Source organism: Kineococcus sp. G2 (assembly GCF_037154035.1).
In the GTDB taxonomy this organism is placed as follows: Bacteria; Actinomycetota; Actinomycetes; order Actinomycetales; family Kineococcaceae; genus Kineococcus.
Genome location: NZ_JBBBEM010000030.1, coordinates 115,343 through 173,013 on the forward strand (window position 1 = coordinate 115,343; position 57,671 = coordinate 173,013).

Here is a 57,671-nt window from a genome sequence, read left to right on the forward strand (position 1 = left end):
CGCGGCGCGGTGGGCGCGGAGACCAGCACCGGTGACGGGGCCGGCATCCTCACCCAGGTCCCCGACGAGTTCCTGCGCGCCGTCACGGCCGAGCAGGGCGTCGAGCTGCCCGCCAAGGGCACCTACGCCGTCGGCAACGCCTTCCTGCCCGTGGACGAGACCGAGCGCGCCGCCGCCGTGGCCCGCATCGAGGAGCTCGCCGCCGAGGAGTCGCTGACCGTCCTGGGCTGGCGCGAGGTCCCGGTGACCGCCGACCTCGTCGGCTCCCAGGCGCGCGCCTGCATGCCGCACTTCGCGCAGCTGTTCGTCGCCGGCCCCGACGGCGAGAGCGGCCTGGACCTGGACCGGCGCGTGTACCCGCTGCGCAAGCGCGCCGAGCGGGAGCTGGGCGTGTACTTCCCCTCCCTGTCGGCGCGCACGATCGTCTACAAGGGCATGCTCACCACCGGCCAGCTCGAGCCGTTCTTCCCCGACCTGTCCGACCGCCGCTTCACCAGCGAGCTGGGCCTGGTCCACTCGCGCTTCTCCACCAACACCTTCCCCTCGTGGCCGCTGGCGCACCCCTTCCGCACCATCGCCCACAACGGTGAGATCAACACCGTGCGCGGCAACCGCAACTGGATGGCCGCGCGCGAGTCGCAGATGAGCACCCCCCTCATCCCCGGCGACGTGCAGCGCCTGGGCCCGGTGTGCGCCACCGAGGGCTCCGACTCCGCCTCCTTCGACGAGGCCCTGGAGCTGCTGCACCTGGCGGGGCGCTCCCTGCCGCACGCGGTGCTGATGATGATCCCCGAGGCGTGGGAGAACAACACCGAGATGGACCCGGCCCGCCGGGCCTTCTACGAGTTCCACTCGATGTTCTCCGAGCCCTGGGACGGGCCGGCCAACCTCACCTTCACCGACGGCACCCTCATCGGCTGCGTCCTGGACCGCAACGGCCTGCGCCCCTCGCGCTACTGGGTCACCGACGACGGCCTGGTCGTCCTGGCCAGCGAGGTCGGCGTGCTGGACGTGGACCCCGCCTCCGTCGTCGCCCGCGGCCGCGTCGCCCCCGGCAAGATGTTCCTCGTCGACACCGCCCGCGGGCGCATCGTCGACGACGAGGAGATCAAGTCCGAGCTCGCCGCCGCCCGCCCGTACGCGGAGTGGCTGAAGAACGTCGTGCACCTGGGCGACCTGCCCCCGCGCGAGCACGTGGTGCACACCCACGCCTCGGTGGCCCGCCGCCAGCAGACCTTCGGCTACACCGAGGAGGAGCTGCGCCTCATCCTCGCCCCGATGGCCCGCGCCGGTGCCGAGCCGATCGGCTCCATGGGCTCCGACACGCCCCTGGCGGTGCTCTCGCAGCGCCCCCGCCTGCTCTTCGACTACTTCACCCAGCTCTTCGCGCAGGTCACCAACCCGCCGCTGGACGCCATCCGCGAGGAGCTCGTCACCTCGCTGATCACCATCGCCGGCCCGCACCAGAACTTCCTGGCGGAGACCCCGGCGCACTGCCACCAGCTGGTGCTGCCCTTCCCGGTCATCGACAACGACGAGCTCGCCAAGATCGTCCACATCGACCGCGACCGCCGCAACCCGGGCCGCACCACCCACACCGTCAAGGGCCTGTACCGCGTGGCCGGCGGCGGCGCGGAGCTGGCCCGGCGCATCGAGGAGATCCGCGCGGAGGTCTCCCGCGCCATCGCCGACGGCGCCGTCTTCGTGGTGCTGTCCGACCGCGACTCCACCGCCGAGCTGGCACCGATCCCCTCGCTGCTGCTGACCTCCGCCGTCCACCACCACCTGGTGCGCCAGAAGCTGCGCACCCAGGTCGGCCTGGTCGTCGAGGCCGGCGACGTGCGCGAGGTGCACCACGTGGCCCTGCTCATCGGCTACGGCGCCGCCGCCATCAACCCCTACCTGGCGATGGAGACCGTCGAGGACCTGGTCCGCAACGGCGTCATCACCGGCGTGGAGCCGCAGGCCGCGGTGAAGAACCTCATCAAGGCCCTCGGCAAGGGCGTGCTGAAGGTGATGTCCAAGATGGGCATCTCCACCGTCGCCTCCTACCGCGGTGCGCAGGTCTTCGAGGCCCTGGGCCTGTCGCAGACCCTCGTCGACGAGTACTTCACCGCCACGACCTCCCGCCTGGGCGGGGTCGGCCTGGACGTCCTCGCCGAGGAGGTGGCGCGCCGCCACCGCATCGCCTACCCCGTGGAGGGGCAGGAGCGCGCCCACCGCCGCCTGGAGACCGGTGGTGAGTACCAGTGGCGCCGCGAGGGCGAGCCGCACCTGTTCGACCCCGAGACCGTCTTCCAGCTGCAGCACTCCACGCGCCAGCGCAACGAGGCCCTCTTCCGCAAGTACACCTCCCGGGTGGACGACCAGTCCGAGCGCCTGATGACCCTGCGCGGGCTGCTGCAGCTGAAGAAGGGCGTGCGCGAACCCGTCCCCGTCGACGAGGTCGAGCCGGTCAGCGAGATCGTCAAGCGCTTCTCCACCGGTGCGATGAGCTACGGCTCCATCAGCGCCGAGGCCCACGAGGTCCTCGCGATCGCCATGAACCGCCTCGGCGGGCGCTCGAACTCCGGTGAGGGCGGCGAGGAGGTGGAGCGGCTGCACGACCCGGAGAAGACCTCCAAGGTCAAGCAGATCGCCTCCGGCCGCTTCGGCGTGACCAGCAACTACCTCTCCTCGGCGACCGACCTGCAGATCAAGGTCGCTCAGGGCGCCAAGCCCGGCGAGGGCGGGCAGCTGCCCGGCCACAAGGTCTACCCGAACATCGCCAGGACCCGGCACTCCACGCCCGGCGTCGGGCTCATCTCCCCGCCGCCGCACCACGACATCTACTCCATCGAGGACCTCGCCCAGCTCATCCACGACCTGAAGAACTCCAACCCCGCGGCGCGCGTGCACGTCAAGCTCGTCTCCGAGGTCGGCGTCGGCACGGTCGCCACGGGCGTGTCCAAGGCCAAGGCCGACGTGGTCCTCATCTCCGGCCACGACGGCGGCACCGGCGCAGCTCCGCTGACCAGCCTCAAGCACGCCGGCGGCCCGTGGGAGCTCGGCCTGGCCGAGACCCAGCAGACCCTCGTCGTCAACGGCCTGCGCGACCGCATCTCCGTGCAGGTCGACGGGCAGCTGAAGACCGGCCGCGACGTCGTCATCGCCGCCCTGCTGGGCGCCGAGGAGTTCGGCTTCGCCACCGCCCCGCTGGTCGTCTCCGGCTGCATCATGATGCGGGTGTGCCAGCTGGACACCTGTCCCGTCGGCGTAGCCACCCAGAACCCCGAGCTGCGCGCCCGGTTCACCGGCAAGGCCGAGTACCTGGTGACCTTCTTCGAGTACCTGGCGCAGGAGGTGCGCGAGTACCTCGCCCAGCTCGGCTTCCGCTCGCTGGAGGAGGCCGTCGGCCACGTCGAGGTCCTCGACACCCGCCGCGCCGTGGCCCACTGGAAGGCCGCCGGGCTGGACCTGGCGCCGATCCTGCACGCGCCCGCCGCACCGGAGGGCACCTCGCTGCACCAGACGCAGACGCAGGACCACGCCCTGGAGAAGGCGCTGGACCACGTCCTCATCGAGCGTGCCCACAGCGCCCTGCGCGACGGCACCCCGGTGCGCATCGAGGTGCCGGTGCGCAACGTCAACCGCACCATCGGCACCCTGCTGGGCCACGAGGTCACCAAGGCCTGGGGCGAGGACGGCCTGCCCGAGGGCACCATCGACATCACCCTGACCGGTTCGGCGGGGCAGTCGCTGGGCGCCTTCGTGCCGCGCGGCATCACCCTGCGCCTGCTCGGCGACACCAACGACTACGTCGGCAAGGGCCTGTCGGGCGGCACCGTCGTGGTGCGCCCGGACCGCGCCAGCGGCTCGCGCGAGCGCGACATCGTCGCCGGCAACGTCATCGGCTACGGCGCCACCTCCGGCTCGATCTTCCTGCGCGGGGAGGTCGGCGAGCGCTTCTGCGTGCGCAACTCCGGCGCCACCGCCGTCGTGGAGGGCGTCGGCGACCACGCGCTGGAGTACATGACCGGCGGCGAGGTCGTGATCCTGGGCCGCACCGGCCGCAACGTCGCCGCGGGCATGTCCGGCGGGCTGGCCCACGTGCTGGACCTGAAGGAGTCCCGCGTCAACCGCGACATGGTCGACGTGGAGCCGATGGACGACGAGGCCGCCGCGCGCGTGCACGACCTGCTCGTCGCCCACCGCGAGCACACCGAATCCCCGCTGGCCGCCAAGCTCCTCGCCGACTGGGGCGCCGCGCGCCAGCGCTTCTCGACGATCGTCCCGCGGGACTACCGCCGCGTCCTGCAGGTGCGCGCCCAAGCCGTCAGCGACGGTTTGGAACCGGACTCCGAGGCCGTGCTGACCCGCATCATGGAGGCTTCCCATGGTTGATCCCCGCGGTTTCCTGAAGGTCCGCGACCGCGAGCTGCCCCCGCGCCGGCCGGTGCCGCTGCGCCTGATGGACTGGCGCGAGGTGCACGAGAAGCAGAGCCAGGACCAGCTGCAGCGCCAGGCCGGGCGCTGCATGGACTGCGGCATCCCCTTCTGCCACAACGCCTGCCCGCTGGGGAACCTCATCCCCGAGTGGAACGACCTCGTCAGCCGCGGCGACATGCACGAGGCCATCGAGCGCCTGCACGCCACGAACAACTTCCCGGAGTTCACCGGCAAGCTGTGCCCGGCGCCGTGCGAGTCCGCCTGCGTGCTGGGCATCAACCAGCCGCCGGTGACCATCAAGCAGGTCGAGGTCATGATCGCCGAGACGGCCGCCGAGAACGGCTGGCTCGAGCCGCGCCCGCCGGAGCGGCTGACCGGCAAGACCGTCGCCGTGGTCGGCTCCGGACCGGCCGGCCTGGCCGCCGCCCAGCAGCTGACCCGCGCCGGTCACACCGTCGCCGTCTACGAGCGCGACGACAAGGTCGGCGGGCTGATGCGCTACGGCATCCCCGAGTTCAAGATGGAGCGCTCCGTCCTGGACCGGCGCCTGGCGCAGATGGAGGCCGAGGGCACCCGCTTCCGCCCGGGCGTCGACATCGGCACCGACATCACCGGTGAGCAGCTGCGCGAGCGCTACGACGCCGTCGTGGTGGCCACCGGCGCCACCCAGTGGCGCGACGTCGACCTGCCGGGCCGCGACCTGGACGGCGTGCACCAGGCCATGCAGTACCTGCCGCCGACCAACCGCGTCGCCGTCGGCGAGCCGCGCCCGGACGACTACATCGACGCCGCCGGCCTGGACGTCGTCGTCGTCGGCGGCGGCGACACCGGCTCGGACTGCTACGGCACCGCGCTGCGCCAGGGGGCGAGGTCGGTCACCCAGCTGGACATCTACCCCAAGGCACCGGGGGAGCGCAGCGAGAACGAGCCGTGGCCCACGGTGCCGAAGGTCTTCAGCGTCTCCTCCTCCCACGAGGAGGGCGGCCAGCGACGTTTCTCCGCCTCCACCCAGGCCCTCGTCGGCGACGAGCACGGGCGCGTGAAGGCCCTGCGCATCGTCGAGGTCCGCAAGGTCGACGGCGTGTGGACCCCCGTGGAGGGCACCGAGCAGGACCTGCCCGCCCAGCTGGTGCTCCTGGCCATCGGCTTCACCGGCCCCGAGCAGGGGGACCTGGTGCACCAGCTCGGCCTGAGCGCGGACGAGCGCACCCGCTTCACCCGCACCCCCGGCTACGCCACCGGCACGCCGGGCGTGTTCGTCGCCGGCGACGCCGGCCGCGGGCAGTCCCTGATCGTGTGGGCGATCGCCGAGGGCCGCGCCTGCGCGGCGGCGGTGGACGAGTACCTCATGGGCGACACCGCCCTGCCGGCACCCGTGCGCGCCGACGCCGCACCGCTGACCGCCTGAACCGGCCGCGCTCACCAGCGCGGCGGGCTGGAGTAGTACCGCGTCAGCCACCGGCTCAACCCGTCCAGACCGGGGAAGAGCACCCGCTCGGTGATGTTGGCCTGGTCCAGGCGCTCGCGCACCAGCGGCTTCAGCGCCGCCGGCACCACCAGCTTGCGCACCAGCGGCGGCTCGGCGCGCGCCAGCCACGCGTCGGGCCGCTCGTGCGCGGAGGAGAGCACCGAGAAGCTGGCGTACTGGTTGACGATCCGCTCGTCCAGCGACGGCGGCTCGAAGAACACCATGAACGGCTCGGGGTCCAGGGCGTCGAAGCGCGCCAGGGTCGGCGCCACCTGCCCCAGCAGATCCACGGTGAACGCGGTTCCCCCCGAGGCCCGCAGCGCCTCGCGCACCTGCCCGGGCAGCCGCTCGTGCGCGGCGACGAAATCCGCGCTCCACACCGCCCCGTCCTCGTCGTGGCGCCGCACGTCCGCCGTGGCGAAGTGCAGGGCCACCAGCGGCGAGTACGTCCAGTCCAGGATCCGGGTGGGCAGCCCGTGGTGCTGCGCCAGCGTCAGCCACTCCCAGTCGCTCTCCTGGTGGCCGAACGGCACCCGCGAGTACTTGCGGAAGTTGCGCAGCAGGTCCGTCTCGCGCTCGACGCGCCCCAGCCGCTGCACCGACGTCACCAGCCCGTACCCCGCGCACGGCAGGCCCCGGTGCACCACGTTGGAGTGGTACCGGCCCGCCCGCTGCGGCCACGGCTCGGAGAACAGCAGGTCCTGCAGCTGCGCCCACGTGCTCGGCACGACCGTCTCCACCTCGGGGTGGTCCACCTGCGGCACCCGGCTCCTCCCGCCCTGAACCCCGCCCTGAACCCCGCCCTGAACCCCGCCCTGAACCCCGCTGCGACCCGTGCACCGGCCCCTCGCGGGCTCGCGCGCTCGTGCACCCGGCGCGACCGCGAGGACCGGTCCGCCGGGCGGGGCTCACCAGCCGGCGACGGCCTCGCGGTCGTACACCCACACCGCCGAGTCGCTGATCACGGTCACGTCCGCGGCGTGCCCGGCCAGGCCCCGCTCGGTCGCGGCCTCCTCGACCTTCGCCAGCGCCCGCTGCGCGGCGCTCTCGGCGTCCAGGCCGTCCCCGTCGACGCTGATGACCACGTCGTGCTCGGGCGCGTCCACCGACTCGATGCGCGGGTGCGCGGTGCGCAGCGCGGCCACCAGCTCCTGCAGCGCCCCGCGCGGCCAGTCGGCGTCCGCGTGCAGGCGCACGTAGACGGCGTACTCGTGCTCCAGGTCCGCCACGCCCTGCTCGATCAGCTCGTCGATCTCCCGGTCCACCGCGGTCCCCAGCACCACGTCGTCGCCACCCGCTCCCGTTCCCGTCGTCATGGCAGCCAGCATGGACCAGCCGCACGAGCGCGCACCTCGGGAGGGGGTGCGCGGGCACGAGGACCCCTCCCGGGCACCTGCCGGGCACCCCGGCAGGTGACGGGCGCGTGAGCGGGACGTGACGGGCCGGTCGCGCGCGCACCGGCGGCGCGCCCCGCGGCGCGCGCCGCACCACCGGCGGCATAGGGTCGGGGGCATGCGCAGAGCGAAGATCGTCTGCACCCTCGGACCCGCAGTGGGCGGCCCCGAGCGGTTGCGGGCCCTGGTGGACGCCGGGATGGACGTCGCCCGGATGAACCTCAGCCACGGTTCCCACGACGAGCACCGGGCCAACTTCGAGGGGGTGCGCGCCGCGGCGGAGGCCAGCGGCCGCTCGGTCGGCATCCTCGCCGACCTGCAGGGCCCCAAGATCCGCCTGGGCCGCTTCGCGGACGGCCCCCACGACCTCGCGATCGGTGACGTCTTCACCATCACCACCGAGGACGTCGTGGGCACCCGCGAGGTGTGCTCCACCACCTACGCGGGTCTGCCCGGTGACGTCTCCGTCGGCGACAGCATCCTCATCGACGACGGCAAGGTCGGCCTGGAGGTCACCGCCGTCGACGGGCCCCGCGTGGTCACCCGCGTGAGCGTGCCCGGCCCGGTCAGCAACAACAAGGGCATCAACCTGCCCGGCGTCGCCGTCAGCGTGCCCGCCCTGTCCGAGAAGGACGTCGAGGACCTGCGCTTCGCCCTGTCGCTGGGCGTGGACATGGTCGCCCTGTCCTTCGTGCGCTCGGCCGCCGACGCCGACGACGTGCGGCGCGTCATGGACGAGGAGGGCGTCACCGTCCCCGTCATCGCCAAGGTGGAGAAGCCGCAGGCGGTGCAGAACCTGCGCGAGATCGTCGCCGCCTTCGACGGCATCATGGTCGCCCGCGGCGACCTGGGTGTGGAGCTGCCGCTGGAGGAGGTCCCCCTCGTCCAGAAGCGCGCCGTCGAGCTCGCCCGCCGGCAGGCCAAGCCCGTCATCGTCGCCACCCAGATGCTCGACTCGATGATCACCAACCCGCGCCCCACGCGCGCGGAGGCGTCCGACTGCGCCAACGCCGTCCTCGACGGCGCGGACGCGCTGATGCTCTCGGGCGAGACCAGCGTGGGGGCCTTCCCCTACGAGGCCGTGCGCACCATGGCCCGCATCATCGACAACACCGAGACCCACGGCGCCGAGCGCATCGCCCCCCTGGGCACCACGCCGCACACCAAGGGCGGCGCCATCACCCTGGCCGCCGCCGAGATCGGCAGCCAGCTGGGGGCGAAGCTGCTGGTGACCTTCACCCAGTCCGGGGACTCCGCCCGCCGCCTGTCCCGGCTGCGCTCGCAGATCCCGCTGCTGGCGTTCACCCCCGACCACGGCACGCGCCGGCGCCTGGCGCTCAGCTGGGGCATCGACGCCCACCACGCGCCGTTCATCAGCACCACCGACGAGATGGTCAAGGCCGTCGACGCCCGGCTGCAGGAGATGGGCCGCTGCTCCGAGGGCGACCTCGTCGTCATCGTCGCCGGCGCCCCCCCGGGGATCGTCGGCTCGACCAACGCGGTGCGGGTGCACCGCATCGGCGACGCCACGGCAGGGGTCTCCTCCGCCTACGCGTGAGGGGCCCGGCACCAGCGGACCCCGCGGGGGCGAGCGCCCCACGCGCGACGAGGGGGACGGACCGGCCGGTCCGTCCCCCTCGTCGCGCCTGCGCGCGTGCCTCGTGCGGTGCCCCGGGTGGGATTCGAACCCACACTGGATCGAGTTTGAGTCGATTGCCTCTGCCGGTTGGGCTACCGGGGCGCGCCGCCCCCGCAGCGGGTGCGTCGAGCGGCGGGGCCACCCTACCGGCCCGCCCGCGCCCGGCCGCTGCGCGGGTGCCGCCGACGGCGCGGGCGGTGCGGCTCCGGCGCGGTGGGCGGCGACCACTAGGATGAGGGCGTGACGAACACTCCTGACACCGCCGCGACCGCACCCACGACCGCCCGCCGGGTGGTCGTCGCGGAGGACGAGGCGATCATCCGCCTCGACATCGTGGAGATGCTGCGGGAGGCCGGCTACGACGTCGTCGGCGAAGCCGGTGACGGTGAGCAGGCGGTCGCCCTGGCCGAGGAGCACAAGCCCGACCTGGTCGTCATGGACATCAAGATGCCCGTCCTGGACGGCATCTCCGCGGCCGAGCGCATCGTCAAGGCCCGCATCGCCCCGGTGGTGCTGCTGACCGCGTTCTCGCAGGCGGAGCTCGTCGAGCGCGCCCGCGACGCCGGCGCCATGGCGTACGTCGTCAAGCCGTTCACCTCCGCCGACCTGCTGCCCGCGGTGGAGATCGCCGTCAGCCGCCACCAGCAGATCATGGCGCTGGAGGACGAGGTCGCCGACCTCGCCGACCGCTTCGAGACCCGCAAGCTGGTCGACCGCGCCAAGTCGAAGCTGCAGACCCAGTTCGGCATGACGGAGCCGGAGGCCTTCCGGTGGATCCAGAAGACGTCGATGGACAAGCGCCTGACCATGCGCGAGGTCGCCACCACCGTCATCAACGCCGGTGACGACCGCCCCTGAGCAGCTCAGGGGACCGGGTCCCGTCCCGGTCTCCGCCACGCCCCGGCGCGCACCGCGCGCCGGGGCTCCCGCGCCCGCCCGGTGCCACCGCGGGCACCCCCCGTCCACACCGTTGACCCGGCCGGGTGAGAGCGCTCGCGCCGTCGGACCGCGGCGCCGGCGCGGACCTTCCGCCGCGACCCGTCAGGCCCTATGGTCCCTGCAGCCGCGAGCGCGGTGACCGGAGGCCCGGGCCCGGTCCGTTCGAGGAGGACGCCGTGCCGAGACCTGTCGTGCTGGTGCGCGAAGCCGCGCTCACCGACGTGGACACCCTGATGCGCCTGTACGCCTCGGCGCGCTTCGACGCCGGGCAGCTGCGCGCCCCCGTCGACCACGTGCGCACCCGACTGGTCCGCGCCCTGGACGAGGGCACCGCGCGCGTGCTCCTGGCCACCGTGGCCGGCGAACCGGCCGGGTACGCCCTGCTGACCCGCGCCCAGCTGCTGCCCCTGGCCGGCCGCACCGGCCCCAGCGTCGAGCACGTGCACGTGGTCCCCGAGCACCGCCGCCGCGGCGTCGGGCGCGCCCTGCTGCGCCGGGCGGTGCTGCTCGCCGAGGCCGAGGGCGCCGAGCAGCTCGCCTGCACCGCGCTGCCCGGCGACCGCGACTACACCCGCTACCTGACCCGCCTGGGCTTCGCCCCCGTCGTCGTGCGCCGCGCCGCGCCGCTGACCGTCCTGCGCCGCCGGCTGGCCCTCGACGGCCCCGCCGGTGCCACCGCCGACCCCCGCGGAGTCGTCGCCCGCCGCCGCTCCCTGCGCGTCCGCCTGGCCCGAGCAGCCACCGCGCCCACCACGCCCACCACCCCCACCGGCACCACGGGGACCGTGCCGCTGCCCGGCGCGGGCGAGGTGCCCGGAGCCACCCCGGTCGCCTGAGCGGCGACCCGGCCACCGGGCACCCCGGGCACCCCGGGGCTCGGCCGCGCCCGCACCCGGCCGGTCCGACCCCCTGGCTACCCTGACCGGCGTGACCCCAGCGCCCGCGCCGACGTCCCGCCGCACCACCGGTAGCAGCACGGGCGGCAGCGCCCCCGGCACCCGCCCCCGCCTGCTCCTCGTCGACGGCCACTCCCTGGCCTACCGGGCCTTCTACGCCCTGCCCGTGGAGAACTTCGCCACCAGCACCGGCCAGCCCACCAACGCGGTCTACGGGTTCACCTCCATGCTCATCAACGTCCTGCGCGACGAGGAGCCCACCCACCTCGCCGTCGCCTTCGACGTCTCCCGCACCACCTTCCGCACCGAGGCCTACCCCGACTACAAGGCCCAGCGCCTCGCCAGCCCCGACGCCTTCCGCGGCCAGGTCGACCTCGTCAAGGAGGTCCTCGCCGCCCTGCGCGTACCCGTCGTGCAGGTCGAGGGCTACGAGGCCGACGACGTCATCGCCACCCTCACCGAACGCGCCGTCGACGCCGGCTACGAGGTCCTCATCTCCACCGGCGACCGCGACGCCCTGCAGCTCGTGCGCGAGCAGGTCACCGTCCTCTACCCCCGCAAGGGCGTCTCCGACCTGCTGCGCATGACCCCCGACGTCGTCCAGGAGCGCTACGGCGTGCCCCCCCAGCGCTACCCCGACCTCGCCGCCCTCGTCGGCGAGACCAGCGACAACCTCCCCGGCGTGCCCGGTGTCGGCCCCAAGACCGCCGCCAAGTGGATCACCGCCCACGACGGCCTCGACGGCGTCATCGCCGACGCCGACCGCATCAAGGGCAAGGCGGGGGAGAACCTGCGCGCCCACCTCGACGGCGTCATCCGCAACCGCCGCCTCAACGCCCTCGTGCGCGACCTGGACCTGCCCGTCACCCCCGACGACCTCGTGCGCCGCACCTGGGACCGCGAACAGGTCCACACCGTCTTCGACGGCCTGGAGTTCCGGGTCCTGCGCGACCGCCTCTTCGCCACCCTCGAGACCGCCGAGCCCGAGGCCGAGGCCGGCTTCGGCGTCGACGGCGCGATCCTCCTCGACGGCGAGGTCGCCGCCTGGCTCACCGAGCACGCCACCGCACGCACCGGCCTGCACGTGGTGGGGCAGTGGTCGCGCGGCACCGGCGACGTCACCGCCCTGGCGCTCGCCGGCGCCGACGGCGTCGCCGCCCTCATCGACCCCACCACCCTCACCGACGACGACGAGCGCGCCCTGGCCACCTGGCTGGCCGACCCCGACGCCCCCAAGGTCGCCCACGACGTCAAGGGCCCCAGCCACGCGCTCGCCGCCCGCGGCTGGACCCTGGCCGGCCTCGTCATGGACACCGCCCTGGCCGCCTACCTGTGCCGGCCCGACCAGCGCAGCTACGACCTCGCCGACCTCGCCGTGCGCCACCTCAAGCGGGAGCTGCGCGCCGAGGGCACCACCGGCACCGGCGCACCCGCCGCCGACGCCGACGAGCAGCTCTCCCTCGACACCCCCGACGGCCCCCTCGGCGCCGACCGGCACGCCCGCGCCCAGGACGCCATGGTCCGCGCCCTCGCCGTCACCGAGCTCGCCGACGTCCTCGCCGCCGAGCTGGAGACCCGCGGCGGCACCCGTCTCCTGCACGACGTCGAGCTGCCCCTCGTCGACGTCCTCGCCCGCGCCGAACGCGTCGGCATCGCCGTCGACGGCGACCTGCTCGCCGAGCTGGAGCAGCACTTCGCCGACCGCGTCGCCCACGCCCAGACCCGGGCGCACGAGGTCATCGGCACCGAGATCAACCTCGGTTCACCCAAGCAGCTGCAGACCGTCCTCTTCGAGCAGCTGGGCATGCCCAAGACCAAGCGCACCAAGACCGGCTACACCACCGACGCCGACGCCCTGGCCTCCCTCTACGTCAAGACCGAGCACCCCTTCCTGCAGCACCTGCTGGAGCACCGCGACGCCTCGCGCCTGCGCCAGACCGTCGAGGGCCTGCGCAAGTCCGTCGCCGACGACGGCCGCGTGCACACCACCTTCCAGCAGATGATCGCCGCCACCGGCCGCCTGAGCTCCACCGACCCCAACCTGCAGAACATCCCCATCCGCACCGACGAGGGCCGCCGCATCCGCGCCGCCTTCGTCGTCGGCCGCGGCGCCGACGGCACCGCCTACGACAGCCTGCTGACCGCCGACTACTCCCAGATCGAGATGCGGATCATGGCGCACCTGTCCGGCGACGCCGACCTCATCGCCGCCTTCACCTCCGGCGAGGACCTGCACCGCTTCGTCGGCAGCCGCGTGTTCGGCGTCGAACCCGCCGACGTCACCCCCGACATGCGCGCCAAGATCAAGGCGATGTCCTACGGCCTGGCCTACGGCCTGTCCGCCTTCGGCCTGTCCAACCAGCTGAAGATCACCACCGAGGAGGCGCGCGGCCTCATGGACGACTACTTCGCCCGCTTCGGCGGCGTGCGCGACTACCTCCACGGCGTCGTCGAGCAGGCCCGCCGCGACGGCTACACCGAGACCATCATGGGCCGGCGCCGCTACCTGCCCGACCTCACCAGCGACAACCGCCAGCGCCGCGAGATGGCCGAGCGCGCCGCCCTCAACGCCCCCATCCAGGGCTCCGCCGCCGACATCATCAAGGTCGCCATGCTCGACCTCGACCGCGGCCTGCGCGAGGAGGGCCTGCGCTCACGCCTGCTGCTGCAGGTCCACGACGAACTCGTCCTCGAGGTCGCCCCCGGCGAGCGCGAGCAGCTCGAGGACCTCGTGCGCCGCACCATGGCCGGCGCCGCCGACCTCGCCGTCCCCCTCGACGTCTCCGTCGGCGCCGGCCGCTCCTGGCACGAGGCCGGTCACTGACCACCCACCACCCCGGCCCCGCCGCACCGGTGGGCACCCGCGGGTGCCCACCTCAGCCGCCGGCCGCGCTCGCCGCAGGGCGGGAGCACACCAGCACCAGCGTCCCCGGCACCAGCTCACCGCGCAGCCTGCTCCACCCGCCCCACACCGCCTCCCCGGCCGACCACTCCGGCTCCACCAGGTCCTCCACCACCAGGCCCGCACCCCGCACCAGCCGCACCCAGTCACCCACCGTCCGGTGGTGCTCCACGTACGTCACCCGCGCCCGCCCCGCACCGTCCGTCTCCGACTCCACGTACGGCCGCCGGTCGAAGTAGGAGTGGTGCACCCGCAACCCCTCCGCCCCCGGCACGTCCGGCAACGCCCACCGCACCGGGTGCGGCACGCTCCCCACGAACCGCCCACCCGGCCGCAGCACCCGCCCCACCTCGCCCAGCACCCGCTCCGCGTCCGCCACGAACGGCAGCGCCCCGTACGAGGTGAACACCACGTCGAACACCCCGTCCGCGAACGGCAGCACCCGCGCGTCGCACTGCAGCAGGGGAGTGCGCACCCCCGCCTCCGCGTCCGCCGCCACCGCCTGCGCCAGCATCCCCGCCGACAGGTCCGAGGCCACCACCAGCGCACCCCGCCCGGCCAGCCACCGCGAGCACTGCGCCGCCCCCGCACCCACCTCCAGCACCCGACGGCCGGCCACGTCCCCCAGCAGCCCCGCGTCCTCCTCGCGCAGCCCCTCCGGACCCCACACCAGGTCCGAGCCCGCCCGCGCGTCCCCCAGGAACGGACCGTGCTCGGCCCGGTACCCCACCGCCTCCGCGTCCCACCAGCGCCGCTGGGCCGCGACCGTCTCCGCCGGCCCCACCTCGCGCCGCCCCACCCCGAACGCGCCGTCCACCCCGTCGCCCACGTCACCGCTCACCACCCCATCGTCCCAGCGGGCGCTCGCGGGCCGGGGCCGCGCGGACAGCACGGGGTGCTTTGCCTGCGTGCACGGGCGCGAGTAGGCTGGGACAGCGCGCGTCCGCCTCCGGTTCTCACCACACGGCCCGAGAACGGCTGCGCGTGACGGCCGGGAACCCCCGGGCGTGCCCCTACGAGTGTCCCTGACGGAGTCCCTACCTCCATGACGACCACGACGACCGCTCCGGCGAGCGCCACCCCTCAGATCGCGATCAACGACATCGGATCGGCTGAGGACTTCCTCGCAGCGGTCGATGCCACCATCAAGTACTTCAACGACGGTGACATCGTCTCCGGCACCATCGTGAAGGTCGACCGTGACGAGGTCCTCCTCGACATCGGTTACAAGACCGAGGGCGTCATCCCCTCGCGCGAGCTCTCGATCAAGCACGACGTCGACCCCAACGAGGTCGTCGGCGTCGGCGACGAGGTCGAGGCCCTGGTCCTCCAGAAGGAGGACAAGGAAGGCCGCCTGATCCTGTCCAAGAAGCGCGCCCAGTACGAGCGCGCCTGGGGCACGATCGAGGCCAAGAAGGAAGCCGACGAGGTCGTCGAGGGCACCGTCATCGAGGTCGTCAAGGGTGGTCTCATCCTCGACATCGGCCTGCGCGGCTTCCTCCCGGCGTCGCTGGTCGAGATGCGCCGCGTGCGCGACCTGCAGCCCTACGTGGGCAAGACGATCGAAGCCAAGATCATCGAGCTGGACAAGAACCGCAACAACGTGGTCCTGTCCCGCCGCGCCTGGCTCGAGCAGACCCAGTCCGAGGTCCGCCAGAACTTCCTCACGACCCTGCAGAAGGGTCAGGTCCGCTCCGGCGTCGTCTCCTCCATCGTCAACTTCGGCGCGTTCGTCGACCTGGGCGGCGTGGACGGCCTCGTGCACGTCTCCGAGCTGTCCTGGAAGCACATCGACCACCCCAGCGAGGTCGTCGAGGTGGGCCAGGAGGTCACGGTCGAGGTCCTCGACGTCGACATGGACCGCGAGCGCGTCTCCCTGTCGCTGAAGGCGACGCAGGAAGACCCGTGGCAGCAGTTCGCGCGCACGCACGCGATCGGCCAGGTCGTCCCCGGCAAGGTCACCAAGCTCGTCCCGTTCGGCGCCTTCGTGCGCGTCGACGACGGCATCGAGGGCCTGGTCCACATCTCCGAGCTGGCCGAGCGCCACGTCGAGGTGCCCGAGCAGGTCGTCCAGGTCAACAGCGACATCTTCGTCAAGGTCATCGACATCGACCTGGAGCGTCGCCGGATCTCGCTGTCGCTGAAGCAGGCCACCGAGGCGCTCGCCGCGGCCGGCGACGAGTTCGACCCCTCGCTGTACGGCATGGCCGCCGACTACGACGAGCAGGGCAACTACAAGTACCCCGAGGGCTTCGACCCGGAGACCAACGAGTGGCTCGAGGGGTACGAGGCGCAGCGCGAGGAGTGGGAGGGGCAGTACGCCCTGGCCCACGAGCGGTGGGAGACCCACCGTCGCCTGGTCGCCGAGCAGGCGGAGGCCGAGGCGCGCGCCGAGGCCGAGGGCGTCCCCGCCGCCGCGAGCGCGAGCAGCACCACGGGTGGCGGCAGCGGCAGCGGTTCCGCTCCGTCCTCGTACACCTCCGAGGCTCCGGAGGCCGCGGGCACCCTCGCGTCCGACGAGGCCCTGGCGGCTCTGCGCGAGAAGCTGACCGGCGGACAGTGATCCACCCGGCCGGGACCGTGCACGCACGGTCCCGGCCACCCCGCTGACGCACGAGGGCCCCGACCGGCACGTCCGGTCGGGGCCCTCGCGCGTCGGCGGGTGGTGCGCCCCTCAGCCGGGCACGGGGGAGCGGGGGGCGTCCTCCCTCGGCGCCGCGCTGGCCACCACCGGTGCGGGACCCGTGCTCTGCCGCACGACCAGCTCGGGCGTGACCGCTCCCGGCTCCACCACCCGCCGGTTCAGCCTCCCCAGCAGGACCCGCACGCAGCGCCGGCCGATCTCCGTGAAGTCCTGGTGCACCGTCGTCAGCGGCGGGTTCAGGTACGCGGCCTCGGGCACGTCGTCGAAACCGACGACGCTGACGTCACCGGGCACCGACAGCCCGGCCTCGGTGAGGGCGCGTACCACCCCGATCGCCATGTGGTCGTTGCCGCAGAAGACCGCCGTCGCGCCCGCCGCCAGCACCTCCCGTCCCGCCCGGTAACCGGACGCCGCCGTCCAGTCCCCGCGCACCGGCCGCGGCACCACCCGCATCGCCTCGACCAGCGCCGTGCGCCAGCCGGTGGACCGCGCCCGCGACTCCGCCCAGTCCACGGGGCCCCCCACGTGGTGCACCGTGCGGTGCCCCAGGTCCAGCAGGTGCTCGGTCACCGCGCGGGCGGCCGCCACCTCGCTCCAGTAGGCGTCCGGCACACCCGCACCGTCCAGGCCGGGCGCCAGCACGCACGGGAACGTCGCGTCCGCGGCGGCCACGGCCGCCTGGGAGGCGTCCTCGGGCACCACCGCGATCGCCCCGTCCACGGACTGCCCGCGCAGCTCCTGGAACGCCTCGCTCACCGTGGCCGGCAGCAGGTCGCTGACCATGACGACCGTCACCGAGTAGCCGGCTGCGCGCGCGGCCTCCTGCACGCCCACCAGCGTCAGCGCCGGCCCGTACAGGGACGTGCTGGCCGCCACGACACCGATGCGGTGCGAGCGGCGCGTCACCAGCGCCCGTGCGGCCGCGTTGGGCTGGTACCCCAGTTCCGCGATCGCCTGCTCGACGCGCTCGCGGGTGCGGCGGGCCACCGAGCCCGAGCCGCGCACCACGCGCGAGACCGTCTGCTGGGACACCCCGGCGAGCTCGGCGACGTCCGCCAGGACCGGTGTGCGCGTTCCCTCGCCCGGCGTCGACGCCGGGTCCGCGGGAGGACTCATCTTCGTTTCCTGCCTGTGGCCGTGCGGGACACGGGAGAGCGGGGGAGCGGGGGAGCGGCCGGCACGTCCACGTGCGGGGTCGGCGCGCGGCGGGGAGGGCACTGCTCCCGGAGGCGTCAGGATACCCACCGCGCGACGGTCCGCACCGGTACCGGACGGGTTCCCCCACACCGCTGCTCCCGACGGGTGACGTGCTTGACGGCCTCGAGTGCTAACGTTAACAATGTTCGAGTCCAACCACTTGCCGCTGTCGAACGGGACGAGGAAGCCCGCTCGGGCGAGTGCCCCGCGCCGCTCGCCGGCGCCCCCCAGCACACGTCGCGAACCTGCACGTCCGCGGCACTCACGAGGTACAGAGGAGTTCCCCCGTGATCACTCGTCGCTACCTGGCAGCCTTCGCTGCCGGTCTGGTCCTGACCGTCTCCGCCTGCGGCGGCGAGGGTGCCGGTTCCGGCACCTCCGGTTCCGGCGGTGCCGCTGACGGCGACATCACCGTCGGCGTCGCGATGCCGACCCAGACCTCCGAGCGGTGGATCGCCGACGGAAACAACGTCAAGGCGGGCCTCGAGGAGGCCGGGTACAAGGTCGACCTGCAGTACGCCAACGACGACATCCCCACGCAGTCCCAGCAGATCGACCAGATGATCACCAAGGGTGACGACCTGCTGATCGTCGCCGCCATCGACGGCACCGCGCTGAGCAGCCAGCTCGCCGCCGCGAAGGCCGCCGGCATCCCGGTCATCTCCTACGACCGCCTCATCCGCGGCAGCGGCGACGTGGACTTCTACGTCTCCTTCGACAACTTCAACGTCGGCGTGCAGCAGGGCACCTCCCTGCTGACGGGCCTGGGCCTGCTGAACGAGGACGGTTCCCCGGGCACCGCCACCGGCCCGTTCAACGTCGAGCTCTTCGCGGGCTCGCTGGACGACAACAACGCCCAGTTCTTCTGGAACGGCGCGATGAGCGTCATCCAGCCGTTCATCGACTCCGGCCAGGTCGTCGTGAAGTCCGGCCAGACCACGATCGACCAGGCAGCGACCCTGCGCTGGCAGCAGGAGACCGCCCAGAAGCGCATGGAGGACCTGCTGACCTCCGCCTACAACGACGGCAGCAAGGTCGACGGCGTCCTCTCGCCCTACGACGGCATCTCCCGCGGCATCATCACCGCCCTGCAGAACGCCGGTTACGGCAGCGCCGAGAAGCCCATGCCCATCATCACGGGCCAGGACGCCGAGATCGCCTCCGTCAAGCTCATCAACGACGGCGTGCAGTACTCGACCATCTTCAAGGACACCCGCAAGCTCGCCGAGCAGGCCGTGACCGCGGCCGAGGCGATGCTGGACGGCGAGGAGCCCGAGGCGAACGACACCACCACGTACGACAACGGCGTCAAGGTCGTGCCCGCGTACCTGCTGGAGTCCCAGATCGTCACCAAGGACAACATCGTCGAGACCCTGGTGGACACCGAGTACTACAGCCAGGCCGAGGTCGACACCGGCCAGGCCGGCTGACCCTCCGCCAGTTCACGGTTCGTCCCCGTCGCGTCCCGCGGCGGGGACGAACCGTGCTGACCACCCCCCAGACCACCGCGGGCGCGTTCGCGCCCGCACGGTTCCCCGAGCGAGGACGACGGCGCGCCGATGACCGACAACATCCTGGAAATGCGTTCCATCACCAAGACCTTCCCCGGTGTGAAGGCGCTCTCCGGCGTCTCCCTGTCGGTGCGGCGCGGTGAGGTGCACGCCATCTGCGGCGAGAACGGCGCCGGCAAGTCCACCCTCATGAAGGTCCTGTCGGGCGTGTACCCGTACGGCACCTACGAGGGCGACATCGTCTTCGACGGGCAGGTGTCCCGCTTCGGCGGGATCTCCGACAGCGAGCGGGCCGGCATCGCCATCATCCACCAGGAACTCGCCCTCGTGCCGTACCTGTCCATCACCGAGAACCTGTTCCTCGGCAACGAGGTCCGCGGGCGCTCGGGCCTGATCAACTGGCACCGCGCCAACGGCGAGGCGTCCAGGCTGCTGCAGCGCGTCGGCCTGGACGAGAACCCGATGACTCCCATCGGGCAGCTGGGTGTCGGCAAGCAGCAGCTCGTCGAGATCGCCAAGGCGCTCAGCAAGGACGTCCGGCTCCTCATCCTCGACGAGCCGACGGCCGCGCTCAACGACAACGACTCCGAGCACCTGCTGGGCCTGCTCCGCCAGCTGCGGGCCGAGGGTATGACGAGCATCATGATCTCGCACAAGCTCAACGAGATCGAGGCCATCTCGGACGCCGTCACCATCATCCGCGACGGGCAGACCATCGAGACCCTCGACATGCGCGCGGACGCCGTCACCGAGGACCGCATCATCCGGGGCATGGTGGGCCGGGACCTGGACAGCCGTTTCCCCGAGCGCGAGTCGAACCCGGGCGAGGAGGTGTTCCGCATCGAGGACTGGACGGTCGGGCACCCCACCCAGGACCGCCGCGTCGTCGACGGCGCGAACCTGTCCGTGCGTGCCGGTGAGGTCATCGGCATCGCCGGCCTCATGGGCGCCGGGCGCACGGAACTCGCCATGAGCGTGTTCGGCCGCTCCTACGGCCGTTACCTGGGCGGGCAGCTCTACATGCACGGCAAGCCGATCGAGGCCCGTTCCGTGCGCCAGGCCATCAAGCACGGCATCGCCTACGCGACCGAGGACCGCAAGAAGTACGGCCTGAACCTCATCGACGACATCAAGCGGAACATCTCCGCCGCGGCGCTGGGCAAGCTGGCCACCGGCGGCTTCGTGAACGCGCACGAGGAGATCCGCGTCGCCGAGGACAGCAAGCGGAGCATGAACATCAAGGCTCCCACCGTCATGGCGTTGACGGGCAAGCTGTCCGGTGGCAACCAGCAGAAGGTCGTGCTGTCGAAGTGGATCTACTCCGACCCGGAGGTCCTGATCCTCGACGAGCCGACGCGCGGCATCGACGTCGGCGCCAAGTACGAGATCTACACGATCATCAACCGCCTCGTGGCGGCCGGCAAGGCCGTCATCGTGATCTCCTCCGAACTGCCGGAGCTGCTCGGCATCTGCGACCGGGTCTACACCCTGTCCGCCGGCCGGATCACCGGTGAGCTGCCGGTCGCCGAGGCGACGCAGGAGAGGCTCATGAGCCTCATGACCAAGGACAAGACGCCGGCGCGGGCCGGCGCGCACACCCCCTCCACCGACGACCACCAGGAGCACTCCGCATGAGCGGTTCCGGCGACCTCCTCAACAAGGGCACGGCCCCGGGGAGCCTGCCCTCGAAACCCCCGGCGCCGCGCTCGGGCCCTGCGAACCCCTTCCGCTCGATCACGGACAACCTGCGCGAGAGCGGCATCTACATCGCCTTCGTGGTCGTGGTGCTCCTGTTCGCGTTCCTGACCGACGGGCTGTCCCTGAGCCCGGGCAACATCACCAACATCGTCCTGCAGTACTCGTACGTGCTGGTGCTGGCCATCGGCATGGTCATCGTCATCGTCGCCGGCCACATCGACCTCTCGGTCGGTTCGGTGGTGGCGTTGACGGGAGCCGTCTCCGCACAGCTCGTCATCGGTTCCAGCCAGCCGTGGTGGGTGGGCGTGCTCGCCGCCCTCGGTGTCGGCCTCGCCATCGGTGCCTGGCAGGGCTTCTGGGTCGCGTTCGTCGGCATCCCCGCGTTCATCGTGACGCTGGCCGGCATGCTGCTCTTCCGCGGCCTGACGTACTACGTGCTCGACAACGTCTCGCTGTCGCCGTTCCCCGGTGGGTACAACGAGATCGCCACCGGGTTCATCAACGGCCTCATGGGCGGTTACGGGTACGACGCGTTCACCCTGTTCATCGGTGCGCTGGCCGTCGCCGGCTACGCCGTCAGCCAGGTCCGCAACCGGATCGCCCGGGTGCGCTACCAGCAGAGCGTCGAGTCGATGCCGATGTTCGTGCTGAAGATCATCGCCGTCGCTGCGGTGGTCATGGCCTTCGCCTGGCAGCTGGCGAACAGCCGCGGCATGCCGATCGTCCTGATCATCCTCGCGGTCCTCATCCTGACCTACTCGCTCGTGATGAAGTCCTCGGTGTTCGGCCGCCAGGTGTACGCGATCGGCGGCAACCTCGCCGCCGCCCAGCTGTCCGGCGTGAACGTCCGGCGGGTGAACTTCTGGATCTTCGTCAACATGGGCTTCCTCGCCGCGGTCGCCGGTGTCATCTTCTCCTCGCGCTCCAACGGCGCCCAGCCCGGCGCCGGCAACAGCTTCGAGCTCGACGCCATCGCCGCGGCCTTCATCGGCGGGGCGGCCGTCACCGGCGGCGTCGGCAAGGTGACCGGGGCCATGATCGGTGGCCTCCTGGTCGGCGTCATCTCCAACGGCATGCAGCTGCTGGGCGTGGACCAGTCGCTCCAGCAGGTCATCAAGGGCCTCGTGCTGCTGCTGGCGGTGGCGTTCGACGTCTACAACAAGCGCCGGGGCGGCGTGCGCTGAAGCTCCGGATCCGCGAACGACCGCGGGCACGCACGAGAGCCCGGCCGGGGATCCCCGGCCGGGCTCTCGTGCGTGTTCGCGGTCGTCCTGTCAGCGCTGCCCGGCGTCCAGCCGCCGCCGGTGACGACACCACTCCAGATCATCGGTGCACAGGGGAAGTCAGTGATGCCGGCGGCGGTGGACTGCCAGCCCTCGCATGGCGGTCAAGGAGGTGACGGGAGCACTGACGACTCACTCCACCCTGGGTCGTGAGCCTTGCTGACGGGGCGTGGTGGCGTCGTGGTGGTGCGCCTGACCAGCGGGGCGCTGGGCCTGTTCGGTCGCCCCGCACCGCGCTGAGGAACTGATCGACGTGCCGTGCCGCGCAGGGGTGCCGCAGCACTGGACGTCGCTCTCCCGGTCGATCACCTGGTGACGGCGTTCACCGCGTCGGCGACGACCGCATCGGAGACCGCCGACTGGTCGCCGAGCACCTCCAGGGTGCTGACCTCACCGGCGTGGGTGTTGAGGAAGGCGCGTGCAGCGCCACCCAGGTCATCGGGTCCGGTGGTGAGCAGCATCGGCGCGTGCCGGCGGCCGGCACGCGTGGCTCCGGCCACGGCGTCGGCGAAGGCGTCACCGCGGGCCAGGGTGACGTGTTGAGGTGTCCAGCCGAACTCCTGCGCAGCGAAGTCGAACATCGCCACCGACGTCGCCTGCCGGTCGGCGCCGGCGACGCGGCGCACGGTCAGGCCCATGGCCTCCAACTGCGCCACGACCTGCTCGGAGACCGCCTGCGGGCCGCCCACCACGACCACCTGGGTGATGCCCCTGCCGCGGGTGGTCAAGATGTCCTCGACCGTGCCCGAGAGCGTCGTCGGCTCGCTCAGCAGCAGCGGCAACCGCTCCTCGGAGGCGACCGGCCCGGCGCTGATGGCGTCGGCGTAGCTGGTGCCGCTGACGAGGAGAGCGGTCCGCTGCCCGTCCACCGACGCCGGAATGTCAGCCTCCTCGTCGTAGGCGATGCGGTAGGCAGCCGCGTTGGTCTCGTAGCGGTCCGCACCGCCCACGCGAATGACTCCCGGATGTTCTTGCGCGGCGGCTACCCGGTCGGCGACCGCGTCCCCGACCACGCCGGCGGCCCCCACGATGAAGCCGTGGACGTAGTGGGAGGCGTCCACGACGGCGGCACTGTCAGCCGGCAGTCGATCGCGCTCGGTCAGCAGCAGGGAGGCTGGGCCCCCGTACCGCCTTCCGGTGAGGTTCACCGCGGACAGCGCGTCGGGGAAGGCGTCACCGCGCGCTACGACGACGTCGGCCGTGAAGTAGGGCCCCGGAGGGAAGGTGGCGCGGGCGATGGCCGCCGCCGTGGCGTACCGATCCGCACCGGCCAGTCGGGTGACGGTTACCGCAGCCGACGCAATCGTTGTCGGCGCAGCGGCAGCGGCAGCGGAAGGGGGGGAGGCTGCACCCAGAACCACGCTCATCAGCAGCGTGCCGGCACCAGCCACGACCTTCGAGGACCCGCCCCCACTCGCGCGCATCGCCGTGGTTCCACCACTCCTCCGACCGAGAGGCCTCGTGCTCACTCGACCAGCATCGCTCACCGGTCACCGATTGACCACAAGGAGCAACGCTCGGTGTGCGTGATGCTCGGGCCACATCCTCAACCCGGGGTCTGGCACGAGCGGGTCACGGTGCCACCTGATCGTGCAGCAGACCCGCTCGCGCCAGCAGCAGTGACCATCGCTGCTGCGCCCACTGCCGCTGCGGTGCCAGTCGTTGCACCGCGAGTCGTTGCGCTGGCTCGTGTCGTTCCGGCGCGTGCCGTGGTGAGCACCGGGCGCGGGCGCGCCCGCAAGGGGACGACCGCGGTGGCGGAGACCAGCACCCCCACGGCTGCTGCGGCGATCGTGCCGGGCGCTGAGGCGTCCCCACGGCGCAGCGCCAGGAAGCTACCGAGCGCATGCGGTGCGCCCGCCACAGCGGCACCCAGCACCGGGCGGTGCTCGGCCAGGTGCCCACCGGCAGCCGCGGCCAGGGCACTGGCACCGGCGGCGAGCACGGCGAGGCCGGGTTTGTCGGCACGCCCGACCAGAGCGACACCGGCATCGACGAGCACCGCCGGCGCGGCATCGACCAGCCCGCGCGCCAACCCCGACGACGGCGAGCGCCCACGCTCGCTCGCGCACGCGGCGACCTCACCGGCCGCGGCCGCCAGCACACCGGCGAGCATCCCCACCCGCCGCCGGCGGGGCACGCAGCGCCCAGTGCGGTGGGTGCTCACCGGCTCCTCCCGTTCACCACGGCGCTCGCCGGCGCATGCGGGGCTGGCTCGTGCGGGATCGGCTCGTGCCGGGGTGCGTGGCGTTGCCACGGGCGGTGTGCGTCGGCGGCCATGCGCGCGCTCAAGGTGGCGGCATCGGCGCCGACGAAGCCCAGCAGCGCCGAGCCGCGGCAGCTCTGCCAGGGCAGGCCCAGGAAGTACAGGCCGGGCACACCGGTGACCCCGGCCTCGTGGCGAACGGTGCCGGCACCGTCGATGACGCCGGGCACGTGCAGCCAGGAGTGGTCGGGGCGGTAGCCGGTGGCCCAGACGACCGCGTCGACAGCGAGGGTGCTGCCGTCGGCGAAGGTGGCGGTGCGCCCGGTGAGGCCGGTCAGCCGCGGCCGGAAGTCGACCCCGCGCCGGCGCAACCGGCGGCTGCGGGTGCCGATGACCAGGTCACCGCGTTCGCGCAGCCGCCGCGCGATGCGGGTGTGCGCGGGCACGGTGAAGAACCCGGACCCGGTGAGCCAGAAGAACACGTCGCGGCCGGCGATGCGCTGGGGCAGCTCGGTCGGCCGGGAGCCGACCGCGACGCTGACCGGCTGGACAGCGCCCAGTTCGGCGGCGATCTGCAAGCCGGAGTTGGCCGCACCGACCACCAGCACCCGGCCGGCGCCGGGCAGCTGGGCCGGGTTGCGGTACTCGGCGCTGTGCAGCTGCGGCACGCCCGGGTCCAGCCGGGCGGCGATCGCGGGCACGTGCGGGCTGTGGAGGGCGCCGGTGGCGACGACGACCTGCTTCGCGCTCAGGGTGCTGGCAGGCGTGGTGGCCGCGAAGGTGCCGTCGGCGTCGCGGTGCAGCCGCAGCACCGGGCAGTTCAGCCGCACCGGTAGCGCGAAGTGGGCGGCGTAGCCGGCGAGGTAGTCGGCGACGTCGTCCTTGCTGGGGTGGGTGTCGGCCGGCGCGGGGAACGGCAGGCCGGACAGTGCGTCGTACTGGGCGGGGCTGAACAACCGCAAGGAGTCCCAGCGGCAGCGCCAGGCGTGCCCGATCTGCGGGCCGGCGTCCAGCAGCAGGAAGTTCACCCCGCGGCCGGTGAGGTGCCGGCCGGGGGCGAGGCCGGCCTGACCGGCGCCGACGACGAGCACGTCGAGGACCTCACGGTCACCAGCAGGCGAGGGCACGGACGGGTGCGTGGGGACGGACGGACGTGTGGGCACGGGGATCTCCAGGCGAGGCGACGGCGGGTGAGGCGGAACCCCGGGCACGGCGATGACCGGCGGGGTGTGGCGGCGGGTGCGGGCGGTCAGTCGAGGCCGACGGTGAGCAGGACGCACCAGGCGCTGATCCAGGCCAGCGCGCCGCCCCGGCCGGGGCGGCGGTTCGTGAACTCCGGCACCGCCGCGGTGGTGGGGGTCATGAAGAGCTCCTTCGTCCGGGCCGGGGCCGGCTCGAACGCTAGGAGCGGGCCGGTGGCCTCACGCCGGGAGAACCGCCAGGTCGGCGGTCGGGCACACGGGGGTCGGAGCGCTCCCGCTGGACCGCACGTCAGTCCAGCGGCAGAGCGGTGAGCTCGGCGCGGGAGCTCACACCGAGCTTGCTGAACACGTTGCGCAGGTGGAAGTCCACGGTGCGGGGGGAGACGAACAACCGCGCCGCGACGTCCCGGTTGGACAGACCCTGCCGGACCAGTCCGGCGACCTGGCGTTCCTGTGCGGTCAGGTCGGTGGCGGTGGAGACGTCACGGCGGCGGGCTGTCTCACCGGAAGCGCGCAGCTCTTGAGCGGCGCGCTCCGCCCACGCGACGGCGCCGAGGTCCTCGAACAGCGCCAAGGCGGTGCGCAGGTGCTCCCTGGCATCCACCCGGCGTCGCGCGCGGCGCAGGTGCTCACCGAAGGCCAGCTCAGTGCGGGCCCGATCGGGCGTCCGCAGCGACGCGGCGTGGGCAGCGAGGGCGCGGTGGAAGTGCTCCTCGGCTCCGCCGCTGTCGGAGAGCAGGGCACGGCCGTGTTCGACGACGGCGACCGCGGCCGGCGCGCGCGTTCCCGTGGCGAACACCTCCAGCTCGTCCAGCCAGCGGCGGGCGAGGTCTTCACGGCCGGTGCGGAGCGCGGCCTCGAGGCGGTCCAGGGCGGCCGTGCGTCGCAACCCCGGGGAGCTGATCTGCTCCAGGTGGTGCAGCGCGGACGCCGGCTGCTGGGCACGCAGCCCCCGCGCCCACTGCACCAGGTCGACGACGATGAAGTCGGTGAGCCCGACCGGGTGCGCGTCCCGGATCGCCGCCACCTCGGCGATGTGCCGTTCGGCGGCGTCGTCCCCGCGCAGCGCGGCGAGCACGGCCAGCTGCGCGGTCGGCAGTGCCGTCAGCCCCGCGTGGCCCGTGCCCGCGCTCAACGTCAGCGCCTCGGTCGCGGCGCCGGCCGCCTGCGACCACGCCCCGGTGGCGATCTGGAACTGCGCTCCGCGGGTGAGGGCGTGCTCGACCATGCTCAGCGCGCCGGCGCTGCGGGCGGCGGTCAGCTGCTGCTGGTGCAGCCGCACTCCGCGCTCGTCGTCGTCGATCAGCATCGCCGCGACGCCGAGGTTGGGCTGCAGCACGTGGTCGTCCACCGGCTCGTCGTCCGTGAGGGCGAAGGCGTTGCGGAAGCAGCCGGCCGCGGTGGCCCAGTCCTCGCAGCCGGCGGCGCGAAAACCCTGCAGGAGGGCGGCGGCGGCCCGCACGCGGGCAGGGGCGTCCGGAGCCGGTGCGGGGACCAGCGCGGCGGGGTCGAACTCCCGCGGGGAGCGGGCACCGAACGAGGCCAGCGAGGCGGCGAGCATCGCCAACTGCTGGGCCAGTGCCTCGTCCACGCACGCCGCGGCCTGCGCGGCCTGCACGACGTAGTCGTAGCCGTCGTCGATCGAGCGGGTGTTCCACTCGATCTGCCCCCGCAGCGTGAGCAGCCGCGCGCGCAGCGAGGGCTCGGTGACGTCGGCCGCAGCCGCGCTCGCCAGTGCCGCTGCCCGGGACGGGTGCGCCCCCAGCCAGCTGGACGACGCGGCGAGGTACAGCCGACGGCCCCGTGCCTCGCCACCACCGGTCAGCTCAGCGGCACGCGCCCAGGCGGCGGCGGCAGCCTCGTGCCCGCCGCGGCTCGCAGCCCGTTCGGCGACGGCGTCGAGCGCGTCGACCACCGTCTGATCCGGCCGGTCGGCCGCGGCCGCCAGGTGCCATGCCCGCCGATCCGGGTCCTCGGACAGCACGTCGGCGAGCGCTCGGTGGGCGGCGCGTCGCTGCGCGCTGGTGGCGGCCCGGTAGACCGCCGAGCGCACCAGGGGGTGGTAGAGCGCGACGACGTCCCCGTCGACGCGCATGAGGCCTGCTCGCTCCACCGCGTCCAGGGCCTCGTCTCTGGCGCCGAGCTCCTCGGCGGCATCCAGGACGACGGGCAGGCGGGCGGTGTCGTCGGCGGCGGCGACGAGCAGGAAGCGCTGGGCGGACTCGTCGAGGCGCCGGGCGCGGTTCAGGAAGGCGCGCTCGACCCCGCCGGTCAGCGGCAGCGGGTTCGGCAGGGGTTCTCGGCCGGCCAGCTGCTCGGCGGTGAGCACGCCGGCCAGCTCGCCCAGGGCCAGCGGGTTGCCGCCGGTGCCCGCGACCAGCTGGTCGCGCACCGCCGGGTCGATGTCGCCGCCCGTGCGTGCTCGCAGCAGCGCGTCAGCGTCCTGCCCGCTCACGCCGCCGAGCACGACGGTCGGCAGATCGCCGGGGTCGAACCGGCGCGCGTCAGCGTCGCGGGCGGCGAACACCAGCGCCACGCGCTCGGCCTGCAGCCGGCGGGCGGCGAACAGCAGGGCGGCGGCCGAAGCGTCGTCGAGCCAGTGCGCGTCGTCGACGACGGCGACGAGCGGGGTGTCCTCGGCTGCGTCCGCGAGCAGGCTCAGCGTGCCGAGGAAGGCCAGGAACCGATCGCCCGAACCCGCGGCTTCGCCGAGCGCGGCGCGCAGGGCTCCTCGTTGCGGCGTGGGCAGCGCGTCGAGGCGGCCGCGCAGCGGCCACAGCAGCCGCTGCAGCGCGGCGAAGGCCAGTGGCGACTCCGACTCCACACCGCAGGTGCGCAGTACCCGCAGGTCCTCGGCGCCGGCCAGGGCGTCGGCGAGCAGCGCCGACTTCCCCGAACCGGCCACGCCGCGGACGACCAGCGCGCCGCCGGTCCCGCTGCGCGCGGCGTCGAGCAGGGCGGCGATCGCCGCGCGTTCGGCATCTCGTCCGGCCAGCACGAGCGGAACCGTACCGGCCGCAACGGGCGGGTCCCGTGATCGTGATCCCGGTGGTTTCACCGGTGAGACGCCCCACCGGCCGCGGCGATCCTCATCACCGACCGCACGACCAGCCTTCGAGGAGTTCCCATGCTCTCCGGCACGCCACGCACCTTCATCGGTTCGACCACCTTCACCGTCACCGGCATGACCTGCGCGCACTGCCAGCGCGCGGTCATCGAGGAGATCGCGGCCGTCGACGGCGTCGAGACCGTCACCGTCGACCTGGCCACCGGCACCGTCACCGTCACCGCCGCCTGCCCAGTCGACCGCGCCGACATCGCCGCCGCCGTCGACGAGGCCGGCTACGCCCTCGTGCCGTAGCCCTGAGCCCTGCCACGCCCGGGTCGCCCACCAGCTCCCGTCCCGGGCGAGCCGGGCGACGCAGCCCGCACCCCGGCCCTGGCGGCGCCCCCGGCGGGCCCCGCCCCTGAACGCCGCCGTCACCACCCCGATCCGCTCGCCGCACTGACCCGCTCGCCACACTGACCCGCTCGCCGCCTCGGCGACCCGCCTCCGCAGGAGAGACCATGACCGTCACCGACCAGCAGTTCGCCCCACCGCCGCAGCCCGTGCCTCCGATCGCGGCCCGCGCGGTCGACGTGGTGAAGACCTACGGCCGCGGCGAGACCGCCGTCCGTGCCCTCGACTCGGCGAGCGTTGCCATCGCAGCGGGGGAGTTCACCGCCGTCATGGGCCCGTCCGGGTCGGGCAAGTCCACCCTGATCCACGCCCTCGCAGGCCTGGACGGCATCGACGCCGGCCGCGTGTTCGTCGGCGGCACCGACCTGAGCACGCTGACCGAGCGCGAGCGCACCCTGCTGCGGCGCGAGCGGCTCGGCTTCGTCTTCCAGGCGTTCAACCTGATCCCGGCGCTGAGCGCCGCGGAGAACATCACCTTGCCGCTCACCCTCGCCGGCAAGCGAGCCGAGCGGGCCTGGATGGACGAGCTGGTGCACATGCTCGGCCTGCAGGACCGGCTCGATCACCGTCCCGGCCAGCTCTCCGGCGGCCAGCAGCAGCGGGTCGCCGTCGGCCGGGCACTGATCGCCCGCCCCGAACTGGTCTTCGCCGACGAGCCGACCGGCAACCTCGACTCGCGTTCCGGCGCGGCGCTGCTGAGGTTCTTGCGCCAGGCCACCTGCACGTTGGGCCAGACGATCGTCATGGTCACCCACGACCCCGTGGCCGCCGCCCACGCCGACCGGGTCGTCTTCCTCGCCGACGGTCGGATCGTGGACGAGCTCAGCGACCCCACCGCCGAGAGGGTGCTGGCCACTCTGGCCGGTCTCGACGTCGCCCGCCCCGACGAGCCGGTGGAGGCGTGATCGCGATGTGGCGCCTGTCCTTGTCCAACGCGCTCGCGCACCGCTGGCGGCTGGCGCTGACCTGGGTGGCCGTCGCCCTCGGCGTCGCGTTCGTCGCCGGCAGCCTCGTGCTGACCGACACCAGCACCCGGCTGCTGGAGGAGCAGTTCCGCACCAGCGCCGCCGGCGTGGACCTCACCGTCCGGGGCGCGGCCGCCTTCGACGCCGCGATGGGCGTGGAGGTGGCCCGTGACCCGCTGCCGGCTGACCTGGCCGATCGGATCACAGCCGTCCCCGGGGTCGAGCGGGTCCGCGCGCTGGCCTCCGGACCCGGGCAGCTGCAGGTGCCCGACACTGCCGTGCAACCGGCCGGCCCCACCCTGCTGGGCACCTGGGCCGAGGCCCCGTTCACCGCCTACACCCTGCGCGCCGGGCGCGCCCCGCACGGCGACGAGGTCGTCCTGGACGCCGCCACCGCCGCCGAGCACGGCATCGCGGTCGGTGACACCGTCACCGTCTCCGCGACCGCCAGCCGGACGCTGCGCGTGGCCGGCTTGAGCGGCATCGGCGACAGCGACGGCCTGGCCAACACCACCGTGGTGCTGGTCGACCTGCCCACCGCCCAGGTGCTGCTCGACCTCGGCTCCGGGATCACCGCCATCGACGTGATCGCCGCCGACGGCGTCGCCGTGCCCGAGTTGCGCGCCGACCTGGCCGCGGCTCTCGGCGCGCGCTACGCCGTCACCGGCGGCCAGGACGCCGCCGCGGCCAGCGCCGACGCGGCGAAGGAGAGCATCAGCTACCTGCGCATCGTGCTGCTGGCCCTGGCCGCGGCCGGGCTGGTGGTCGGGGCGTTGCTGATCGCGAACACGTTCGGCATCGTGCTCACCCAGCGGGCCCAGGAGTTGGCGCTGCTGCGCGCCGCCGGGGCCACCGGTCCGCAGGTGTGCGCCTCGGTGCTCGGCGAGGCGCTGCTGGTCGGGGTCACCGGCGCGTTCAGCGGCACCGCGGCCGGAGTCGGCGCCGCGTACGCGCTGCGCGGCCTGGCCTCCGATGCCGGCCTGGCCCTGCCTGACGGTCCGCTGACCGTCACCGCCCGCACCCTGGTCGTCGCCCTGGCCGCGGGCACGCTGATCACCGTGCTGGCCGCGCTCGGCCCGGCCCGCCGCGCCGCGCGCACCGCGCCGGTCCAGGCGATGCGGGCCTGCGACCCGGCGCCCACCGGTGCCCGGAAGGGCCGGCTGGTCAGCGGCTGGATCCTGCTCAGCCTCGGCGTGATCGGGTTGCTCGCCGCCGCGCTGCTGCGGCACATCACCGGCGTCGGTGTGGGCGCGGTGCTGCTGCTGAGCGCGCTGGTCGTGCTCGGCCCCGCGCTCACGCCGCGGCTGGCGCAGGCCGTCGGCCGCCCGCTGAGCGACCTGGGCGCACCCGGGCAACTGGCCCGGCACTCCACCGTGCACAACCCGCGTCGCACCGCGGCCACCGCGATGGCCCTGGCCCTGGGCCTGGCGCTGGTCGCCTTCGTGGCGGTGCTGGGCAGTTCGGTCAAAGCGATCGGTGCCAGCTCCACCGAAGCGATCACCGCCGACCTGCTGGTGCAGAGCTCTGGCGACGAGATGCTCGGCGGGCTCTCCCCGCAGGTCGCCGCCCGCGTCGCCGGCCTGCCGCAGGTCGCCGCGACCTCCACGGTCCGCTTCGGGCACTGGCTGGACGGGGACGTGACCAGTGCGCTCACCGCGATCGACCCGGCCACCTTGCCGAAGGTCGCTGACGTGCAGATGAGCGCCGGGAGCCTGGCGGCGCTCGACGGCGGCGGTGTCGTGCTCGCCGAGAACGTCGCCGCCGAGCGGGGCTTGAGCGTCGGCGACACGCTCGCGATGACCTTCTCCCGGCACGGCGAGCAGCAGTTGCGGGTGGTGGGGCTGATGGCCGACGACACGGCCCGGGCGCTGTCGACCAGCTACGTCCTCTCGCTGGGCACCTACGCCCAGCACTACAGCGAGAACGTCGACGCCACCGTCTACGTCGCGCTCGCCGACGGCGTCGATGCCGCCGCGGCGCGAACAGCGCTGCGAGCTGCGGTCGCGGACTTCCCGAACGCGCAGGTCCTCGACCAGGCCGAGGCCGCTGCCGGCCGCGCCGCCGCGGTCGACCAGGTGCTCGGGCTGATCACCGTGCTGCTCGGCTTCGCCGTGCTCATCGCGCTGCTGGGCATCACCAACACCTTGGCGCTGTCCATCGTCGAGCGGACCCGGGAGATCGGACTGCTGCGGGCGGTCGGCATGACCCGAGCGCAGCTCTCCTGGATGGTGCGCGCCGAGGCGGTGCTCATCGCCGCGCTCGCCGTGCTCGCCGGCGTCGCCCTCGGGCTGGGCCTCGCCGCGGCCACCTTGGCCGGGCTGTCCGCGGACAGCCCCCTGGTCATCGAGGTTCCCGCCGGGCAGTTGCTGGCCGTCGTCGTCGCCGCAGTCCTCGCCGGGCTGGTCGCCGGGCTGTTGCCCGCCCGACGCGCCGCCCGGCTGGACGTCCTGACCGCCATCGCCACCCGGTGACCGAGGTCGTCGTGACCGAGGGCGCCGGCCTGTCACCGGGCCGGCGCCCCGGCCCGATCCACGCCCCCCCCGGCAGCTGACCGGACCCCCGGAACGCGCCGAGCCGGTGAACCCGGCGATTTCCCCGGTCCGAGCCCACCCACCGCCACCAACGATCGAGCCGTAGCCCCACCGGCCCCTGCCCAGGAGAGCGCGATGAAGACCACCGCACCGGTCACCGCCGCCACGGCGACCGAGCCCGCCGACTGCACCCTCGACATCGCGGGTATGACCTGCGCCTCCTGCGTGGGCCGGGTGGAGAAGGCCCTGCGCCGGGTGGCCGGTGTGAGCGCCGCCGAGGTGAACCTGGCCACCGAGGTGGCCACCGTCCACTTCGACCCGACCAGGACCGGCGTGCAGGAGCTGACCGCCGCGATCACACGCGCCGGCTACACCGCCACCGCGCGCCGCGAGAGCCCGCTCACCGCCGCGCGCCCCAGCACCGGCTCCGGCACCGATGCCGGCACTGGCACCGCCGCGCCCGGCGAGGACCACGACGGCCAGACGCACCTGACGGCGCTGAAGCGCAAGTGGCAGGTCACCCTCACCACCGGCCTCGCCCTGATGGGCCTGATGTACGTGCCGCTGCACCTGGACACGATGGACTGGCTGATGCCCGCGATCCTCGTGGTCGCCACCGTCGTGCAGTTCTGGGCCGGCCGCGACGTCTACCGCGCCGCCTGGACCGCGGCCCGGCACCGCTCGACGAACATGAACACCCTGGTGGCGCTGGGCACCGGCGTCGCCTACGCCTACAGCGCCTTCGTCACGCTCTGGCCGGCGGCGGCCGAGCGGTGGGGTCTGCCGCTGCACGTGTACTTCGAGACCTCGCTGGTCGTCCTCGCCCTCGTCCTGGCCGGGCGGTGGATGGAGGCTCGCGCCAAGAAGGCCACCGCAGCCGCGATCACCGCCCTGGTCGGCCTGGCGCCGAAGACCGCGCGCGTGGTGCGCGACGGCGCCGAAGTCGACATCCCGCTCGAGCAGGTCGTCGTCGGCGACCTGGTCCGCGTGCGCCCCGGCGAGAAGGTCCCGGTCGACGGCACCGTCACCGCCGGTGCCAGCGCCGTGGACGAGAGCATGCTGACCGGCGAGAGCCTGCCGGTGGACAAGACCGTCGGGGACACCGTCATCGGCGCGACGATCAACCGCACCGGCACCCTGGTGCTGCAGGCCAGCGCGGTCGGCGCCGACACCGCACTCGCGCAGATCGTGCGCCTGGTCCAGCACGCGCAGGGTGCGAAGGTTCCCATGCAGCGCCTCGCCGACCGGGTCTCGGCCTGGTTCGTGCCCATCGTGATGGGACTGGCGGCGGCCACCTTCACCGCCTGGGCTCTCTTCGGCGCAGACACCGGGCGCCTGACGATGGCCATCACCACCAGCATCGCAGTGCTGATCATCGCCTGCCCGTGCGCACTCGGGTTGGCCACCCCCACCGCGGTGATGGTCGGCACCGGCCGCGCCGCCGAACTCGGCATCCTCATCGCCAACGGCGACGCGCTAGAGAGCGCCCGACGCGTCAGCGCCGTCGTGCTGGACAAGACCGGCACCATCACCCGCGGCAAGCCGGCCCTGACCGGCATCACCACCACCGGCGGCTGGGCCGCGGACGACATCCTGGCGCTCGTGGCGGCAGCGGAGGCCGGCAGCGAGCACCCCGTCGGTGAGGCGATCGTCGCCGCCGCCACCGCCCGCTTCCTCGACCTGCCGCCGCTGCGCAGCTTCGAGGCCGTGCCCGGCCACGGCATCGACGCCGTCGTCGACGAGCGGCACGTGCTGGTCGGCAACGTCGCCCTGATGACCGCCCGGAACGTGGACACCACCGCGCTCGCCGGCACCGCCGCCTCAGCCGCGGCGGTGGGCCAGACCACGGTGTTCGTCGCCGTCGACGGGCAGCCGGCCGCGGTGCTGGCGGTCGCCGACACGGTCAAGCCCGACTCCGCCGAGGCGGTCGCCCAGTTGCAGGCGCTCGGGCTGCAGGTGTGGATGCTCACCGGCGACAACACAGCCACCGCCACGGCGATCGCCGAGCAGGTCGGCATCGAGCACGTGCTCGCCGAGGTGCTGCCCGCCGACAAGGCGACGCAGGTGCGACGCCTGCAGGAACACGGGCACGTCGTCGCCTTCTGCGGAGACGGCATCAACGACGCGGCCGCGCTGTCGGCCGCCGACGTCGGCATCGCCATCGGCACCGGTACCGACGTCGCCATCGCCGCCTCCGACGTCACCCTCGTCGGCGGGGACCTGCGCGGCATCGTTTCCGCGATCGCGCTGTCCCGGCGCACCGCCACCACCATGAAGCAGGGCCTGGGCTGGGCGTTCGGCTACAACCTGCTGCTCATCCCGGTCGCGGCCGGCGCCCTGTACGCCTGGGGCGGCCTGCTGCTGGACCCGGTGCTCGCGTCGGCGGCGATGGCGATGAGCTCGGTCAGCGTCGTCACGAACGCGCTGCGGCTGCGCCGCTTCCACCGACCGGCCACGGCCACCGAGATCCTGCACCCGCCCCTGCGCGACCGGGTCGGCCAGTACGCCCACCTGAGCGGCGTGGCGCTCCTCGCTCTCGCCCTCGGCGCGGGGCTGACCGCCGTGTCGAGGATGGACTTCGCCGAGCGCGGCATGAACGGCACGCTGGCCTGGATGCAGGGCACCGGCATGCCGATGCGGCCGGCGATGAGCGAGATGATGACCTCCGAGGTGCCCCCCACCGACGCCACCGACGCCGGTGTCGACGTCCGCCTCGACCTGCCCGCCGACGTGCGCCCCGGGCAGCCGACCCGCCTGCTCGCCACCGTCGTCGACACCACCACCGGCGAGCCGATCCAGGACCTGACCCGCAGCCACGAAGCGTGGATGCACCTGATCGCCACGCGAGAGGACCTGGGCACGTTCACGCACGTCCACCCCCAGCCGGCCGATCAGCCAGGGCAGCTCGCCGTCGAGGTCACGTTCCCGACCGCCGGCCGGTACATCGTCAACACCGAGTTCCGCCGGCAGGGCGAGATGAGCGACGTCCACCAGCGTCAGGTGATCACCGTGGCCGGCGCCGCACCGCGACCCGTGGCCCTGGTGGCCGGGCCGCGCAGCGTGGTGGTCGACGGAATCCGCGTGCAGCTGCAGGGCGAGGTGACGACCGGCGGGCGCAACGACCTGGACTTCACGCTCACCGACGCCGCCACCGGCCGGCCGCTCGACGACCTGCAGCCCTACCTCGCCGCCGCCGGTCACGTCGTCGTCATGCGGGACGACGGGCGAACCTTCGCCCACGAGCACGCCGAGGTCACCGACGCGTCCGGCCGCCCGGTCTTCGCCCTGCCGGGCCAGAGCTTCGGTCCGCAGCTCGACGTGCACGCCGAGTTCACCACCGCCGGGACGTACCGGCTGTGGGCCCAGTTCCGCCTCGCGGACGGCGACGTGATCACGGCACCGTTCACCGTGGAGGCCACCTGAGCACGCACCAGTGGGCCCTCGCGCACTGCGGTCGACGTGCTGGGGCTCGCTCGCGACCACTGGATCCACCAGCCGTGCACCTCCGCGAGAAGAGAGCGACGAACGAGTGGCGCCGCACGTGCGCGCGGCGACGCTCGACGACGTCCCAGTCGCCGCCGAGGCCCTCGCTGACGCCTTCGCCGATCACCCGTGGACCCGATGGACGGTCGACGCCGACGGCCACGACGATCGGCTGCGGGTGCTGCACCGCCTCCACCTGTCCGCCGCCGCAGCGCCCTTCGGTCGAGTCGACGTCGCAGAGGCGCGGCAAGAACTCGTGGGTGTCGCAGCCTGGGTTCCCAGCGCGCGGGGGTTCCCCGGCAGGTGTGGGTGCACGTCGGCCCGGCTGCCGTCGAGGCCGAGGAGCGGCTGGCCGGCCACCGACCGTGCGCACCGCGCCCGGCCCTGGCCGGCCTGCGCGTCGTGCACCACGAACAGGGGAGGGGTTTCGGGGGTCTGCTGCACGATCCGGTGACAGGTGGGGCCACGCGGCCCGACTGGCCGGTGCGGTCATGGTGGTCTCGTGCTCGACGGGGGCCAATCGGCCCGAGCCAGCCTGCCACGGCCGCAGGTGGCAGGTCTGTTCGATCCGGGTCACGATCGCGATCCGCAGCTCATCGAGGTGGTCGCCGACAGGGTGGTCGCCTTGCTTTAACTTGGTAAAATTCTGTTATAGCGGGTAAAGGAACACAAGTAACCTGGCGGAGTGCTGCGCGTAGGACTCACAGGAGGCATCGGGGCAGGGAAGTCGACCGTCGCGAAGCACCTGGTCGCGCTCGGGGCGTTCCTCGTCGATGCGGACGTCCTCGCGCGCGAGGTGGTCGCACCGGGGACCGGGGGACTGCGTGCGGTGGTGGAGCTGTTCGGCCCCGGCGTGCTGCGCGAGGACGGTCAGCTCGATCGCGCCGCCCTGGGCCGGCTGGTCTTCTCCGACCCCGGTGCTCGCCGGGCGCTGAACGCGGTGGTGCACCCGCGCGTCGCAGCTCGTCGCGAGGAGCTGGTGGCGGCGGCTCCCCCTGACGCGGTGGTGGTCGAGGACGTGCCCCTCCTGGTCGAGACGGGTGCCGCGGCGCGGTTCGCCCTGGTCGTCCTGGTGCACGCCGACGTCGACGAGCGGGTCCGTCGCCTGGTGAGCGACCGCGGCATGGACCCGCGGGACGCGCACGCGCGGGTGGCCGCCCAGGCCTCCGACGAGGAGAGGGCGGCCGTCGCCGACGTCGTGCTCGACAACCCGCGCTGCGAGGAGCGGGCCTCCGGCCGACTGCGCGGCCAGGTCGAGAGGGTGTGGCGGGAGCGTCTCGTGCCCTTCGAGGAGAACGTCCGCCGCGGCCGCCCGGCGCCGGTGCCGCCCGCAGGACCGTCGGCCCCGGACCCCTCCTGGCCGGCGCAGGCCGCGCGCCTCGCCGCGCGCGCGGCTCACGCGGCCGGCGAGCTGCAGCGGGGGGTGGAGCACGTGGGGCCCACCGCGGTGCCCGGGACGGTGGCCGAGGACGTCCTGGACCTGCAGCTGGCGGTGCCTTCGCGCGAGGCCCTGGACCGGGTCGCCGGGGCACTGGCGGCGGTCGGCTACCCGCGCGCCGGGACGGAGCAGCCGGGTGACGGGGCCGACGGGCGCCTGCACGGCTCCGCCGACCCCGGCAGGGCCGCGCGACTGCACGTGCGGGTGCACGGGTCCGCCCCCTGGCGGCGGGCGCTGCTGGTGCGGGACTGGCGCCGCGCGGGAGGAGACCCGCGGACCGTCGGCGAGGAGTGCGTGGAGCCCCTGGCGGAGGACTGGGCCCGCCGCACCGGGTGGCACCCGCCCGCTCCCTGAGACGCGGCCGGGTGCGCGCGGGGCGGTGCTGTCGCAGGCTCGACCTACAGTGACTCCATGCGGCCCACGACAGACATCCAGCGGCGGGTGGCCCCCTTCCAGGTGGTCTCCGAGTTCGCCCCGTCCGGCGACCAGCCGGCGGCCATCGCGGAGCTGGCGCGGCGGGTGCGCGGTGGCGAGAAGGACGTCGTGCTGCTGGGTGCGACGGGCACGGGGAAGTCGGCCACGACGGCGTGGCTGATCGAGCAGGTGCAGCGGCCGACGCTGGTGATGGCGCCGAACAAGACGCTGGCGGCGCAGCTGGCGAACGAGTTCCGCGAGCTGCTGCCGAACAACGCGGTGGAGTACTTCGTCTCCTACTACGACTACTACCAGCCCGAGGCGTACGTGCCGCAGTCGGACACGTACATCGAGAAGGACTCCTCGATCAACGACGAGGTGGAGCGGCTGCGGCACTCGGCGACGAACGCGCTGCTGACGCGGCGGGACGTGGTGGTGGTGGCGACGGTGTCGTGCATCTACGGCCTGGGCACCCCGCAGGAGTACGTGGACCGGATGGTCACCCTGAAGGTGGGGGACTCCATGGACCGCGACGAGCTGCTGCGGCAGTTCGTGGGCATGCAGTACGCGCGCAACGACCTGGCGTTCACGCGGGGCACGTTCCGCGCGCGCGGCGACACGGTGGAGATCATCCCGCAGTACGAGGAGCACGCGATCCGTGTGGAGTTCTTCGGCGACGAGATCGAGGCCCTGTACACGCTCAACCCGCTGACGGGGGAGGTGCTGCGCGAGGAGGAGCTGGTGTACGTCTTCCCGGCGTCGCACTACGTGGCGGGTCCGGAGCGGCTGGAGCGGGCGATCGGCACGATCGAGGCCGAGCTGGCCGAGCGGCTGGCGGAGCTGGAGCAGCAGGGCAAGCTGCTGGAGGCGCAGCGGCTGCGGATGCGCACCACGTACGACGTCGAGATGCTGCGGCAGGTCGGCACGTGCTCGGGGGTGGAGAACTACTCGCGGCACATGGACGGCCGCGAGCCGGGGTCGGCGTCGAACACGCTGCTGGACTACTTCCCCGAGGACTTCCTGCTGGTGATCGACGAGTCGCACGTGACGGTGCCGCAGATCGGCGCGATGTACGAGGGGGACGCCTCCCGCAAGCGCACCCTGGTGGACTTCGGCTTCCGGCTGCCGAGCGCGATGGACAACCGGCCGCTGCGCTGGGAGGAGTTCCTGGACCGGGTGGGGCAGACGGTGTACCTGTCGGCGACACCGGGCTCCTACGAGCTCTCGCGCAGCGACGGGGTGGTGGAGCAGATCATCCGGCCGACGGGTCTGGTGGACCCGGAGGTGGTGGTCAAGCCCACGAAGGGGCAGATCGACGACCTGCTGCACGAGGTCCGGGCGCGCGCCGAGCGGGACGAGCGGGTCCTGGTGACGACGCTGACGAAGAAGATGGCGGAGGACCTGACGGACTACCTGCTGGAGCAGGGCGTGCGGGTGCGGTACCTGCACTCCGACATCGACACGCTGCGCCGGGTGGAGCTGCTGCGCGAGCTGCGGCAGGGTGAGTACGACGTGCTGGTGGGCATCAACCTGCTGCGGGAGGGGCTGGACCTGCCGGAGGTGTCGCTCGTGGCGATCCTCGACGCGGACAAGGAGGGCTTCCTGCGCTCGGCGACCTCCTTGATCCAGACGATCGGGCGCGCGGCGCGCAACGTGTCGGGCCAGGTGCACATGTACGCGGACACGATCACCCCGTCCATGGCGAAGGCCATCGAGGAGACGAACCGGCGCCGGGAGAAGCAGGTCGCCTACAACCGCGAGCGCGGTGTGGACCCGATGCCGCTGCGCAAGCGGATCGCGGACATCACCGACCTCATCGCGCGCGAGGACGCGGACACGGCGGCGCTGCTGTCGGCGCAGGGTGGCAGCGGGCGGTCGCAGTCGCGGGGCAAGGCGTCGGCGAAGGGCGCCAGGGGAGCGGCGGTGGGCCGCGAGGTGGGCCCGGAGCCGCGCGGGTCGCTGCCGCAGGCGGACCTGGCGGACCTCATCCAGCAGCTGAGCGACCAGATGCACTCGGCGGCGGCGGAGCTGCAGTTCGAGCTGGCGGCGCGGTTGCGGGACGAGATCGGGGACCTGAAGAGGGAGCTGCGGGGGATGCGGGCCGCGCAGGGGGCCTGACCGGCCGTGCCCGTGCGGGCCGCGGGGTGCACCGGGGCCCTTCCGGGGCCCCGGTGCTCACCGGTCGGTGCTCACCGGTCGCCCAGGGGGGCGACCAGGGGCACGGGGGAGACGCTGCCGGTGTCGGTCAGGTGCTGCAGGAGGACCTCGCAGGTGCGGCGCAGCTGCAGCTGCTCCTCGGCGTCGAGGCGGTCGAAGAGGAGGTCGCGCACGGTCTCCACGTGGGCGGGTGCGGCGGCCTCGAGGGCGCGCAGCCCCTCGTCGGTCAGCACGGCGTTGAAGCCGCGGCCGTCGGTGGCGCAGGGCTCACGGCGGATCCAGCCGCGCTCCTCCATGCGTGCCACGGCGTGCGAGACGCGGCTGCGCGAGGACAGGGAGGACTCGGCGAGCTCGCTCATGCGCAGCGAGCGCCCGGGTGCCTCGGACAGGCGCACGAGCATCTCGTAGTAGGTGTGCACGACGCCGGACTCCTGCTGCAGCTGGCGGTCGACGCGGTCCATGAGGAGCTGCACGGTGGCGAGGAAGCTGCGCCAGGTGCGCTGCTCCTCCGGGTCGAGCCAGCGGGTGGTGCCGGTGGGTGCTGCGGTGCTGGAGGGGGTCTGGGGCAGTGCTTCGCCGGTCGCCATGCACACACAGTAGTCGTTCCTTTCAACCACTGTCGTCGTCCGATCGGCCGACCCCCGCGGGGGGACGGGGTGGGCGGGTCGTGACCGGGCGGAGGGCGAGCGCCGGCGGGTCGCGCGGGCGGCCGGCGGGCGGGTCCGTGTCGGAGGTGGCGCCTAGGGTTGGGGCGTGGCCTCTCGCACCCCTTCCAGCGGCACTCCCCGCAGCAGCAGTCCCCGGCGTGCCCGCGCTGCCGTCGGCGCACCGGCGCGCCCGGTGGCCACCGCTCGCGTCAGCTCGGACCGCCTGGTGGTCCGGGGTGCGCGCGAGCACAACCTGAAGGACGTGTCGGTGGACCTGCCGCGCGAGAGCCTGGTGGTCTTCACGGGGCTGTCGGGCTCGGGCAAGTCGTCGCTGGCGTTCGACACGATCTTCGCGGAGGGGCAGCGGCGGTACGTGGAGTCGCTGTCGGCGTACGCGCGCCAGTTCCTGGGGCAGATGGACAAGCCGGACGTGGACTTCATCGAGGGCCTGTCGCCGGCGGTGTCGATCGACCAGAAGTCGACGTCGCGCAACCCGCGCTCGACGGTGGGCACGATCACGGAGGTGTACGACTACCTGCGTCTGCTGTTCGCGCGGGCGGGGCGGCCGCACTGCCCGGTGTGCGGGGAGCCGGTGGGGCGGCAGACGCCGCAGCAGATCGTGGACCAGCTGCTGGAGCTGGAGGCGGGGACCCGCTTCCAGGTGCTGGCGCCGGTGGTGCGCGACCGCAAGGGCGAGTACGCGGAGCTGTTCCGGGAGCTGCAGGCGAAGGGGTTCGCGCGGGCGCGGGTGGACGGGGAGGTCGTGCCGCTGGACAGCCCGCCGGCGCTGCAGAAGAAGCTGAAGCACACCATCGAGGTGGTGGTGGACCGTCTGGTGGTCAAGGACGGCGTCAAGCGGCGCCTGACGGACTCGGTGGAGACGGCGCTGGTGCTGTCCGGTGGTCTGCTGGTGGCGGACCTGGTGGACGTGGAGGGTCCGGAGGGTGAGCGTCGCTTCTCGGAGAAGATGGCGTGCCCGAACGAGCACCCGCTGGACATGGACGAGGTGGAGCCGCGTTCGTTCTCGTTCAACTCCCCGTTCGGGGCGTGCCCGGAGTGCACGGGCATCGGTACGCAGCTGGAGGTGGACCCGGAGCTGGTGGTGCCGGACGAGGACCTGTCGCTGGCGGAGGGGGCGATCGCCCCGTGGGCGGCGGGGTCGGCGGACTACTTCCAGCGGTTGATGGCGGCGCTGGCGGAGGACCTGTCGTTCTCGATGGACACCCCGTGGCGGGCGCTGCCGAAGCGGGCGAGGGACGCGCTGCTGCACGGCAAGGACCACGAGGTGCACGTGAAGTACCGCAACCGGTGGGGTCGGGAGCGGCAGTACTCCACGGGCTTCGAGGGGGTGATCCCCTTCGTGAAGCGCCGGCACGGTGAGACGGAGTCGGACTGGTCCAAGGAGCGCTACGAGGGGTACATGCGTGAGACGCCGTGCCCGGTGTGCGCCGGGGCGCGGTTGAAGCCGTCGTCGCTGGCGGTGAAGCTGGGCGGGAAGTCGATCTCGGAGGTGTGCGCGCTGCCCATCGACGGGTGCGCGACGTTCCTGCGGACGGTGGAGCTGTCGCCGCGGGAGAAGAAGATCGCCGCGCAGGTGGTCAAGGAGATCCAGGCGCGGTTGGGGTTCCTGCTGGACGTGGGTCTGGACTACCTGTCGCTGGACCGGCCGGCGGGCACCCTCTCCGGTGGGGAGGCGCAGCGGATCCGGCTGGCCACGCAGATCGGGTCGGGGCTGGTGGGTGTGCTGTACGTGCTGGACGAGCCGAGCATCGGTCTGCACCAGCGCGACAACCGGCGGCTGATCGACACGCTGACGCGGCTGCGGGACCTGGGCAACACCTTGATCGTGGTGGAGCACGACGAGGACACGGTGCGGGTGGCGGACTGGGTGGTGGACTTCGGTCCCGGTGCCGGTGAGCGCGGTGGTGAGGTGGTGCACTCCGGTGACGTGGCGGGGTTGCTGGCGAACCCGAAGTCGCTGACGGGGCAGTACCTGTCGGGTGCGCGGCGCATCGAGGTGCCGGCGCAACGGCGGCCGGTGGACCCGCAGCGCTCGCTCGTGGTGACGGGGGCGCGCGAGCACAACCTGAAGGACGTCACGGTGGAGTTCCCGCTGGGGTGCCTGGTGGCGGTGACGGGGGTGTCGGGGTCGGGCAAGTCGACGTTGGTGAACGACATCCTGTACACGGTGCTGGCGAACAAGCTCAACGGTGCCCGGCGGGTGCCGGGGCGGCACAAGTCGGTGCAGGGGCTGGAGCACCTGGACAAGGTCGTGCACGTGGACCAGAGCCCGATCGGTCGCACGCCGCGGTCGAACCCGGCGACGTACACGGGGGTGTTCGACCACATCCGCAAGCTGTTCGCGTCGGCGCCGGAGGCGAAGCTGCGCGGTTACCAGCCGGGTCGGTTCTCCTTCAACGTCAAGGGGGGCCGGTGCGAGGCGTGCTCGGGGGACGGCACGCTGAAGATCGAGATGAACTTCCTTCCGGACGTGTACGTGCCGTGCGAGGTGTGCCACGGGGCGCGGTACAACCGCGAGACGCTGGAGGTGCACTTCAAGGGCAAGACGATCGCCGAGGTGCTGGACATGCCGATCGAGGAGGCGGCGGAGTTCTTCTCGGCGGTGCCGGCGATCTCGCGGTACATGGCCACGCTGACGGAGGTGGGTCTGGGGTACGTGCGGCTGGGGCAGCCGGCGACGACCCTGTCCGGTGGTGAGGCGCAGCGGGTGAAGCTGGCCGCGGAGCTGCAGCGGCGCTCGAACGGCCGGACGGTCTACGTGCTGGACGAGCCGACGACGGGTCTGCACTTCGAGGACATCCGCAAGCTGCTGGGGGTGGTGCAGGGCTTGGTGGACAAGGGCAACAGCGTCCTGGTGATCGAGCACAACCTGGACGTGGTCAAGAGCGCTGACTGGCTGGTGGACATGGGCCCGGAGGGTGGCGGGGCCGGTGGCACCGTGGTGGCCACGGGGACGCCGGAGGAGGTGGCGGCGAACCCGGCCAGTCACACGGGCCGGTTCCTGGCGGACCTGCTGGGTGTGGAGCCGGTGGTGGGGCGGCAGGCTCCGGCGCAGCGGCGCAAGTCCCCGGCGCGGGCGAGCTGACCGTGCCGTTGCTCGCCCGGTGCGCGGCGGCTCGCTCGTCGCGCACCGGGCGAGCACGGTCGTGGCGTGCGTCGTGGTGGCCGGGAGCGGGTCGGTCAGGTCGTCTGGCCGAGCTTGCGCAGCGCTGCGTAGGTGGTGCTGCCGGCGGCGGCGGAGCGCAGCTCGTGGGCTCCGGCGTCGACGTACTGCTGGGAGGTGGTGAGGTTCTGGTGGCCGAGCAGCCGCATCACCTCCACGGCGCTGGCGCCGGCGGCGACGACGCGGGTGGCGAAGGTGTGCCGCAGGGCGTGCACGAGGGCGCCGCGCTGGACGCGGTCGCCGATGCCGGCGGCGCGGTAGCAGCTGGCGACGAGGTACTGCAGCTGGTTGCGGTTCAGCGGCTGCCCGCTGGTGTCCACGAACAGGGCGGTGTTCAGGGGTGCTCGCCTGCCGCCGAACCGGGCTCGGCGGCTGTCGAGGTAGGTGGTGACGAGGTCGGCCAGGGCGGGTTCGACGGGGATGCTGCGCTCGGCGTTGCCCTTGCCGACGACCCGCAGCCGCTGCTCGCCGTCGGCGCCGGCGAGGTCGCCGACGCGCAGGCCGAGCAGTTCGGCGCTGCGGATGCCGGTGGCGAGCAGGGTGGCGAGGACGGCGAGGTCCCGTTCGACCCAGGGGTCGCGGGCGGTGCGACGGCCCTCGGCGACGGAGGCGAGGAGGACCTCGGGGGTGTCCTCGCCGCGCAGGGGCTTGGGCAGTTGCCGTTCGGGGCGCGGGCGGTGCACGCCGGCCATGGGGTTGCCGGGCAGGGCGTTCTCGGCGACGAGGAAGTCGCAGAACCCGCTCCAGGTGGACCAGCAGCGGGCGATGGAGCTGCGGGCGTGGTCGACGGAGAAGTCCGCGAACGCGGTGCGCAGCACCACGGTGGTCAGGTCGGCGACGACGGGGCGGTCGTGGCCGAGGACCCGGTGGATGCGGGGGAGCAGGCCGGTGATGTCACGGCGGCGAGCTGCGACGGTGTTGGGGGAGTCCTTGCGGGGGCGGCGTGCGACCTCGTAGGCGTGGACGGCCGCGGGGAGTTCAGTGGTCGCCGTCATGGACTCGGGAACCCCGGGAAGCAGGGGAGTCATGTTCACAAGGTAGCGCCGGGGGAGTGCTCCGTCAAGCAGAGTCGTTGCGCTGCAACGGTTTCAGCCCAGAAGTCCGCATACTCGTCGTTATGCTGAACTCGTGGTTCGGCATCCGCCCCGGAGGGGCCCCGGGGTGGAGGTGGGTGTGGGGCGCCGGTCGGCCCGCCGGCCGCCGGTGGCGGCGAAGGGCTCGGGGTGGCCCGGTGGGGAAGTCGCACCGCGTGGATCGCCGTCTCGCGCGCTGCGCCGTCCCGGCGTGCCGTGCTGTTCCGATGGAGTCGTGCTGTTCCGGTGGGTGGGTCTGTACGGCGCGGATCTCGACGGTTCCGCTCCGGTGGGCCGGTGAGTGCGCAGGGCCCGTCCAGGTGCACCCGGGTCGGTTGCCCCCGGAACGCTCGTCCCTGGAACGGTTGTCCAGCCCGTCGGTCCTGGCCGTCGATCGACCGCCGACCGTGCGACCGTGCGACCGATCGATCGCGTCGCCCGGAGCGCCGAGGTGCCGGTGGTGGCTGCAGTCTCGCCGGACCAGCCTCCCGCAAGACGCCCGGCGCGCAGGCGTGCGCCTGCAGCGATCCGCAGGAATCCGCAGGACCGGGTCGGTGGGCCTCGGAAGGGGTCCACCGCACCTCCACCCAACCGCCGATAATCTACATTATGTCATTACAGCGGTGTGTGGGGCTCACCTGCACCGTTCGGCGTGCTCCCCCGCGCACCCTCCTGGGAACTGTTCCACCACGCGCAGGTGAGCAGGTTCTCCGTGCAGGTCAGGTTCTCCGTGCCGGTGGTGGCGGCGGTGCTCACGGTCGCGCCCGCCTGCTCCGCCGGGTTCGTGCTCGGCGCCGGTGACACGTGACCGGTCCGGCGGCGAGGCCGCCGAGGCGGTGTCCGACGGTGCGTGGTTGCTGTGCCGGGTGCTCCCGGCCCGGCTGGTGATCTTCGTCTGGTCCCGCGCGGTCCAGGGTGACGGGTGGATCCTCGGGTGTCACCGCTCCCCCGGCGTGTTCGCTGCGCGGGCGTGTCCGCTCAACCGGTGGGTGCTCGCAGTCCCAGGGACCGAGCCACCTGCGCCGCGAGCTGCTGCCCGTCCAGCGGTGCGTCGACCTCGATGGCGCGCAAGCCGTGACGGCGCGTCTGCTCGCGCAACCGGTCGGTGAAGAGCCGGTCCCGTTCGAGCAGGTTGGCCAGCGCCCGTGGCGGGTCACCGGTCCTGCCGGCGATCGCCCACAGGTCCCCGCGCGCCTCGAGGGCGGCTCGCCGGAACCTCGGCGTGGGCAGCAACCACACCGCCCGCTCCGGGCCGGTGAGCAGCGGGGCGACCAGGTGCGGCAGCAGCCGGAAACCCTCGACGAGGACGCCGCGGTCGGCCGGCAGGTCCAGCAGGTCCTCCACGACGAGGTCGAAGGCCTCGCCGCGGTACCAGTGGAAGGTGTCCGGCATCGTGCGCGGGCTGCGGTGCACCCACCGCTCGTCCATGCTCATCGCGGCGAAGGCGCGCAGGTGCGGGCACCGGCGCGGTGGGCAGCGCCGGGCGTGCGCGCTCATCGTCTCGTCGGTGCGGTGCAGGTGCAGGCCGTTCTCGGCGGCCAGGCGCGCGGCGGTCGTGGACTTGCCCGCTGCGCTGCCGCCGCCGATCCAGCGCACGTGCGCCAGCGCCCGGCCTCCCACGTCCCCCCGGTACCCGCGGTGGGCGCTCTCGACACCTGAGCTGCACCCGCGTGCCGCGGGCCGGGACACGCCCAGGGCCGGCGACCCCACCGGCTGCTACCCGGCCGGTCCCAGGCTGCCGGTCCTAGGCTGTCTGCCCGAGGCACCGGCCGGGTTCGAGCGGGCGGCCGGTGCCCCGCCCGAGCAGGCCGACCGACGAGGACGCGAGCGGACGACCATGGATGCGCTGGCAGTCCGCTTCGACACCGCCTGCGCCCGTCGCGCCGACCCCGCCCGCCCCGAGCTGCACGCCGCGGCGCTCGCGGCCGCGTGCCGTGACGTGCTGAACGACGACCTCGACGACGGCACCGCCACAGCCGCCGCCGTCGACCCCTGCACCGGCCTGGGCGTCGACGGGGTCAGCATCAGCGTCGCCGACCAGGACCCGTGGCGCCTGCCGGTGGGCGCCAGCGACCCGGCCGCCGCGGCCGCCGAGCGCTGGCAGTTCGTCAGCGGGCAGGGACCCGGCGCCGTGGCCTGGTCCACAGGGCGGCCCGTCGTCGCCGATCAGACGCGGCTGCGGCGCGCCTGGCCGGTGCTGCACGACCTGCTGCACCGCCACACCCCCTACCGCAGCACGATCGCGGTGCCTGTCCCCCGGCTGCCGGCAGGACAGCCGGGATCGCCCGCGCAGGGGGTCCTGGAGCTGCACTTCCACCGCGAGCGCCCGCTGCCGCCTCCCGGTGGCGGTGGAGCCGGCCTGGTCCGTGCGCGTGCGGTCGCCGCGCTGGTCGGTGCGCGGCTGTGGGGTGTTGAGGGGTCCGGTGCCACGTCGCACGGCTCCGGTGCGCCGACCGCTGCATCCGGTGAACCCGCTGGGTGCCGGCCGGACCCGGGCCGGCCACCTGGCGGTCAGCCAACCTGGATGGACGCCCCGGGTGCGCGCGAGCGGCAATGCGTGTGGATGGTCATCAGCATGGCTCGTCAGGTGTTGCGCACCGCCGACGCCGATGCTCTGGCTCTGCTGCGGGCCACCGCCTACAGCCGGGACCGGACCCTGGAGGACCTCGCCGGCGACGTCGTCGAGGGGCGGCTCCCTCTGCGGGCGCTGCACGTCCCGTTGCCCGACTGAGCGGGCGGTGCGTGGCCTCTCGCCCCCGGGCCTGTGCGTTTGTCCGCGAGGGGACGCGGGTAGGGCCCGGCCATGACGAACCCACGCCGCAACGGGCTGACGTCGGTCGCGGACCAGTCCGAGGACGAGCGCGGGGGGCCGGGCAGCATCCTGAGCCGGCAGAGCGCCGATCACCGGGACCTCGACGAGCTGATGCACGCCTACGAGCGCGAGCCCGACGCCGGTGCGCGCGGCCGCATCGTCGCCGAGCTGAGCGAGCGGGCCTTGCGCCACGCCTTCGCCGAGGAGACTGTGCTCTTCCCGGTCTACCGGCGGTTCTTGCCCGCCGCCGGGGGCGACGACGAGCTGACCCGGCACATCGAAGGTGACCACCAGCGGGTCAACGAGGTGCTGGAGGACCTCCAGCGCGCCGACCCGAGCTCGGCCGGTTACGACGCCGAGGTGCGCCGCGCCTTCGAGGTGATCCGCCACGACGCCCACGACGAGGAGGACGACCTGCTCCCCCGGCTGCAGCAGGTAGCCAGCGCCCGGCAGTTGCGGGCCATCGGCGCCGCGTGGGAAGCCGCCAGGCTGGGCTCGCCGACCCGGCCGCACCCGAAGGTCCCCCGCCGCCCGCCGGGCAACGTCGTCGCCGGAGCCGGTTTGGCCCTCTCCGACCGGGTGCAGGACGTCGTCGACTCCCTCGCCCCGGTGGGCAGCACCCGCAGGGCGGTGTGCGGCGGGGTGCTCGCCGGGCTCATCGGCGCAGCGGTGGTGGTCGTCGTGGAGGAGGTCGTCGCGGCGAGGACCCGGGCGGGGCTGAGCGGGAACTGTCGGTTGCGCCCTTCGACCTGACCCTGGTCACCCGCGAGAGGTCCCGTCGGCGGCGACCTCGGCCGCGCCCAGTTCCTCGGCCAGGCGCATCCAGACGACCAGGTGCCAGTCCTGGTCGTTGGCCAGCGGGTCGGCCCGGTGCGCCGGGCGGCCGTCCACGCTCGAGGGGAAGACGAACGCGCAGGTGGCGCCGCCGTCGGGGTGCTGGTTGAGCAGGTTCGCGGCCAGCAGCGAGCGCGCGGCGGCGTCACCGCCGGCGGTGCGCAGGGGCCTCGGCAGCCGCAGCAGGACCTGCGCGGTCAGCGCGCTCCAGTAGTGCGGGAAGACGTCTCCCCACAACCGGTCGGCACCGAACCAGAACCCGTCCCAGTGCCGGATCGCCACGTCGCGCAGGCGCACGTGCGGTTGCGGCCCGCCGAAGGCCAGCAACCAGGGCAGTCGTTCGGCGATCCCGTCCAGGTAGCGGTCCTCGCCGGTCAGCCGGTGCGCGTCGACGAGGAGGTTCACCAGGGGCGCGACGATCGACTGCTCGTAGTTCACCTCGCTGGCGGGCAGGTCCCGGCCCGCCACCAGCAGGTCGTCGGCGTTCACGAGCAGTTCCCGCCGCAACCGGTGGGCGCGTGCGTCCTGCCCGGTGGCCGACAGGGCGTCGGCCACGGCCACCGTCGCTTCCGAGCCGCCGATCGGTGGCACGAGCGCGGGCTCGTGCGCGTGCTGCGCCTCCAGGAGGGTCGCCGCCAGTTCCAGGTCGGCTTCCCGGCCGCTCCAGCGGAAGCGGTCGGTGAAGAAGTGCGCCAGCCACGGCACGTCGTACAGGCGCGGGCCGCCGGGGTGGGTCGACCCGCGCCGGGTCAGGCCCTCGGCGTCGACGAGGTGCCGGCGCGCGAAGGCGGCCCAGGCGGCGACGACGGGTTCGTAGGCGTCCTCGTCCAGCCAGCCGCGCAGCAGGCCCTGCTGGAGCAGGGCGGCCATGCCGATGCGCTCGGAGCCGTCCGACCAGTCCGCCCAGCCGCCGGAGTTCTGAGTCAGCAGGTTTCGGGTGTCCACCGGCACGAAGGCGGCGGCTAGGTCCCCGGGGCGTTCGACGGCGCGCTGGTGCTCGGTGATGTACCGGGCGCGCCGGCGCACCACCTCCGGCAGCGGTTGGTGGAAGGCGACTTCCGTGCGGGCGGTGCCGATCTGCAGGCTGACCGGGCCGGGCTGGCGGGCGTGGACCAGGGCGCCGTCGTCGGTGGGCTCGATGCGCACCCCGGGCGTCGGGCTGGACACCGCCTGCTGCGTGCGCACCGGCAGGGGCACGCCCACGGGGGCGCTCAGGCGTTCCAGGTGCGCCGCGGGGTGCGTGTCCTGCAGGAAACCGGCGGGGTCGTCGTACCAGCCGACGTCCCAGCTCAGCGTCCACGTGGCTCCCGCGGCCAGCTGCAGGTGCGGCTGGCCGCCGAACGCGGCGGGGTTGCGGGCGGCGTCGGTGGGGTGCAGCACCAGGTGCCCGCGGACGTTGGAGAGCGTGTGGTGGTTGCGCGACTCGATCGAGTAGGCGGCCAGCGACCCCTGGCGCACGACGAGCCCCAGGCACCGGCCCGTGCCCGACATCGGCTGTGCCAGCACCCAGGCCCACGAGCCGCCGGTGAACACGTGCGCGTGCACCGCGGTCTCCAGCGCGGTGCGGGCGTCGTGGTAGACGTCCGCGAACGGCACCTGGATGCCCACGCCGGTGACGGTGACCGGCTCGGTGGTGGTGTTGCGCAGCACGTACGTCTCGCGCAGGCGCTCCCCGCCGCGGCGTTCGACCTCCAGGCTCAGGCCCAAGGGGGTGTCGAAGCGCAGGTGGACGCCGTCGTCGAGCGCCGCGGTGCGCGTGGGGGTGTTCCAGCGCGCTGAACCGGTGCTCGTCTGCAGGTGGCCCGAGCCCCACGCGTGCTCCAGGGAGTGCCACGGGTGCAGGGCGCTGTCGAGGAGGTAGACGCGCTGGGGGGTACGAGGGTCGTGGAAGCGGGTGACGGCTCCCGTGGCGGGGTCGAGGTCGGCGTGGCCGTCCCCGACCCGCAGGTGCTGCACGGGCCGCCCCGCACCCCTCGCCGGAGGGGCGGTGCTGCTGGGCGTGGTGCCGCTCTGGTCCACTGCACTGCTCCTCGGGGGGCGTCGGGCGCTCGCCTTCAATACGTATTGAACACGTGGGGCGGGCAGTGGCGCAAGGACCCGGCCGAGCGCCCGCAGCCGGCACGCGCGGGCTCAGGGCACGCAGGTGGACCTCCGCCGCGTCAACCGCGGCACCACCAGCTCCAGCCGATCCACGCCGCCGACCCCGCCCGCCGCGCGGGCGTCCAGCGCGGCGAAGACGAGGTCCATGGCGCGCTCGGCGACCGCCGCCCCCTCCAGCGAGACGCTGGTCAACGGCGGGTCCACGGACACGGCGAGCTCGTCGTCGCACTGCGCGACCACGGACACGTCACGCCCGGGGCGCAACCCCCGAGCGGCCAGGGCGGGCAGCAGCCCGGTCAGCACCTGGCGCGAGGGCACGACGAGGCCCAGTGGGCTCTCCGCGTCACGGACACCGGCCAGGAGACCGGCCAGGACGTCGGCCAGCGCACTGCTGGGGGCGGCGCTCGACCTGGCTGCCCCCGCTGCGGGCAGCGGCACCACCGCGCAGTCGACCCCGGCTTCGAGGGCCGCCACGGCCGCTCCGCGCTGCACGCGCCGGATGCAGCCGACCTCGTAGGACGTCAGCGACAGCGGGTCCCCCAGGACTCGCACGCGCCGGTGACCGGTCGCCACCAGATCCTCCACGGCCAGCCGCCCGGCCAGCTCGTAGTCGAGGTCCACGCACGGCAACCCCGCCCGCTCGGCGGGCACCCCGACCACCACGACGGGCAGGTCCAGGTCGGCGGCCACCGGCACGCGAGCGTCCTCGGTGACGACGTCCATGAGCACGATGGCGTCGCACAGCCGTTGCCGGGAGAGCCTGAGCAGCCCGGCTGGGCCCTCGTCGGCCGTGACCAGCAGGACGTCGTGGTCGTGCTGTCGGGCTCTGCGCGTGAAGGTCTCGATGAAGGGCAGCACCCCGAGCCTGTCCACGGTCAGCCCGAAGGGCATGACGATGCCCAGCGCCCGGGTCCGCTGCTCCTTCAGCGCACGGGCCCCTGCGTTCGGCTGGTACTGTAACTGCGCCATCGCCGCCTCGACCCGCGCGCGGGTCTCCGCGGCGACGCCGTCACGGCCGTTCACGACGAAGGAGACCGTGCTCTGCGACACTCCCGCCAGGCGCGCGACATCCTTGCTGGTAGGCACGTCCTCCCCGGTCCCGGTCGGTGTACTGGTGACGCTGGTCAACCGCAGTCACATCATCCACCCGCACGAGCCGCACGACGCCGTACTCGGCCGCAGCGGCCGCGGGAGGTCCAGGAGGTGCGGGACGGCCCGCGGGTCCACGGCGATCACGCCGTCGATGCCGTCGCTGGCCGAGCACCTGGACGCCGCCCGCGCCGAGGCGCTGACGTTCACCGCCTCTCCGAAGGAGGTGTGGCGGCAGGTCCGGTCCAACGACCCGCAGGAGCGGTGGGACCGGGAGATCCGACGCCGCACCGTTCCCCGCGAGCGGGAGGTGCCCCCCGTGGTCGGCATCTTCCCCGACCGCGGCTCCCTCATCCGCCTGGTCGGGGCGGTCCTGGCTGAGCAGGACGATGAGTGGACCGAAGGGCGGCGCTACCTCGGCCTGGACCTGCTGGGCCGCTGCCGGATCGCCCCGATGCCCGGCGGGCAGGAGCACACCGAGACCGTGACGGAGGTGAACACCGACCTCACCAGGCTGGCCCTGACGGCCTGACCCCACGAAGCAGCACGCGGCGAACGTCGCACACCACGACCGGGAACGTGACCGCCACCCGGTGCCGCACCTGCCGGTGTGGCGCGATCACGCCCTTCCACGGCCGCGTCTCGGAACCGCGGAGGGCCTGCTGCACGATCACCGCGTCGACTCGCCCGGCTGTCACGCCCATCTGCGCCCGCCGACGACAGGGACCGCCGCCGCGGCCAGGAGACCTCGTGAACCGATCGTGCGTTGGCCACGGCTCTCGGGTGATCGCCGTGGACGAGAAGTTGCACCGGGGGAAGCGATGTGCGCATCCGCGTCCGCGATGCCCTCTCCCCGGACGGCTCGGCCGCGCCGGTCGTTCACCGCCGAGTTCACCGCCGAGTTCAGGCCGGGATCGTGCAGCGGTGCCGCGTCGGCGATCGCGGCACCGGTCAGGTCGCCCGCGACTTCGAGCTGACCGAGACCGCGGTGCGGGAGCGGGTCCGCGCCGCCGACCGGTAGGACGGCGGCGGCTCCGGGACGGGGCGGTGCTGCTCCCTTCCGCAAGGCCCTCTCGGACGACGGCCCTGCGGCCGTCGGTGCACGGCCCGGTGAGCACCGCTCACCTCCGAGCAGTCAGCGCCCTCGACCGCGGTGGCGCTGGTCGTCGCGACGACGGGCGTACAGGCCGTGCGGGTTGCGCCGCTGCCCCGCCGCTCCTGGCAGGCCACCGCACTGCACGGCGGCCGTCACCGCGCCACCCGCCGTCGCACCCCGGGGAGCGACCGCCTCGCAGCGTGTCGACGGGCCGCTCAGCGCGGTCAGAACCGCAGCAGGACCTTGCCGGAGGCGGCCGCGTCACGAGCGACGTCGAAGGCTTCCCCGGCTTCAGCGACGGGGTACTCATGGGTGATCACCTCGTCCACCCGCAAGGACCCGTCGGCCAGCGCGGCCAAGACGTCACCCATCTCGTCGACGAAGCGGAAGCTGCCGCGGATCTGCAGCTCCTTGGTGATGGCCGGCGCCAGCGGCACGGAGACGTCGCCCGGCGGCAGCAACCCCACCAGCACGAGGACCGCGCCGCCCGTCGAGGCGCCCACGGCAGCGGTGAAGCCGTGCGGTGAGCCGGAGGACTCGAAGGCGAGGTCGACACCGAGCGCGGCGACGGCCTCGCGCTCGGCGGCCAGGACGCCTCGGTCGGCGCCCAGGGCGATCGCGCGCTGCAGAGCGCTGGCGTGCACGTCGGTGACGGTGATGTGCCCGGCCCCGGCGCGGCGCAGGACCGCGACGGTGAGCAGGCCGATGGGCCCGCACCCGACCACCAGGACGCGCCGCCCGCGCACGTCGCCGGCCTGGCGCACCGCGTGCCAGGCCACCGAGGCGGGCTCGGCCAACGCGGCGGCGCGCAGGGGCACCGCGTCGGGAACCACGCGCAGCATGCTGCTGGCGATGGTCAGGTGCTGGACGAAGGCGCCGTCGACGTGCGGGACGCGCGCGGCGCTGCCCAGGTAGGTCGCCGCCGAGGAGAGGTTGGGGCGGCCCGCCGGGTACGAAGCGCCGGGGTCGACCGAACCGCCCGGGTGCACCGCCACGCGCGTGCCCGCCACCGGCCCGGAACCGTCGGCCGCTGCCACCTCGACGGTGCCGACGACCTCGTGGCCCAGCACCATCGGCGCGCGCAGGATCGACTCGCCGGCCTTGCCCTCGGCCACGTAGTGCAGGTCGCTGCCGCACACGCCGCCGTAGGCGATGCGCACCACGGTCTCGTGCGGTTCGGGCGTGCGCGCGGGGCGTTGCTCCACGCGCAGGTCCCCCACCCCGTGCACCACGACGGCCAGGTTCGTGCCTGCTGCGCCGCTCTGCGCTCCCGGCGCGTCCGCGGGGCTGCTGATCACGGTACTGGTCATCACAGCACCGCCAGCATGCCGCCGTCGACGTGCAGCGTCTGCCCGTTGACGAAGGCGGAGGCGTCGGAGGCGAAGAAGAGCAGAGCGCCGATGAGGTCGTCGGTGCGGCCCCACCGCCCGGCCGGGGTGCGCCCTTCGACCCAGCGGCTGAAGTCCTCGTCGGCGACCAGAGCGGCGGTCAGCTCGGTGGCGAAGTAACCCGGGCCGATGGCGTTGACCTGGATGCCGGAGCCGGCCAGGTCCGCGCACATGCCCTTGGTGAGCATCTTCAGCCCGCCCTTGGTCGCCGAGTAGGGCGCGATGCCCGGGCGCACGGCTTCGCTCTGCACGGAGAGGATGTTGATGATCTTCCCGTGGCCGCGGGTCTGCATGCGGCGGGCGACGGAGCGGCCGACGTAGAAGGCGCTGGAGAGGTTCACCTCCAGCATGCGCTGCCAGTCCTCGTCGGAGAACCGCGTGAACGGTGCGCGCTGCTGCATCCCGGTGTTGTTCACCAGCACGTCCACGGCCACCCCGTCGGCTTCCAGGGCGGCCACGGCCCGCTCGACGGCGGCGGGGTCGGTGACGTCGAAGGCGCACGGCACCGCCCGCGTCCCCGGGCGGGTGGCGGGGTCCTCGTTCAGCTCCTCGGCTGCGGCCTCGGTGGTGCCCGGGTCGCGGCCGTTGACCACGACGGTGCAGCCGGCCGCCAGCAGGCCGGCGGCCAGGGCGCGGCCGATGCCGCGCGTGGAGCCGGTCACCAGGGCGGTGCGTCCGCTGACGTCGAACAGCGAGCTGGCACCCGTGCCCGATCCGGCCGCCGTGCCGGCGTCCGCAGCGCTGGCGTCCGCAGCGCTGGCGTCCGCAGCGCTGGCGGCCGTGCTGCGCTGCGGTGTGGTGCGCTGCGGTGTGGTGCTGCTCACCAGCCCCGCCCCGGCAGGTCGGTGGTCATCCCCTTGGCCTCCAGGACGTGCTCCAGTCCGCACAGGTCGATCGTGGTGCGCCCGGCCCGGTACAGCTGCACGAGCTCGGCCTCGTGCTCGTCGCGGCGCTGCGAAGCGGTGGTGGCCTCTTCGACCTCCTCGCGGCGCACGACGACGACGCCGTCGGCGTCTCCCTTGAGCACGTCGCCGGGGCGGACCGTCTGCCCGCCGATGGTCAGCGGCTGGTTCAGCGGCCCCAGGGTCTCCTTGACGGTGCCCTGGATGCTGATGCCGGCGGAGAAGATCGGCAGGCCCAGGGCGCGCAACTCGGCGGTGTCGCGCACGCTGCCGTCGGTGATCAGGCCGGCGATGCCCTTGGCGGCGCAGGCGCTGGCCAGGACGCCGCCGAAGATGCCGGCCTCGGTGAACTGCGCGGTGCTGACCAGCAGCACGTCACCGGGCTGGGCGTAGTGGATGGCGACCTGCAGCATGAGGTTGTCGCGCGGGGCGCACACCACGGTGAAGGCCGAGCCGACCACGGTCATCTCCCGGTCGATCGGCTTGATCGAGGAGGCGAGCGCACCGCGGCGGCCCTGCGCCTCGTGGATGGTGGCCGAGGAGTACAGCCCCAGACGGGCGATGGCCTCGGGTTCGGCGCGCTCGATCCTCGTGGTGACGTGAGGAGGGGGCGAGGCCTTGAGCGTGGGCTGTTCGGTGGCCTTGTCGGCGAGGGTGGTCATGCGGTCCTCCGGTCGAAGGTCAGCCCGCCGGGGACCTGGAAGGTGGGCATGATCTCGATCATGCCGAGGTTCACGTGGCGGGGGGCGTTCAGGGCGAAGTCGACGGTGGCGACGATGTCCGCCGTGGTCAGCGACTCGTAACCCTCGTAGTAGGTCTGCCACGCCTGCTGCATGGCCTCAGGGGTGCCGCCGAGGTTGCGGCCGAAGATCTCGGTCTCGACGCGGCCGGGGCAGATCTCGGTGACGCGGATGCGCTTGCCGACGGTGTCGTTGCGCAGCTGCCGCGAGATCTGGTGCACGGCGGCCTTGGTGGCGTGGTAGGCGGTGTGCCCGAAGAAGTTGTACACCCCGGCGATGCTGGAGATGTTCACCACGTGCCCCAGGTCGCGTTCGACCATGCCGGGCAGGAACATCCGGGTCAGCTGCAGCACCGCGCGCAGGTTCACGTCCACCATGGCGTCCAGGTCGGCGCGGGTGGAGTCCAGCACGTTGCCCTGCCGGCTGACGCCGGCGTTGTTGACGAGCACGTCGACGGGCAGGGAGCCGATCTCGGCCTCGACCGCGTCGGTGTCGGTCAGGTCCACCGAGTGCGGGATCGCACCGGTGCGCTCGGCCAGCTCCTTCAGGCGCACCTCGTCGCGGGCCACGGCGTGCACCGTCAGGCCCTGCGCGGTGAACTTCTCGACGATGGCTGCGCCCATCCCGGTGGAGGCACCGGTGACCAGGGCGGTGGAGTAGTCGCTGTACGTCATGCGTCCTTCTTCGTCGAGATCTTCGAACGGTTCTTCAGGCGGTGGGGGGATCGGCTGCGGAGCGGCTGTGGACCGGGTCGTGAAGCTGCGCCCGGGCCCCTCCGGTCAGGTTCGTCCAGGTTCGTCCAGGTTCGCTCGGCGCACCTCAGGCGTCGCGCAGCGGCTCGTGGGCGCGGTCCTTGACGGTGGAGACGGCCGCCAAGGTCCCCAAGGCGGTGACGACAGCGTAGAAGGCGGGCATGTACACGTTGCCGGTGGTGCCGATCAGCCAGGTCATCAGCAGCGGGGCGGTGCCACCGAACAGCGCCGAGGAGATGTTGTAACCCAACCCGTAGGCGGAGTAGCGGATGCGCGTGGGGAACAGTTCGACGATGAGGATGTGGATGACCGCGGTGTGCCCGGCGAAGACGACGGCCATGGTGCAGGCACCGAGCACGGCCAGCAGGACCTGCCCGGTGGCGATCAGGGCGTAGGCCGGCACCGCGACGATCGCCATGGCGACCGCCGCGCCGGCGATGACCTTCTTGCGCCCGATGCGGTCGGAGAGAGCGCCCATGATCGGGATGGCGATGCAGATGGCCACCAGGCTGGAGGCGGTGACGATCAGCGCGGTGCCGATGCTGAAGCCGATGCGGTCGCCCTTGAGGAAGGTCGGCATGTAGGAGAAGAGCACGTAGTAGCCCGAGCCGTTCATCAGGGGGATGAACAGGGCCAGCAGCAGTGCGCGGCGGTGCTCGGGAGAGGAGAAGGCCTCGCGGTAGGGGTGGTGCGACAAGCCCCCCTCGGCCTTGATCTTCTGGAAGTTGGGGGTGTCCTCGAGCTCCTTGCGGATGTAGAAGCCGATGATGCCCAGCGGCACGGCCACCAGGAAGGGGATGCGCCAGGCCCAGGCGCCGAAGCCACCACCGTCGATGGCCTCCTCGGTCAACCACGGCGACATGAAGAAGGCCACCATCGTGCCGGTCAGCAGGGCCGCGAAGGAGGCGATCTGCGCCAGGGAGGTGTTGAAGCCGCGCTTGCCCTCCGGGGAGTGCTCGGCCAGGAACGTCATGGCACCGGCAGCCTCACCGCCGACGGAGAAGCCCTGCAGCATGCGCAGCAGCACCAGCAGGATCGGCGCGACCACACCGATGGCGGCGTAGGGCGGCAGCACACCCAGCCCGGTGGTGGCCACGCTGATCAACGCGATGACGGCCACGAGCATGCGCTGACGGCCGTAGCGGTCACCCATGAGACCGAAGAACACCGCCCCCAGGGGACGCACGAAGAAGGAGACC

37 protein-coding genes, 1 tRNA gene and 1 pseudogene (2 of these 39 running past the window's edge) are annotated in these 57,671 nt (G+C 73.3%); 20 read left to right on the plus strand and 19 right to left on the minus strand.

Going from position 1 to position 57,671, the window contains the following annotated elements; genetic code table 11:
• Window positions 1–4,383: the 3' portion of a glutamate synthase large subunit gene (gltB, locus tag V9U69_RS06580; RefSeq protein WP_337060603.1), read on the plus strand. The gene continues 222 nt to the left of window position 1, outside the view; the window shows 4,383 of its 4,605 coding nt (coding positions 223–4,605); its start codon lies off the left edge, out of view; the stop codon is at window positions 4,381–4,383.
• Complete coding sequence (locus tag V9U69_RS06585) at window positions 4,376–5,836, plus strand: glutamate synthase subunit beta (RefSeq protein ID WP_337060605.1); 1,461 nt, start codon at window positions 4,376–4,378, stop codon at window positions 5,834–5,836. The genes gltB and V9U69_RS06585 overlap by 8 nt, the downstream gene beginning before the upstream one ends.
• Before the next feature lie 11 nt (window positions 5,837–5,847).
• On the opposite strand, the gene V9U69_RS06590 is transcribed toward V9U69_RS06585, so the two are convergent.
• Window positions 5,848–6,660: an FRG domain-containing protein gene (locus V9U69_RS06590; RefSeq protein ID WP_337060607.1), complete on the minus strand. Its 813-nt coding sequence runs from the start codon at window positions 6,658–6,660 to the stop codon at window positions 5,848–5,850.
• Between the two features lie 144 nt (window positions 6,661–6,804).
• On the minus strand, window positions 6,805–7,212 hold the full coding sequence (locus V9U69_RS06595) for a hypothetical protein (protein WP_337060608.1): 408 nt from the start codon (window positions 7,210–7,212) through the stop codon (window positions 6,805–6,807).
• 196 nt (window positions 7,213–7,408) lie between these two features.
• Here V9U69_RS06595 and pyk point away from each other — a divergent pair, with 196 nt between their 5' ends.
• Window positions 7,409–8,848 carry a pyruvate kinase gene (gene pyk, locus V9U69_RS06600; RefSeq protein WP_337060609.1) on the plus strand — a complete coding sequence of 480 codons (1,440 nt, stop codon included), beginning with the start codon at window positions 7,409–7,411 and terminating at the stop codon, window positions 8,846–8,848.
• Window positions 8,849–8,957: 109 nt separating this feature from the next.
• Here pyk and V9U69_RS06605 read toward each other — a convergent pair.
• Window positions 8,958–9,031 (minus strand) — tRNA-Leu (locus tag V9U69_RS06605).
• Window positions 9,032–9,169: 138 nt separating this feature from the next.
• On the opposite strand from V9U69_RS06605, the gene V9U69_RS06610 reads away from it, so the two are divergent.
• From V9U69_RS06610 to polA, 3 genes are all read left to right on the plus strand, one after another.
• The gene (locus V9U69_RS06610; RefSeq protein WP_337060610.1) at window positions 9,170–9,787 is read left to right on the plus strand and encodes an ANTAR domain-containing response regulator; all 618 of its coding nucleotides are present in this window, start codon (window positions 9,170–9,172) and stop codon (window positions 9,785–9,787) included.
• A gap of 257 nt (window positions 9,788–10,044) precedes the next feature.
• Window positions 10,045–10,704 (plus strand): GNAT family N-acetyltransferase, encoded by a 660-nt coding sequence (locus tag V9U69_RS06615; protein WP_337060612.1) that lies wholly within the window; start codon window positions 10,045–10,047, stop codon window positions 10,702–10,704.
• 91 nt (window positions 10,705–10,795) lie between these two features.
• On the plus strand, window positions 10,796–13,588 hold the full coding sequence (polA, locus tag V9U69_RS06620) for a DNA polymerase I (protein ID WP_337060613.1): 2,793 nt from the start codon (window positions 10,796–10,798) through the stop codon (window positions 13,586–13,588).
• 52 nt (window positions 13,589–13,640) lie between these two features.
• Here the strand turns inward: polA and V9U69_RS06625 are convergent, their stop codons facing one another.
• Entirely contained in the window at window positions 13,641–14,507 is an 867-nt protein-coding gene (locus V9U69_RS06625) for a class I SAM-dependent methyltransferase (protein ID WP_337060615.1), read from the minus strand.
• A gap of 204 nt (window positions 14,508–14,711) precedes the next feature.
• Between V9U69_RS06625 and rpsA the strand changes: the two genes are divergently transcribed.
• The gene (gene rpsA / locus V9U69_RS06630) at window positions 14,712–16,229 is read left to right on the plus strand and encodes a 30S ribosomal protein S1 (RefSeq protein WP_337060616.1); all 1,518 of its coding nucleotides are present in this window, start codon (window positions 14,712–14,714) and stop codon (window positions 16,227–16,229) included.
• Between the two features lie 111 nt (window positions 16,230–16,340).
• Here rpsA and V9U69_RS06635 read toward each other — a convergent pair whose 3' ends face one another.
• Window positions 16,341–17,426 carry a LacI family DNA-binding transcriptional regulator gene (locus V9U69_RS06635; protein ID WP_337060618.1) on the minus strand — a complete coding sequence of 362 codons (1,086 nt, stop codon included), beginning with the start codon at window positions 17,424–17,426 and terminating at the stop codon, window positions 16,341–16,343.
• A 371-nt stretch (window positions 17,427–17,797) separates the two neighbouring features.
• On the opposite strand from V9U69_RS06635, the gene chvE reads away from it, so the two are divergent.
• From chvE to mmsB, 3 genes are all read left to right on the plus strand, one after another.
• Complete coding sequence (gene chvE / locus V9U69_RS06640) at window positions 17,798–18,937, plus strand: multiple monosaccharide ABC transporter substrate-binding protein (RefSeq protein WP_442907639.1); 1,140 nt, start codon at window positions 17,798–17,800, stop codon at window positions 18,935–18,937.
• Window positions 18,938–19,066: 129 nt separating this feature from the next.
• Window positions 19,067–20,653 (plus strand): multiple monosaccharide ABC transporter ATP-binding protein, encoded by a 1,587-nt coding sequence (mmsA, locus tag V9U69_RS06645; protein WP_337060622.1) that lies wholly within the window; start codon window positions 19,067–19,069, stop codon window positions 20,651–20,653.
• Complete coding sequence (mmsB, locus tag V9U69_RS06650; protein WP_337060623.1) at window positions 20,650–21,900, plus strand: multiple monosaccharide ABC transporter permease; 1,251 nt, start codon at window positions 20,650–20,652, stop codon at window positions 21,898–21,900. Before mmsA ends, mmsB begins: the two co-directional genes overlap by 4 nt.
• A 404-nt stretch (window positions 21,901–22,304) precedes the next feature.
• Here mmsB and V9U69_RS06655 read toward each other — a convergent pair whose 3' ends face one another.
• The 4 genes from V9U69_RS06655 to V9U69_RS06670 form a co-directional block, all read right to left on the minus strand.
• Complete coding sequence (locus V9U69_RS06655) at window positions 22,305–23,390, minus strand: cell wall-binding repeat-containing protein (protein ID WP_337060624.1); 1,086 nt, start codon at window positions 23,388–23,390, stop codon at window positions 22,305–22,307.
• A 155-nt stretch (window positions 23,391–23,545) separates the two neighbouring features.
• Window positions 23,546–24,166 (minus strand): hypothetical protein, encoded by a 621-nt coding sequence (locus V9U69_RS06660; protein WP_337060626.1) that lies wholly within the window; start codon window positions 24,164–24,166, stop codon window positions 23,546–23,548.
• Complete coding sequence (locus V9U69_RS06665) at window positions 24,163–25,332, minus strand: flavin-containing monooxygenase (protein ID WP_337060627.1); 1,170 nt, start codon at window positions 25,330–25,332, stop codon at window positions 24,163–24,165. The genes V9U69_RS06660 and V9U69_RS06665 overlap by 4 nt, the downstream gene beginning before the upstream one ends.
• 364 nt (window positions 25,333–25,696) lie before the next feature.
• Entirely contained in the window at window positions 25,697–28,405 is a 2,709-nt protein-coding gene (locus tag V9U69_RS06670; protein WP_337060628.1) for a helix-turn-helix transcriptional regulator, read from the minus strand.
• A 129-nt stretch (window positions 28,406–28,534) separates the two neighbouring features.
• Here V9U69_RS06670 and V9U69_RS06675 point away from each other — a divergent pair, with 129 nt between their 5' ends.
• The 6 genes from V9U69_RS06675 (at window position 28,535) to uvrB (ending at window position 39,816) form a co-directional block, all read left to right on the plus strand.
• On the plus strand, window positions 28,535–28,768 hold the full coding sequence (locus V9U69_RS06675) for a heavy-metal-associated domain-containing protein (RefSeq protein WP_337060629.1): 234 nt from the start codon (window positions 28,535–28,537) through the stop codon (window positions 28,766–28,768).
• Window positions 28,769–28,974: 206 nt separating this feature from the next.
• Window positions 28,975–29,772, plus strand: a complete 798-nt coding sequence (locus tag V9U69_RS06680) for an ABC transporter ATP-binding protein (RefSeq protein ID WP_337060630.1) — start codon at window positions 28,975–28,977, stop codon at window positions 29,770–29,772.
• A gap of 5 nt (window positions 29,773–29,777) precedes the next feature.
• Entirely contained in the window at window positions 29,778–32,303 is a 2,526-nt protein-coding gene (locus V9U69_RS06685) for an FtsX-like permease family protein (RefSeq protein ID WP_337060687.1), read from the plus strand.
• A gap of 195 nt (window positions 32,304–32,498) precedes the next feature.
• The gene (locus tag V9U69_RS06690) at window positions 32,499–35,786 is read left to right on the plus strand and encodes a heavy metal translocating P-type ATPase (protein ID WP_337060631.1); all 3,288 of its coding nucleotides are present in this window, start codon (window positions 32,499–32,501) and stop codon (window positions 35,784–35,786) included.
• Window positions 35,787–36,531: 745 nt separating this feature from the next.
• Entirely contained in the window at window positions 36,532–37,638 is a 1,107-nt protein-coding gene (gene coaE / locus V9U69_RS06695; RefSeq protein ID WP_337060632.1) for a dephospho-CoA kinase, read from the plus strand.
• A 57-nt stretch (window positions 37,639–37,695) separates the two neighbouring features.
• Window positions 37,696–39,816, plus strand: coding sequence for an excinuclease ABC subunit UvrB (gene uvrB, locus V9U69_RS06700; RefSeq protein ID WP_337060633.1), 2,121 nt, complete (start codon window positions 37,696–37,698; stop codon window positions 39,814–39,816).
• Window positions 39,817–39,887: 71 nt separating this feature from the next.
• Here the strand turns inward: uvrB and V9U69_RS06705 are convergent, their stop codons facing one another.
• Window positions 39,888–40,442, minus strand: a complete 555-nt coding sequence (locus tag V9U69_RS06705) for a MarR family winged helix-turn-helix transcriptional regulator (protein ID WP_337060634.1) — start codon at window positions 40,440–40,442, stop codon at window positions 39,888–39,890.
• A gap of 253 nt (window positions 40,443–40,695) precedes the next feature.
• Here V9U69_RS06705 and uvrA point away from each other — a divergent pair, with 253 nt between their 5' ends.
• Window positions 40,696–43,608 carry an excinuclease ABC subunit UvrA gene (gene uvrA, locus V9U69_RS06710; RefSeq protein ID WP_442907640.1) on the plus strand — a complete coding sequence of 971 codons (2,913 nt, stop codon included), beginning with the start codon at window positions 40,696–40,698 and terminating at the stop codon, window positions 43,606–43,608.
• A gap of 95 nt (window positions 43,609–43,703) precedes the next feature.
• On the opposite strand, the gene V9U69_RS06715 is transcribed toward uvrA, so the two are convergent.
• Both V9U69_RS06715 and V9U69_RS06720 read right to left on the minus strand, forming a co-directional pair.
• A complete protein-coding gene (locus V9U69_RS06715) occupies window positions 43,704–44,714 on the minus strand; it encodes a tyrosine-type recombinase/integrase (RefSeq protein ID WP_337060638.1) in 1,011 nt (336 codons plus the stop codon).
• A gap of 1,023 nt (window positions 44,715–45,737) precedes the next feature.
• Entirely contained in the window at window positions 45,738–46,379 is a 642-nt protein-coding gene (locus tag V9U69_RS06720) for a hypothetical protein (RefSeq protein ID WP_337060639.1), read from the minus strand.
• A 217-nt stretch (window positions 46,380–46,596) separates the two neighbouring features.
• Between V9U69_RS06720 and V9U69_RS06725 the strand changes: the two genes are divergently transcribed.
• Together V9U69_RS06725 and V9U69_RS06730 are read left to right on the plus strand one after the other, a co-directional pair.
• Entirely contained in the window at window positions 46,597–47,490 is an 894-nt protein-coding gene (locus V9U69_RS06725) for a hypothetical protein (RefSeq protein ID WP_337060640.1), read from the plus strand.
• Window positions 47,491–47,562: 72 nt separating this feature from the next.
• Entirely contained in the window at window positions 47,563–48,324 is a 762-nt protein-coding gene (locus V9U69_RS06730; protein WP_337060642.1) for a hemerythrin domain-containing protein, read from the plus strand.
• A gap of 6 nt (window positions 48,325–48,330) precedes the next feature.
• Here the strand turns inward: V9U69_RS06730 and V9U69_RS06735 are convergent, their stop codons facing one another.
• Window positions 48,331–50,424 carry a hypothetical protein gene (locus V9U69_RS06735; protein WP_337060644.1) on the minus strand — a complete coding sequence of 698 codons (2,094 nt, stop codon included), beginning with the start codon at window positions 50,422–50,424 and terminating at the stop codon, window positions 48,331–48,333.
• Between the two features lie 111 nt (window positions 50,425–50,535).
• On the minus strand, window positions 50,536–51,591 hold the full coding sequence (locus tag V9U69_RS06740) for a LacI family DNA-binding transcriptional regulator (RefSeq protein WP_337060646.1): 1,056 nt from the start codon (window positions 51,589–51,591) through the stop codon (window positions 50,536–50,538).
• A 142-nt stretch (window positions 51,592–51,733) separates the two neighbouring features.
• Between V9U69_RS06740 and V9U69_RS06745 the strand changes: the two are divergent.
• Window positions 51,734–52,126, plus strand: a pseudogene (locus V9U69_RS06745) (transposase); the annotation flags it as partial.
• Between the two features lie 788 nt (window positions 52,127–52,914).
• Here the strand turns inward: V9U69_RS06745 and V9U69_RS06750 are convergent.
• From V9U69_RS06750 to V9U69_RS06770, 5 genes are all read right to left on the minus strand, one after another.
• Window positions 52,915–54,000 carry an L-idonate 5-dehydrogenase gene (locus V9U69_RS06750; RefSeq protein ID WP_442907625.1) on the minus strand — a complete coding sequence of 362 codons (1,086 nt, stop codon included), beginning with the start codon at window positions 53,998–54,000 and terminating at the stop codon, window positions 52,915–52,917.
• Window positions 54,000–54,770: an SDR family oxidoreductase gene (locus V9U69_RS06755; RefSeq protein ID WP_442907641.1), complete on the minus strand. Its 771-nt coding sequence runs from the start codon at window positions 54,768–54,770 to the stop codon at window positions 54,000–54,002. The genes V9U69_RS06750 and V9U69_RS06755 overlap by 1 nt, the downstream gene beginning before the upstream one ends.
• Window positions 54,771–54,898: 128 nt before the next feature.
• Complete coding sequence (locus tag V9U69_RS06760; RefSeq protein WP_337060651.1) at window positions 54,899–55,642, minus strand: 4-carboxy-4-hydroxy-2-oxoadipate aldolase/oxaloacetate decarboxylase; 744 nt, start codon at window positions 55,640–55,642, stop codon at window positions 54,899–54,901.
• Complete coding sequence (locus V9U69_RS06765; protein ID WP_337060653.1) at window positions 55,639–56,394, minus strand: SDR family oxidoreductase; 756 nt, start codon at window positions 56,392–56,394, stop codon at window positions 55,639–55,641. The genes V9U69_RS06760 and V9U69_RS06765 overlap by 4 nt, the downstream gene beginning before the upstream one ends.
• Window positions 56,395–56,539: 145 nt before the next feature.
• A protein-coding gene (locus tag V9U69_RS06770) for an MFS transporter (RefSeq protein ID WP_337060655.1) crosses the window boundary here: on the minus strand, window positions 56,540–57,671 show its 3' portion. Its footprint extends 206 nt past the window's final position; the window shows 1,132 of its 1,338 coding nt (coding positions 207–1,338); the start codon falls outside the window, past its right edge; its stop codon occupies window positions 56,540–56,542.

Bases quoted from the DNA above. Each gene is read 5' to 3' on its own strand.
- V9U69_RS06585 (WP_337060605.1), top strand. From the start codon at position 4,376: ATGGTTGATCCCCGCGGTTTCCTGAAGGTCCGCGACCGCGAGCTGCCC.
- V9U69_RS06595 (WP_337060608.1), bottom strand. From the start codon at position 7,212: ATGACGACGGGAACGGGAGCGGGTGGCGACGACGTGGTGCTGGGGACC.
- pyk (WP_337060609.1), top strand. From the start codon at position 7,409: ATGCGCAGAGCGAAGATCGTCTGCACCCTCGGACCCGCAGTGGGCGGC.
- rpsA (WP_337060616.1), top strand. From the start codon at position 14,712: ATGACGACCACGACGACCGCTCCGGCGAGCGCCACCCCTCAGATCGCG.
- V9U69_RS06635 (WP_337060618.1), bottom strand. From the start codon at position 17,426: ATGAGTCCTCCCGCGGACCCGGCGTCGACGCCGGGCGAGGGAACGCGC.
- mmsA (WP_337060622.1), top strand. From the start codon at position 19,067: ATGACCGACAACATCCTGGAAATGCGTTCCATCACCAAGACCTTCCCC.
- mmsB (WP_337060623.1), top strand. From the start codon at position 20,650: ATGAGCGGTTCCGGCGACCTCCTCAACAAGGGCACGGCCCCGGGGAGC.
- V9U69_RS06675 (WP_337060629.1), top strand. From the start codon at position 28,535: ATGCTCTCCGGCACGCCACGCACCTTCATCGGTTCGACCACCTTCACC.
- V9U69_RS06680 (WP_337060630.1), top strand. From the start codon at position 28,975: ATGACCGTCACCGACCAGCAGTTCGCCCCACCGCCGCAGCCCGTGCCT.
- V9U69_RS06685 (WP_337060687.1), top strand. From the start codon at position 29,778: ATGTGGCGCCTGTCCTTGTCCAACGCGCTCGCGCACCGCTGGCGGCTG.
- V9U69_RS06690 (WP_337060631.1), top strand. From the start codon at position 32,499: ATGAAGACCACCGCACCGGTCACCGCCGCCACGGCGACCGAGCCCGCC.
- uvrB (WP_337060633.1), top strand. From the start codon at position 37,696: ATGCGGCCCACGACAGACATCCAGCGGCGGGTGGCCCCCTTCCAGGTG.
- V9U69_RS06705 (WP_337060634.1), bottom strand. From the start codon at position 40,442: ATGGCGACCGGCGAAGCACTGCCCCAGACCCCCTCCAGCACCGCAGCA.
- V9U69_RS06715 (WP_337060638.1), bottom strand. From the start codon at position 44,714: ATGACTCCCCTGCTTCCCGGGGTTCCCGAGTCCATGACGGCGACCACT.
- V9U69_RS06725 (WP_337060640.1), top strand. From the start codon at position 46,597: ATGGATGCGCTGGCAGTCCGCTTCGACACCGCCTGCGCCCGTCGCGCC.
- V9U69_RS06730 (WP_337060642.1), top strand. From the start codon at position 47,563: ATGACGAACCCACGCCGCAACGGGCTGACGTCGGTCGCGGACCAGTCC.
- V9U69_RS06750 (WP_442907625.1), bottom strand. From the start codon at position 54,000: ATGACCAGTACCGTGATCAGCAGCCCCGCGGACGCGCCGGGAGCGCAG.
- V9U69_RS06760 (WP_337060651.1), bottom strand. From the start codon at position 55,642: ATGACCACCCTCGCCGACAAGGCCACCGAACAGCCCACGCTCAAGGCC.
- V9U69_RS06765 (WP_337060653.1), bottom strand. From the start codon at position 56,394: ATGACGTACAGCGACTACTCCACCGCCCTGGTCACCGGTGCCTCCACC.